Source organism: Coralloluteibacterium stylophorae (assembly GCF_018122625.2).
Lineage (GTDB): Bacteria > Pseudomonadota > Gammaproteobacteria > Xanthomonadales > Xanthomonadaceae > Coralloluteibacterium > Coralloluteibacterium stylophorae.
In genome coordinates this window covers 114,371-170,917 of sequence record NZ_JAGQFT020000001.1, presented here as the reverse complement: position 1 = coordinate 170,917, position 56,547 = coordinate 114,371, and the positions used below count along the sequence as shown (strand labels likewise).

The following is a 56,547-nucleotide window of genomic DNA, read 5'->3' as shown; positions in this document are numbered from 1 at the left end:
ACCGCGCGCGACTGGGACCTGCACCTGAGCTACTACGGCTCGCGCCTCGGCCCGGTGCCACGCTCCGGGCGCGGGCTGAGCTGGAGCAACGATCCGGAGCGCAGCAAGTTCTACGGGATCAGCGTCGCGCTGGAGCGGGCCGGCATCGACCTCGATGCCTACGACTACATCGCCCTGCCCGACGACGACCTCGTCGCGACCGTGGCGGACTGGAACCTGGGATTCCAGCTCATGCGCAAGCACGATCTCGGCGCGGCGCAGCTCAGCCTCAATCCCTTCAGCTTCTTCGGCCACCTCGACACCGTGCACCGCCCCGGCCTCGAGCTGCGCTACGTCAGCCTGATCGAGCTGATGGCGCCGATCATCCGGGTCGACGTCTTCAAGCGCTGCCTGCCCTACCTCCGCGACCACGACAACATCTGGGCGATGGACCACGTCCTCGCCGCACAGCTGCGCGATACGCCGAGGGCGATGGCGGTGCTCGACGCCGTCAGCGTGCTGCACACCCGCTCGTTCTGGACCGGCCCGCTGTACGCACCGATCCGCGCCGCGGGCACCGACCCGCACAGCGTCGAGCGTCGCTACCTCGAGGCGCACGGCATCGAGCGTGTCGAGCGCAGGACCCTGGGCGCCCTCACCCGCGGCGGGCGCAGTGTCCAGGCGCCATGGTGGGACGACATCTATCTTGCCGGGCCGCGCCTGTGGCGCAAGCTGCGGGCGCTTCGGCGCGTCAAGTCGCTGGCCGACAGCTGCGGCGGACGGATCTTCCTGCGTCGCCAGTATCCCGGCACGCCGGCCCTGGAACTCGACCGGCGCCGGCAGCGTGGGGGCCCGTTCGGCCTGCAGAACCTGACCCGTCGCGCGGACGACCCGCGCTGACGGTCCGCCGCGTCAGCCGACGGAGCGCAGCGTCGCGACCTTGTCCCCGACCCGGCGCACGCCCCGGGTCCACGGCGCATTGCCGCGCTCCCAGAGGTTCTCGAGCACCATCTTGTCGCGCAGCGAGTCCATGCTCTGCCAGAAGCCGGTGTGGCGGTAGGCGCCGAGCTTGCCGCGCTCGATCACCCGGTCCATCGGCTCCTCCTCCCACACCGAGGCGTCGCCGTCGATGAGATCGAAGACCTCCGGTTCGACCACGAAGAACCCGCCGTTGATGAGACCGCCGTCGCCGACCGCCTTCTCGCGGAAGGCGCGCACGCGGTTCGCCGCAGGCCCGTCCTCCGGATTCAGCGCCAGCGCGCCGTAGCGTCCCGGCTGGGTGACCGCGGTGAGCGTGACCCAGTCGCCGGACGCCTCGTGCTGGGCGATCAGGGCAGCGAGGTCGACGTCGGACACGCCGTCGCCGTAGGTCAGCAGGAAGCGTTCGCTGCCGATCACCGAACGCGCCCGCCTGAGCCGCCCGGCGGTCATGGTCTCCAGCCCGGTGTCGAGCACGGTGACGGTCCAGTCCTCGTTGCGGGCCTGCTGCCAGAGCAGCTTTCCGGAGCGCAGGTCGACGGTGAAGTCGCTGTTGATCGCACAGTAGTTGAGGAAGTAGTTCTTGATGAACTCGACCTTGTAGCCGCCCAGGATCACGAAGTCGCGGAAGCCGTAGGCCGCGTAGATCTTCATGATGTGCCAGATGATCGGATGGCCGCCCACCTCCACCATTGGCTTGGGGCGCAGAGCGGTTTCCTCGCTGAGCCGGCTGCCGTAGCCGCCGGCGAAAATCACGACCTTCATGCCGTCTCTCCTTGCAGGTGGGGTTGAGCCGTCGCGGCGGCCGCGACGGGAAACATCAGGTCCTGCTCCGCGCGCAGGCCGTTGACGAGGGCGTCCGGGGCAAGGTCCACGTCCTCGTAGGTCAGCACCTGGTCGCGGGCCACGTCGCGGCGCAGCCGGCAACCTTCCGCCAGGCCCATGGGAAGCAGGCGCTCGCGCCGTGCGGTCGCGTAGTTCTCCGCGATGCCGTAGGTCTTGAAGCCGCCGATGCCGTCGATCGCATCGCCCGCGCGCAGGTCGGTCTTGGCGGTCGCCACCACGTCCACCCGCGGCCCCGCCGCAGGCGCGATGATCACGTCGCGGCACAGCGCGACGCGGGCGATCGAGATCGGGAACTCGAGCGTGGTCAGGTGCCACGCCGTATAGAAGCTGTAGAACGGCCCCTTGCCGAGCTTGCCGAGGTCGAGGAAGAAGCGCTGGTTGTCGTCCTGCGCGCCGGCCAGGACGTAGATGCCCGGGCTTGGCCGCGCCTTGACCACGTAGTCGACGATGCCCCCGAGCGCCTCGACCGCCGCGTGGTCGTACATGTCGACCAGCTCGTCGACGTGGCCGTCGTGGTCGCGGCCGATCATCCCGCGCTGCGACACCTGCAGGCCCACCGCGTTGGCGACGATGGCCTGCTCCGCGGTCATCTTGGTGCCGTCGGCGAAGCTCGCCACCATCGCCGGGGTCTGGTTCCACTGCCTGGCGAAGCCGGCCTGCGTGGCGGGGTTGCGGGTGCGGTCCTGCAGGCCCTTGATGTTGCCGCAGACCAGCGGCCGCAGCCCCATCGTGCGGATGTGGCGGACCAGGTTCATGGTCACCCCGGGCTGGTCGCCGTCGGCACCGCTGAGTATCACCCCGTGCGCATCGGCCCTGGCCTTCAGCAACGGCCCGACGGTGGCGTCCAGCTCCACGTTGAGCGAGACGATGTCCTTGCCGCCCGCGATGCAGGCCAGGGTGACGCGGGCGCCGTACTCGACGTGGCCGGTGCTCTCGACCGCGATGTCGATCGCCGGCGACTCGGCGATCAGCGCGATCTCGGAGGTGACCACGCGCTTGCCGCGGGCGAGCGCGTCGGCGAACGCGGCGTGGGTATGGACCTCGACGATGTCGTCGCGCGCGATGCCGCAGGCGAGGAAGGCCTGGATCGCACGCTCGACGTTGCGGTTGCAGATCGCGGCGAAGCGCAGCACGGGCAGGTGGCGCTCGGCCTGGACGACCATGCCGCGGCCCATGAAGCCGACGCCGTAGAGCCCGACGGCGACGGGGCGGCCGGTGGCGAGACGTCTGCGGATGGCGGTATCGACGATGAGCATGGAACGCCTCCCTGGCGTGGTGTGGCGTGGAAGAAGGGGACCGCTCAGGGCGCTGTGTGGAACTGCGCCAGCCCGAGCGCGTCGGCGTCGAAGTCGGACCAGGCCGCGTCCTTGGCGGAGATCTCCACCGGCGCGCGCGGCCAGCGGATGCCCAGGCGCGGATCGTTCCAGCGCAGGCCGCGCTCGCGGTCGGGCGCGTAACGGTCGCTCACCAGGTACAGCGCCTCGGTGTCGTCCTCGAGCGTGATGAAGCCATGCGCGAACCCGCGCGGCACGTACAGCATGCGGCGGTTCCCGGCACTGAGCTCGACGCCGGCCCACTGCAGGTAGCTGGGCGACCCCGGGCGCAGGTCGACGATGCAGTCCCACAGGCTGCCGCGGATGCAGCGCACCACCTTGACCTCGGCCGCCGGCGGGAGCTGGAAATGCATGCCGCGCAGGGTGCCGGCGCGCACGCTCAGCGAGTTGTTGATCTGCGCGAAGTGGCTGTGCAGGCCCATCGCCGCGAACTCGTCCTCGCAGAACGCGCGGGCGAAGAAGCCGCGATCGTCGCCGCGTCGCTCGAGATCGATGGTGCAGGCGTCCGCCAGCGCGATCGGCTCGAACCTCATGGCAGCCATGGCTCCGCATGCCGCTCGCCCAGGGGCCTCACGCCGCGACCCATCGCAGGTCCTCGCCGAGCTGACCGGCCTGCATCTGCGCGTCGAGCGCACGCAGACGGATGTAGGGCGAGCGGGTGCGGAAGTCGGGATCGTCGAAGCCGATGGCCTTGAGTCCCCGCCACAGGCCGGCGATGGCGTCGGCCAGGCCGATGCGGGGCTGGTGCGCCGGCGCCAGCCGCTGGAACAGCGAGAAGTCCACGCGGTAGGAGCGCCGGTCCGGCGGCGCGGCGGCGTTGACCGTGGTCTCCACGCCCGCGATCGCCTGCGCGACGCCGCGGGCGAGCTCGCTGACCTGGTAGTTCCAGCTGTCCGCGCCGGCGTTGACCGCAAGGTAGCGGCCGCCGTCGGCGGCCTCGCGCGTGATCGCCCATTCGATCGCGCGGGCCATGTCGGCGACATGGATCAGCGGCCGCCAAGGCGTGCCGTCGCTGAGGATGTCGACCCGCCGCGTGGCCATGGCCGATGCCACGAAATCGTTGAGCACCAGATCCAGGCGCGTGCGATCGGAGAAGCCGCAGGCGGTCGCGAAGCGCAGCGCGGTGATGACCATGTCCGGCGCCGACAGCGCCTCGAGCGCATGCTCGGTCTCGATCTTGGAGCGCGCATACGCGGTCAGCGGGTTCAGCGGGTCGCCCTCCGACCGCGGGCCGCCCTCGGCGAAGCCGTAGACCGAGCAGCTCGAAGCGAACACGAAGCGCCCGACGCCGCAGGCGGCGGCAAGTTCGGCGACCCTGACGCTGGCGCGCCAGTTGATCGCCTCGGTCACCGCCTCGAAGCGCGAGCCCATCGGATCGTTGGAGACCGCGGCCAGGTGCACGACCGCGTCGGCGCCCTCGATCATCTCGCGGCTGATGTCGCGCACGTCGGCGTAGATCTGCAGGTCGAGCAGGCGCTCCGGGAAGCCGTCCGCCGACAGGCAGTGCGCGAACAGGCCGCTGTCGATGCCGACGAGCATGGCCTCCGGGAAGCGCTGTCGCAGATGGCGGACCAGCACCGGTCCAACGTAACCCATGTTGCCGGTCACCACGATCTTCATGCGTGCCCTTCCCCGTAGGCGTGAGCCAGACTTGGCAGGCCGGACGATGGGGCAATATTGTGACCGTTGTCACTATTTTAACGACGGGCGGCGCATGCCTTCACAACGCTGCCTGCCGCACACGGTCGACGTACGGGCACCATCACAGGAAGGACGCCGCACCGCCGGCGCCGGGAGGCGAAACCAATGGACCAGGTGGATTGCGTCGTGGTGGGCGCGGGCGTGATCGGACTGGCGGTGGCGCGCCGGCTCGCCCTGGCCGGATCGAGCGTGGTGGTGGTCGAGCGCGAGTCGAGCTTCGGCACCCACACCAGCTCGCGCAACAGCGAGGTCATCCACGCCAGCCTGTATTACCCGCCGGGGTCGCTCAAGGCGCGCCTGTGCATGCGCGGCCGGCAGTTGATCTACGAGTACTGCCGCGCGCACCACGTCGCGCATCGCCGCTGCGGCAAGCTGATCATCGCCACGGAGGCCGGACTCGAACCGGGGCTCGAGAAGATCGCGGCCAGCGCGCATGCGGCCGGCGCCGAGGAGGTGCATCCGATCACCGCCGCGATGCTGCGCGGCATGGAGCCGCGGGTGCGCGCCACCGCGGCGCTGTCCTCGCCGATGACCGGCATCGTCGACAGCCACGGCCTGATGCTGGCCTACCTCGGCGAGGCGCAGGACGCCGGGGCGATGGTCGCCTACCGGACCCGCTTCGAGCGGGCGTGGCCGACGGCGGGCGGCATCGATCTGGAGTTCGCGGACCCTGATGGCGGGCGCATCCGGCTGCGGACGCGGGTGCTGGTCAACTGCGGCGGACTGTTCGCTTCGGAGGTCGCCGACGCGATCGAGGGGCTGGCGGAGCCGGAGCGGCCGCGCACCCGCTACGCGCGCGGCGTCTACTTCACCCTCGCCGGGCGCTCGCCCTGCCGGCACCTGGTCTATCCGCTGCCGGAACCGGGCGGGCTGGGCACGCACCTGACCCTGGACCTCGCCGGCCGCGCCCGCTTCGGCCCCGACGTGGAATGGATCGACGCGCCCGAGTACCTCGTCGACCCGGAGCGCGCCACCTGCTTCCATGCCGCGATCACCCGCTATCTGCCGGACGTGCGCATGGAAGACCTGCTGCCCGGCTATGCGGGGGTGCGTCCCAAGCTCGGCGGGCCGGACGAGCCTGCCGCCGACTTCGTGATCCGCGGGCCCGCCGACCACGGCGTGGCGGGGCTGGTGAACCTGTTCGGCATCGAGTCGCCCGGACTGACCGCGTCGCTGGCCATCGCCGAACACGTCGAGGCGCTGCTCGCCGCGACGGCATGATCCGGTGCGGCGGAGCGCGGCGCCGCACCGGTGCGCATCAGCCGAAGAGCTTGCCCGCGACCTCGGCGATGTGGCGACCCTGGAAGCGCGCGCCGGCGAGCTCGTTCTCGCTCGGCTGGCGCGAACCGTCGCCGGCGGCGATCGTGGTGGCGCCGTAGGGCGCGCCGCCGCTGACCTCGTCCAGCCTGAGCTGGCCCTGGAAGCTGTACGGCAGGCCGACGGTCACCATGCCGAAGTGCATCAGGTTGGTCAGGATCGAGACCAGCGTCGTCTCCTGCCCGCCGTGCTGGCTGGCGGTCGAGGTGAAGGCGCCGCCGACCTTGCCGTTGAGCGCGCCGCGCGCCCACAGGCCGCCGGTCTGGTCGAGGAAGTTCGCCATCTGCGAGGCCATGCGTCCGTAGCGGGTGCCGGTGCCGACGATGATGGCGTCGTACTCCACCAGATCGTCGACCTTCGCGATCGGCGCGGCCTGGTCGAGCTTGTAGTGCGACGCCTTCGCGACCTCCTCGGGCACCAGCTCCGGCACGCGCTTGATGTCGACGCTCGCACCCGCCTCGCGCGCGCCCTCGGCGACGGCGTTGGCCATCGTCTCGATGTGCCCGTAGGCGGAGTAGTAGAGAACCAGAACCTTTGCCATGTGGATGTCGTCCTTCAGGGTGGATGGGAAACGGGGCCGACGCTCAGACGCTGTCGACCAGGACCAGCTCGGCGCCGTCGATCGCGGTGATGCGCAGTTCGTGCTCGTCGCGGATGGCGATGCCGTCGCGGGCCTCGGCGCGGACGCCGTTGACCTCGATCGCGCCGGTCGCCGCGACGAGATAGGCGAAGCGTCCCGCGCCGAGCGTGTAGGTGGCGCTTTCGGCGCGGCCGAGCGTCGCGCCGAGCACGCGGGCGTCGGCGCGGATCGGCAGCGCATCGGCGTCGCCCATGCCGCTGGCCAGCGCCACGAAGCGGCCCGAGCGGTCGTCCTTCGGGAAGGGCCTGCTGCCCCAGGCCGGCTCGCCGCCGCGCTCGGTGGGAATGATCCAGATCTGGAAGATCCGGGTCGTGTGGTCCTCCAGGTTGTACTCGGCGTGCCGGATGCCGGTGCCGGCGCTCATCACCTGGACGTCGCCGGCGACGGTCCGGCCGCGGTTGCCGAGGCTGTCCTGGTGGGTGACCGCGCCCTCGCGGACGTAGGTGACGATCTCCATGTCCGCGTGCGGATGCGGCGGGAAGCCGCTGCGCGCGGAGATGGCGTCGTCGTTCCATACCCGCAGCGCGCCCCAGTGCACCCGCTCCGGATCGTGGTAGCCGGCGAAGGAGAAGTGGTGCCGGGCGTCGAGCCAGCCGTGGTCGGCGGCGCCGAGGGTGGCGAAGGGTCTGCGTTCGATCATGGCCTGCTCCCGACTGTCGCGTGGTGGCGGTGGCGCAAGGATGCGGAGGCCGCGGAAGATTCAAAAGTAGAACAATGGAAACGATCAGTCCCGATTGTGCGCACGGAAATCATCAACGGCATGCAGATCCGTGCGCAGATGCCGGCGCCGTGACATCGCATCCGCAGCTGTCGATACTGCGCGGCCCGCAACGACGCCGCACCGCGCATGACCCAGATCGAGACCCGCATCGCCCAGCAGATCGCCGAGGAGATCGCCGCCCGCCCTGACCAGGTGCGCGCCGCGGTGGCCCTGCTCGACGAGGGTGCGACGGTCCCCTTCATCGCCCGCTACCGCAAGGAGGTCACCGGCGGCCTCGACGACACCCAGCTGCGCCTGCTCGAGGAGCGCCTGGGCTACCGCCGCGAGCTGGAGGATCGCCGCGCCGCGGTGCTGGCCAGCATCGAGGAGCAGGGCAAGCTGACCGATGCATTGCGCGGCGACATCGTCGCGGCCGATACTAAGGCGCGGCTCGAGGACCTCTACCTGCCGTACAAGCCGAAGCGCCGGACCAAGGCGCAGATCGCGCGCGAGGCCGGGCTGGAGCCGCTGGCCTTGGGCCTGCGCGACGACCCTTCGCTGGCGCCCGAGGCCGCCGCGGCCGGCTACGTCGACGCCGGGAAGGGCGTGGCCGACGTCAAGGCCGCGCTCGACGGCGCCCGCGCCATCCTGATCGAGACCATCGCCGAGGACGCCGCGCTCGTCGGCGAGCTGCGCGACTGGCTGTGGAACAAGGGCGAGGTGCAGGCGAAGGTGTTCGACGACAAGCGTGCCGAAGGCGCGAAGTTCGCGGACTACTTCGACCACCACGAGCCCATCGCCCAGATCCCGTCGCATCGCCTGCTTGCCCTGCTGCGCGCGCGCAACGAGGGCATCCTCGCCCTGGAACTGCTGCCCCTGGCGAAGCTGCAGGGCAGCGGCGACGAGGCCCGCGCCGAGGCGGTCAAGGCCGGCCACCTGGAGGCCGAGCAGCGCGTCGCGCTGGCCGCCGGCATCGCCGACCGCGGCCGTCCCGCCGACGCCTGGCTGCGCGAGACGGTGCGCCAGGCCTGGCACTACAAGCTGCACCTGGGCCTCGGCCTCGACCTCTTCCTCCGGGCCCGCGAGGCCGCCGAGGAGGAGGCCATCCGCGTGTTCGGCGACAACCTCAAGGACCTGCTGCTGGCCGCGCCGGCCGGCGCCAGGGCGGTGATGGGCCTCGATCCCGGCCTGCGCACCGGAGTCAAGGTCGCGGTGGTCGACGCCACCGGCAAGCTGGTCGACACCGCCACCATCTACCCGCACGCGCCGCGCAACGACTGGGACCGCTCGATCGCGGAACTCGCCCGGCTCGCGCGGAAGCACGCCGTGCAGCTCGTGGCGATCGGCAACGGCACCGCCTCGCGCGAGACCGACCGCCTCGCCGCCGAGCTGATGAAGCGCCACGCCGAGCTGCACCTGACCCGCATCGTGGTCAGCGAGGCCGGCGCCTCGGTGTACTCGGCGTCCGAGCTCGCGGCGCGCGAGTTCCCCGACCTCGACGTCAGCCTGCGCGGCGCGGTGTCGATCGCCCGGCGCCTGCAGGATCCACTGGCCGAGCTGGTCAAGATCGAGCCCAAGGCGATCGGCGTGGGCCAGTACCAGCACGACGTCAACCAGTCGCGCCTCGCACGCGCGCTGGACGCGCGTGTCGAGGACTGCGTCAACGCGGTCGGGGTCGAGGTCAACACCGCATCGGCCGCCCTGCTCGCCCGCGTCGCCGGCCTGTCCTCGACGGTGGCCGAGAACATCGTGCGCTTCCGCGACGAGCGCGGCGCCTTCCGCAGCCGCAGGGGCCTGCTCGAGGTGCCGCGCCTGGGCGAGAAGACCTTCGAGCAGTGCGCGGGCTTCCTGCGCATCGGCGACGGCGACGATCCGCTCGACGCCTCCTCCGTGCATCCGGAGGCCTACCCGGTGGTCGAACGCATCCTCGCCCGCTGCGGCCGGCCGGTGCGCGAGCTGATCGGCGACGGCGCCTTCCTGCGCGGGCTCGACGCCGGCCAGTTCACCGACGAGCGCTTCGGCCTGCCGACCGTGCGCGACATCCTGAAGGAACTGGAGAAACCCGGCCGCGACCCGCGCCCCGAGTTCAAGGCGGCGAAGTTCGCCGACGGCGTCGAGGACCTCAAGGACCTCGTGCCGGGCATGGTGCTCGAGGGCGTGGTGTCGAACGTCGCCGCCTTCGGCGCCTTCGTCGACCTCGGCGTCCACCAGGACGGGCTGGTGCACGTGTCGGCGCTGTCGGAGAAGTTCGTCAAGGACCCGCGCGAGGTGGTCAAGGCCGGCGACATCGTCAAGGTCAAGGTCATCGACGTCGACATCCCGCGCAAGCGCATCGCGCTGTCGATGCGGCTCGACGATCCGGTCGGCGCCGACGCCGGCCGCGGGCGCGATGGCCGCGGCGCCCGCGATGGCGCACCGCGCCGCGACCAGCCGAAGCCCAGGCGCGACGCGGCATCCTCGGCGCCGCCGCCGAACAACGCCTTCGCCGAGGCCTTCGCACGCGCCCGACGCGGCTGAACGGACGCCGCAGCCGCGCCGCCCCGTGTAGGCGCGGCTGCGCCTCGTGCACACGCCGGCACGTAGCGTCGTTCGCGTCGAACAACAGGAGGACGCATGAGCCGCGCCTTCGTCAAGGAGACCGACGGCGACCTGCCCGGCGATCTGCCGGAACTGCCGGTCAGCCCGCACCCGAACTACGTCACCGCCCGCGGCCTGGAGCTGCTGCGCACGCGCCTCGCCGACGCCGCGCGGCGCCGCGGAGAGCGCGACCTGCCGGCGATCGAACGCGCCCACATCGAGCGCGAGATGCGCTGGCTGCGGGCGCGCATCGAATCGGCCATGGTCGTCACGCCCGGCGGCGGCGCACTCGAGCAGGTGGGCTTCGGCATGCGCGTGGAGATCGCCGACGCCGACGACCGCCGCTTCCGCTATCGCATCGTCGGCGAGGACGAGGCCGATCCCGAGCGCGGCCTGATCAGCCACGTCTCGCCGCTGGCGCGCGCCCTGCTCGGCGCGCGGATCGGGGAGACGCGGGTCTGGCCGCGGCCGGCGGGCGACCTCGAGGTCGAGGTCGTCGCGCTCGATGCCGGCCCCTGAGGCCACCGGCCGCGCGCCGCCTGCGTAGAATGCGCGGCCGGATCGCCCGCACGCCCCCCCTACGCCCTCCCCGCTTCCGACGATGCCCGTCCCCGCTTCTCCGTCCGCATGAGCTTCGACGTCGTCGTGATCGGCGGCGGCGCCGCCGGCCTGATGTGCGCGCTCACCGCCGGACGCCGCGGCCGCCGCGTGCTCGTGCTCGAGCACGCCGAGCGCGTCGGCAAGAAGATCCTCATGTCGGGCGGCGGGCGCTGCAACTTCACCAACCTGCACACGACGCCCGAGAACTTCATCTCGGGCAACCGCCACTTCTGCAAGTCGGCGCTCGCGCGTTTCCGGCCGGCCGACTTCGTCGCCATGGTCGAGGCGCACGGCGTCGCCTACCACGAGAAGGAGCTCGGCCAGCTGTTCTGCGACGTGTCGTCGAAGCTGATCGTGCGCATGCTCGTCGACGAGTGCCGCGACGCCGGGGTCGAGATCCGCACCGGCGTGGCGGTCGGCGGCGTGGCGGCGACGGCGCCGGGGTTCACGGTCGAGGCCGGCGTCCAGACGGTGCATGCCGACAGCCTGGTGGTGGCGACCGGCGGGCTCTCGATCCCGCGGATGGGCGCCACCGGCTTCGGTTTCGACCTGGCGCGCCGCTTCGGCCACGAGGTGCTGCCGCTGCGCGCGGGGCTGGTGCCGCTGACGCTCAGCGGCGCGCCGCTCGAGCGCAACGTCGACCTGCCCGGCGTGGCGCTGCCGGTCGAGGCGCGCGCGAACGGCCGCGCCTTCCGCAACGCCATGCTGTTCACCCACCGCGGCCTGTCGGGGCCGGCGATCCTGCAGATCTCGTCGTACTGGCAGCCCGGCGACGCGCTGGAGGTCGACCTGCTGCCCGACCGCGACGCGCACGCCTGGCTGTGCGAACGCCGCGCGGCATCGCCCGACGCGGAGCTGCGCAGCGTGCTCGCCGAGGCCCTGCCGCGCCGCCTCGCCCAGCGCCTGTGCGAGCACGACCTCGGCGGCTCGCCGCGCATGCGCCGGCTGCAGCCGCGCGACCTCGCGCGCATCGCCGGCGTGCTGTCGGCCTGGCCGGTGGTCGCCAGCGGCACCGAGGGCTACCGCACCGCCGAGGTCACCCTGGGCGGGGTCGACACCGACGGACTCGACTCGCGCACCATGATGTCGCGCCAGGTCGCGGGCCTGTTCTTCATCGGCGAGGTGGTCGACGTGACCGGACACCTCGGCGGCTTCAACTTCCAGTGGGCCTGGGCCTGCGGCCACGCCGCCGGCCTGGCCGCCTGAGGATCCCCGCCTCAGCCGCCCGCGACCGGGCGCAGCGCCTCCAGCGGCTGCGGGCGCGCGAACAGGAAGCCCTGCCCGCGCTGGCAGCCGAGCTGGGCCAGCGTGCTGCACTGGACGGTGGTCTCGATGCCCTCGCCGATCGTCTCCAGCCCGAGCGACTGCGCCAGGGCGAGGATCGCGCGGACCACCGCATGCCCTTCCTGCGCCCCTTCGGCCTGCAGGTCGGCGACGAAGCTGCGGTCGATCTTGATCGCCGCGATCGGGAAGCGCTGCAGGTAGGACAGCGCCGAATAGCCGGTGCCGAAGTCGTCGAGCTGCGTGCGCACGCCGGCGCCGCGCAGCTCGTGGAGCACGGCGCTGACGTTGTGGGTGTCGTCGAGGAGCGCGCCCTCGGTGAGTTCGATGCGCAGGCGCCGCGGGTCGGCGTCGTAGCGCGCGGCGAGCGCCAGCAGGCGCCGCGCCAGGTCGGGCGTATGGAAGTGCCGCGCCGAGACGTTGATGCTCACGTACTGCTGGCCCTCGAGCAGCCGCGGCATGCTGCCGAACACGCTCTCGTAGATCAGCCAGTCGATCTGCTCGATGAGGCCGCTCTCCTCGGCCACCGGCAGGAAGCTGTCGGGCGCGAGCACGCCGAGGATCTCGTGGTTCCAGCGCAGCAGCGCCTCGTAGCCCACGCAGCGCCCGTCGTCGAGCGACACGATCGGCTGGTAGTAGGGCTCGAAGTGGCCCTCGGCGAGCGCGCGGCGCAGGTCGTTCTCGAGGTCGAGCGTACGCAGCGCCTCGTCGTGCAGCGCCTCGTCGAACACCTCGCTGCGGTTGCGGCCCTTGGCCTTGGCCCGGTACATCGCCGCGTCGGCGTCGCGCAGCATCTCCTCGGCGCGCCGGTAGCGGGGGCTGGCCAGGGCGATGCCGACGCTGGCGGCGGTGAACAGCTCCTTCTCGTCGATCTGCATGGGCGCGGTGAGCGCGGCGATGATGCGCTCCGCCACCTCGCGCGCGTCCGCCTCGCCCTCGATCTCGTGGACCAGCACCGCGAACTCGTCGCCGCCCAGCCGGGCGACGACATCGGGCTGGCGCACCGCCGAGACGATGCGCCGCGCCGCATGCTTGAGCACCTCGTCGCCGATCAGGTGGCCGACCGAATCGTTGATGACCTTGAAGCGGTCCAGGTCCAGGAACAGCACCGCGAAGCGCCGCCGCGGATCGTGGCGGAAGGCCGCCATCGCGCCCTGCAGGGTGTCGAACAGGCGCGAGCGGTTGGGCAGCCCGGTCAGGGCGTCGTGTAGCGCGCGATGGGTGAGGAGTTCCTCGGCGCGCAGGCGCTCGGCGATCTGCTGGCGCAGCTCGTCGTTGGCGGCGGCCAGCTCGCGGGTGCGCTCCTCGACCCGCTGCTCCAGCTCGGCGTGGGCCTGCAGCAGATTGTCGCGGGCGCGCTTGCGCTGCATGCCGTTGGCGATGTGCAGCGAGACGAAGGTCAGGAGTTCCTGGTCGCGCTGGCTGAACAGGAAGTCCGGCGAGTAGCTCTGCACGACCAGCGCCCCGACGGTGCGGTCCTCCTGGCGCAGCGGCACGCCCAGCCAGTGCACCGCCGGGGCGCCCGAGGTGCGCACCTCGCCGGCGGCGGTGAGCTCGCCGACCTTGCGCCGGTCGGCGAGCAGGGCCCGCCCGGTGCGCAGCACGTACTCGGTGAGGCCGCGGCCGAGGCTGCGGCGCGGCCGCGCCGGGTCGCGCTCGTCGACGGTATACGGGAACTCGAGGCTGTCGCCGCTCGCGCTGAGCTGCGCGATGAAGAAGTTGCGCGCGTACAGCAGCTCGGCGACCACCGCATGCACCGCGGCATAGAACTCCTCGAGCGACTCCGCCTCGGTCGACAGCTGTGCGATGCGGAACAGCGCCGCCTGCAGGCGCTCGCCGTTCTGGCGCTCGATCACCTCCGATTTCAGCTCCTCGTTGGCGAGCGCCAGTTCCCAGGTCCGCACCGCGACATGGCGCTCCAGATCGGCCTGCTGCTGCTTGCGCTCCAGTGCGGTGAGGATGTGGCGGGCGACGAAGGACAGCAGCGCACGGTCCTCGTCGCTGTAGGACACGCCCGGGTCGTAGCTCTGCACCACGATGGCGCCGCGCACGCCGTCCTCGTCGTGCATCGGCACGCCGAGCCAGTGGTGCGCATGCGGGCCGCGCTCGCCCTGGTCGTGGTCGAGGCCGAGGATCCTGCAGACCTCGGTCGACGAGCCGCGCAGCGCCTGGCCGTGCCGGATCAGGCGCAGGGTGAGGCTGTCGGAGAGGCCGTCCTCGGCGAGCTCCTGCTCCGGGTCGGGGACGAAGGTGTCGACGGTGTCGGCGAAGTACGGGAAGCGCATCGTGCGCCGCTCGGCGTCGTACAGCGCGATGTAGAAGTTCTCCGCGTACATCAGCCCGGCGACGATGCGGTGCAGGCCACGCAGCATGTCGTGCATGTCGAGCCGCGCGCTGGCCATGTCGGCGATCGCGTACAGCGCACGCTGCAGGCGCTCGGCGTTCTCCAGCCGCGAGACGCTGCGAGCCAGCGCCATCCGCTCCAGGAGCGAGCAGCCGAGGGCGCGCGTCCAGCCGATGAAGTCGCTCCAGGCCGCGGCGCCGCCATCGGTGTCCACCGCCAGCAGGAGCCAATGACCGCCGACGGCGCGGCGCCAGGCGACCACGAAGCCGCTGTCGCACTCGACCGGCACGCCGCCGCCGGTGCCGATCTCGCGCGCCGCCAGCGCGCGCAGTTCCGCCGATACCAGCGCGCCGGCGCTGTCCTGGGCGCCGTCGCCCACGCCGCTCATCAGGCACAGGCCGCGGTAGCCGGGACGTCCGTCCAGCAGCGCATCGAGCGCGGAGGCCAGCTGCGCGAGGTCGGATACGGACGCAAGCCCGTCCCAACGTCCGCTGTCCACGCCGCCCTCCACGCTGCGTTGCTCGACCACCGTCGTCCCGTCGATCACGGCACCCCCTGCCTTCACGGCAGTCTAGCAACGCCCTGCGTGCTGCGCCGCAACGCATGCTGCGGCCAGCCACGGACCCGGCGCCCACGGCTGCCCCGTCCGCGGCCGATCACGTAGGCTCGCCGCCATGACCGAGGACCCCAGCGACGAGACCCTCATGCTCGCGTACGCGGAAGGCGTCGCCGGCGCCTTCGACGCGCTCTACCGCCGGCACCGGGGACCGCTGTTCCGCTTCATCCAGCGCAGCCTCGGCGACCGCGAGGCCAGCGAGGAGGTGTTCCAGGACGTGTGGCAGCGGGTCGTGGCCGCGCGCAGCCGCTACCGCACCGACGCCCGGTTCACGACCTGGCTCTACCAGATCGCGCACAACCGGCTCGGCGACCACTGGCGCGCCCGCCGCGTCCGGCCCGGCGCACCCGAGGACGCCGAGACCCGGCTCGGGACGCTCGCCGATGCCAGCACGCCGGACGCCGAACTGGGTGAATTCGAACGCCGACGGCGCCTGCAGATCGCGCTCGCCGAGCTCCCCGCCGAGCAGCGCGAGACGCTGCTGCTGCGCCTCGACCAGTGCCTGTCGCTGGAAGCCATCGCCGCGATCACCGGCGTGGGTGCGGAAACCGCGAAGTCGCGGCTTCGCTACGCCGTCGACAAGCTGCGTGCGAGGCTTGCGCCATGAGCCGCCCCGAGCATGCCCAGCCGCCCCTGCACACTCCGCTGACCCCGGAGGAGCGTTCGCTCGCGGAGACCCTCGCGTCCCTGCCCGACGGCGCCCCTTCGCCGGCGACCGATGCCCGCGTGCTCGAGGCGGCGCGCCGCACCGGGCGACCGGCGGCGCGGCGGCGTGCGCCGTGGGCCGGGCTGGCCACCGCCGCCGTGGCCGTGCTGGCGATCTCCGTGTTCTGGCGGATGCAGGACGAGGCCGCGCCGGCGTCGTCGACGTTCGCCGAATCAGCCGCGCCGCCGCCACCGCCTTCGATCCCGGCATCGGCGGCGCGGGAGACGCTGCGCAGGGCGATCACGGCCGACACCGACGGCGCTGCGGCGACGGAGGCAGCGGCGCCTCGCCCGCACGCCCGATCCCTCGTTCCGCCGGCGCCCGCGGCGAATACGCTGGAGCCGGATCCGGACGCGCTGCGCGTGCCCTCGCCGGCCACGCCGGCGGCCGAGGCGCGGGCCACGACCGCCGCGGTGCCGCCGCCGGCGGGCGCGCCGCGTCCTCCCGCGGCGCCCGCGCGGGCCGCGTTGCCGCCCCCGGCGCTGGATGCACGGCTCGCGCCGATCGACTGGATCGCGCGGATCCGGACGCGCCTGGCCGATGGCGACCGCGCCGGCGCCACCGAGAGCCTGCGCCTGTTCCACGCGCGGCATCCCGAGATCGCGCTGCCCGACGACCTCGAGCCGCTGCTGCGATGAGCCGCCCTGCGCGATCCGCCACGGGAGCGGCGCGGTGACCCTGTCCACCCTCGCCGGCCAGGTGCGCCACGAGCAGGAGATCCGCAGGAGCCGCTTCCTCGCCCACGCCGCGCCGGTCGCATCGGCCGAGGAGGCGGCGGCCTTCATCGCCCGGGTCGGCGCGTCCGATGCCACCCACAACTGCTGGGCCTGGCGCGTCGGCGGGCAGTACCGCTCCAGCGACGACGGCGAACCCGCGGGCACCGCCGGCCGCCCCATCCTCGCCGCGATCGACGGCCAGGGCTGCGACCGCGTGGCGGTGGTGGTCACGCGCTGGTACGGCGGCACCAAGCTCGGCGCCGGCGGCCTGGCCCGCGCCTATGGCGGCACCGCCGCGGAGTGTCTGCGCCTGGCACCGCGCATCGAGCTGCTCGACCTCGCGCGGGTCGAACTGGAGGTCGGCTACGCCGAACTCGCCACGCTGAAGGCGCGACTGCCCGAGCATGCGGCCAGCATCGTCGACGAGCGCTTCGACGCGCTCGGCGTCGCGCTCGCGCTCGAGGTCGCGGTGGCGCACGTGGACGCGCTGCGCGACTGGCACCGCGACCTGACCCGCGGCGCCGGTCGCTTCGAGGTCGACGCCGCGGCCTGAGGCCGCGGATGCGCCCGCAGCATGCAGGCGACCCCGGCTTCGTGCGAAAATCCTCCGGATCACGCCCCCGTAGCTCAGCTGGATAGAGCGTCCCCCTCCTAAGGGGAAGGTCGTGCGTTCGAATCGCGCCGGGGGCGCCATTCGCTTTCCGTCCGTGCCGGCCGCCGCAGCGGCGCACGGACCGGTCGTCGCACAGGAGTCCGCATGACGCATCCCGTCCTCACCGCTCTCGGCATCGAATCCACCGTCTCCGGCACCTACCTCGGCCAGGGCGAGTGGGCCACCACCACCGACGCCGGCAGCATCGCGCACCCCGCGCCCGCCACCGGCGAGGTGCTGGCGACCGTGCACGGTGCGAACCGGGACGACTACGAGACGATCCTGACGCGCGCCCAGGCCGCGTTCGAGGTCTGGCGGACCACGCCGGCGCCGCGTCGCGGCGAGGCGGTGCGCCTGTGCGCCGAGGCGCTGCGCCGGAACAAGGACGCGCTGGGTTCGCTGGTCTCGCTGGAGATGGGCAAGATCAAGCCCGAGGGCGACGGGGAGGTGCAGGAGATGATCGACATCGGCGATTTCGCCGTCGGTCTGTCGCGCCAGCTCTACGGCCTCACCATGCATTCCGAACGCCCCGGCCACCGCATGTACGAGCAGTGGCATCCGGTCGGCCTGGTCGGCATCGTCAGCGCGTTCAACTTTCCGGTCGCGGTATGGAGCTGGAACGCGTTCGTGGCGGCGGTCTGCGGCGACATCTGCATCTGGAAGCCCTCGCCCAAGACCCCGCTGACCTCGATCGCGGTGATCCGCATCTGCAACGAGGCGCTGGCCGACGGCGGTTTCCCCGACCTGTTCTTCCTGCTCAACGAGGCCGGCCAGGGCCTGGACAAGGCGCTGGTCGCCGACACCCGCATCCCGCTGATCAGCTTCACCGGCTCCACTGCCGTGGGCCGCATCGTCGGCGCCGAGGTGGCCAAGCGCATGGGCCGCTCGTTGCTGGAGCTCGGCGGCAACAACGCGATGATCGTCGACGAGACCGCCGACCTGAAGCTCGCGATCCCGGCGATCGTGTTCGGCGCGGTGGGCACCGCCGGCCAGCGCTGCACCTCGACGCGGCGCCTGTTCGTGCACGAGAGCCTGTACGAGGCCATGGTGCAGACGCTCGCCTCCGCCTACGCCCAGGTCGAGTCCAAGATCGGCGATCCGACCGACGCCAACACGCTGATGGGGCCGCTGATCGACCAGAACGCGGTCAGGGGCTACCTCGATGCGGTGGAGAAGGCCAAGGCCGCGGGCGGCACCGTCGTCACCGGCGGCAAGGCGCTCACCGAGCGCAAGGGCAACTTCGTGCTGCCGACCATCATCACCGGCCTCGGCGCCGACGACCCGATCGTGCAGGCCGAGACCTTCGCGCCGATCCTCTACGTGATGCCGTTCAAGACGCTGGACGAGGCCATCGCCATGCAGAACGGCGTGCCGCAGGGGCTGTCCTCGGCGATCTTCACCCAGAACCTCAAGGCGGCCGAGCGCTTCCTGTCCTCCACCGGCTCCGACTGCGGCATCGCCAACGTCAACATCGGCACCTCGGGCGCCGAGATCGGCGGCGCCTTCGGCGGCGAGAAGGACACCGGCGGCGGTCGCGAGTCGGGCTCCGACGCCTGGAAGGTCTACATGCGCCGGCAGACCAACACCATCAACTACTCGGACGCGCTGCCGCTGGCGCAGGGCATCAAGTTCGAGTTCTGACGCGGAGGCCCCCGCCATGTCCACACCCCTGCGACGCACCAGCGGCCTCGCCGTCGCCAGCCTGGTGAGCGGGATCCTCGGCTGGACCATCCTGCCGCTGATCGGCGCGCTGGTGGCGGTGGTCACCGGCCACCTCGCCCGCGGCGAGATCCGGCGCGAGCCCGACCGCTACGAAGGCGACGGGCTCGCCGTGGCCGGCCTGGTGCTGGGCTGGGCGGCGCTGGCGCTGGCCGTGCTCGGCACCCTGGCCGTACTGCTGTTCTTCGGCGGCGTGGCGTGGCTGTCGACGTTCTGAGCGCAGGACGGCCGCCGGCATGAGCAGCAAGGACAGCGTCGGCCGCTTCGACGACCGGGTCGAGGACTACGTCCGCTACCGGCCCGACTATCCGCGGGCGATGGTGGACTGGCTGCTGGAGTCCGGCGCCCTGGCGCCGGGACGGCTCGCCGCCGACGTCGGCGCCGGGACCGGCATCTCCACGCTGATGCTGCTCGAGGCCGGGCTCAAGGCGATCGCGGTGGAGCCGAACGCCGCCATGCGCGCGGCCTGCCTGCGCAGCGTCGGCGGGCACGCGGGCTTCCGCGGCGTCCTCGACGGCCGTGCGGACGCGCTCGGCCTCGATGCCGGCAGCGTCGACCTGGTCGCCGCGGCGCAGGCCTTCCACTGGTTCGAGCGCGCCGCCTTCCGTCGCGAATGCGCGCGCGTGCTGCGCCCCGGCGGCCACGTCGTGGTGTTCTGGAACACGCGCCCGCCCGCCGGCACGCCCTTCCTCGACGGCTACGAGGCGCTGCTGCGCACCCACGGCGACGACTACGCCGGCGTCGCCGCACGCTACGACAGCGACGAGGACCTCCGCGCGTGGCTGGGCGACTGGTTCCTCGACCTGCGCGCGTTTCCGCATCGCCAGCTGCTCGACCGCACGGCGCTGCGCGGCCGCTTCCTGTCCTCGTCCTACGCGCCTGCGCCCGGCCATCCGCGGCACGCGGCGGCGATGCAGGCGCTCAACGCCCTGTTCGACGCCACCGCGACCGACGGTCGCGTCTCCTTCGACTACCTCACGCGCGCCTTCGTCGGCCGGATCCCCGGCCCGGCCGCCTGACACGGAGCCCGCCATGGACACCCCCGAACCCGGCGCCCCCGCGCTCCCGCCCCCGCCGGTGCCGCCCACCCATACCGGTGCGGTCGTCGCCCTGGTCTGCGGGATCCTCGCCTGGGTCGCGCTGCCGCTGGTCTGCGCCGTGGTGGCGGTGGTGGCCGGGCACATGGCGCGCGGCGACATGAAGCGCGCCCCCGGTCGCTGGCAGGGCGACACGCTGGCGGTGATCGGACTGGTGCTCGGCTGGGTGCAGCTGGCCGGGATCGTGCTGGCCGGGCTGGTGGTCGGCGCCCTCTTCCTGCTGGGCGGCGCCGCCATCGTCGCCGGCCTCCTCGCTGCCTGAGCATGTACGGACTCGCCCGCCCCTTCTTCTTCGCCTTCGACGCCGAGACCGCGCACGGCCTCGGCCTGCGCGCGATGGAGGCCGCCTACCGCAGCGGCACCCACGGCCTGCTCGGCGGGCGCCCGCCGTCGCTGGCCACCGCCGCCTTCGGGCTGCAGTTCGACAATCCGGTCGGCCTGGCCGCCGGCATGGACAAGAACGGCGGCTACGTCGACGCGCTGTTCGCGCTCGGCTTCGGCTTCGTCGAGGTCGGCACCGTCACCCCGCGCCCGCAGCCGGGCAACCCGAAGCCGCGCATGTTCCGCCTGCCCGAGCACCAGGCGGTGATCAACCGGCTCGGCTTCAACAACGACGGCGTCGACGCGCTGCTGCGCAACCTCGACCGCGCCCGACGCCCGGGCATGGTCGGCGTCAACATCGGCAAGAACAAGGACACGCCGAACGAGCGCGCCGCCGAGGACTACCTGTTCTGCCTGGAGCGGGTGCACGGCGTGGCCGACTACGTCACCGTCAACATCTCCTCGCCCAACACCGCCGGCCTGCGCGACCTGCAGCAGGAGGAATCGCTCTACGCCCTGCTCTCGACGCTGCGCGAGGCGCGCGACCGCCTCGGCGCCCAGGGCGCACGGCGGGTGCCGCTGCTGGTCAAGCTCGCCCCGGACCTGGACGAGGCCGGCATCGACGGCAGCGCGGCGAGCATCGCCCGCGCCGGCATCGACGGGGTTATCGCCACCAACACCACCCTCGACCGCACGCTGGTCGCCGGCGACCGCCACGCCGCCGAGGCCGGCGGCCTGTCCGGGCGGCCGCTGATGACCCGGTCCACCGCCGTCCTGCGCGCGCTGCGCGAGCGGCTGCCGGCCGCAATCGGCATGATCGGCGTCGGCGGGATCCTCGACGGCACCGACGCCGCGGCCAAGACCGAGGCCGGCGCGCTCCTGGTGCAGTGCTACACCGGTCTGGTCTATCGCGGCCCGGACCTCGTCCGCGAGAGCGTCGAGGCGATCCGCCGCCAACGCGGCGAGCGCGCACCGGCATGAGTTCGAACTCCGGCTACACCCTCGCCCGCGACGCCTCGCTGATCGACCGCAACACCTTCCGCGTCGACACCCGGGCGGCGCTGCTGGTCGAGGTGCAGGCGATCGAGGCCCTGCCGGCCGCGCTCGCCGATCCGGCCGTGGCCGGGCGCGAGCCGGTGCTCATCGGCGCGGGCAGCAACCTGCTGCTGGCCGGCGACATCCCGCTCGCGCTGCGGATCGAGGCCGATGCCACCACCGTCCTCGGGCAGGACGCCTCCGGTACCCGCATCCGCGCCGAGGCCGGCCTGGCCTGGAACGACTTCCTGCGCCAGGTGCTCGCCCGCGGTATCGCCGGGCCGGAGAACATGGCGCTGATCCCGGGCACCATCGGCGCCGCGCCGATTCAGAACATCGGCGCCTACGGCACCGAGATCGGCGAGTTCGTGGAGACGGTGGAGGCCTGGGACCGGCGCGGCGCACGGGTCGTGCGGCTGCCGCGCGAGGCCTGCGCGTTCGGCTACCGCGACAGCGTGTTCAAGCGCGAGGCGGGCCGCTACGTGATCGTCGCGGTCGAGTTCTTCTTCCCCGCCGCCCCCGCGCTGCGCCTGGACTACGCCGGCCTGCGCGAGGAACTGGCGGCGATGGGCGTGGCCACGCCGACCGCCAGCGACGTGGCCGACGCGGTGAGCCGCATCCGCACCCGCAAGCTCCCCGACTGGCGCACGCTCGGCAACGCCGGCAGCTTCTTCAAGAATCCCATCGTCGCCGCGGCGCGCGCGGACGCACTGGCCGCCGCACATCCGGCCATGCCGGTGTATCCGGCCGGCGACGACGCGCGGCGCAAGCTCTCGGCGGCCTGGCTGATCGAGGCCTGCGGCTGGAAGGGTGCACGCCAGGGCGACGCCGGCGTGGCCGCGCAGCACGCGCTGGTGCTGGTGAACCACGGCCATGCCACGGGGCCGGACATCCTCGCCCTGGCCGAGCGCATCGCCGCCTCGGTGGAGGCCCGCTTCGGCGTCGGCCTGGAGCCGGAACCGCGCATCGTCGGCGCGCGCTTCGCGCCGGCCGTCGCGGCATGAACGCCATCGACGACGACGACGGCGCCCGCCGCGACATCCTGCGCGCGGTGGGCCTGATGCTGTGCAGCGCCGGCGCCTTCGCCTGCATGGCGGTCACCATCCGCAAGGCCTCGGCCGAACTGCACCCGTTCGAGATCGCCTTCTTCCGCAACCTGTTCGGCATGGTGTTCGCGCTGCCGCTGCTGGCGCGGCACGGCTGGGGGCTGCTGCGCACCACCAAGCTGCACCTGTACTTCACCCGCTGCCTGATCGGCGTGGTCAGCATGCTGTGCGGGTTCTCGGCGATCGTCTACCTGCCGCTGGCGCAGGCGGTGACCCTGTCCTACTCGACGCCGCTGTTCGTCACCATCGCCGCGGTGCTGGTACTCGGCGAGGTGGTGCGGGCGCGGCGCTGGAGCGCGGTGGCGGCGGGTTTCGTCGGGGTACTGCTGATCGTGCGCCCCGGGACCGAGGGCTTCAGCGCCATGAGCCTGGTCGCGCTCGGCGCGGCGGTGCTGTCGGCGGGCGTGGCCATCGGCATCAAGATCCTGTCGCGCACCGAGAAGTCCGATGCCATCGTGCTCTACACCACCCTGTTCTGGGTGCCGATGTCGCTGGTCCCGGCGCTGTTCGTATGGACCTGGCCGCACGGCTGGACCTGGCTGTGGATCGTCGGCGCCGGCTTCCTCGGCACCCTGGGCCACATGTTCTGGACGCGCGCGCTCAAGCTCGGCGACGCCTCGCTGCTGACCCCGATCAGCTTCGCCCAGGTGCCGATCGTGGCGGTGCTCGGCTGGGCGCTGTTCGGCGAGACGGTCGGCCCGTGGACGGCCCTGGGCGCGCTGGTGATCTTCGGCTCCAACGCCTACATCGCCCACCGCGAGGCCACCCTCGCCCGCCGCGCCGGTCCCGGCACGCGGACGGTCGCCATCGCCGCGGCCGACGCGCCCGCGGCCGACGGCCCCGGACGCGGCACGCAGGCGCCGCCGCGCTGAAGCGGCCGGTCAGGCCGGCGCGTGCTCCGGCCTCGCAGGCCGCGCGCGCCAGCGCGGAAACAGATGCAGTACCTGGTGGACGCCGACCGTCCACACCAGCCCCGCCGCCCAGCCCGCGACGACGTCCGACGGGTAGTGCACGCCCAGGTAGACGCGCGAGAAGCCGACCAGCGCCACCGCCACCACGCCGAGCGCCAGTGCGATCCAGCGCCAGCGCGTCGGCCACGCCAGCAGCACCAGGGCCGCGGCGAGCGTCATCGAGCCCATCGCATGGCCGCTCGGGAAACTGAAGGTCGTTTCCGGCGCGATCGATTCCCACAGGCTCGGCCGCGTGCGCCCGTAGAAGGCCTTGGCGCCCATGTTCAGCAGCGCCGAACCGAGCACGCTGACGGTGAAGAACACGAACGCGCGGATCCGCCGCAGCGCCAGCTGCACGAGCGGGATCGCCACGTCCAGGGGCACCACGCCCCAGGCATAGCCGAACAGGCTGACCAGCACGAAGAAGCGATCCAGGCCCGGCGTCTGCAGGCCCTGCGCCCACAGCAGCAGCGGGTCGTCGAAATCGAAGGCCTCGCCCTCGCGTACCTCCTCGGCGAGCTCGGCGAAGCCCCACAGCGGCACCAGGATCGCCAGGAACAGCACGAGGAGCTGCGGCCAATGGCGACGTCCCACCGAGCCGACGACGCGCGCCACCGCCCGCGCCGCGCGGAGCGCGTCATGCATGGGATCGACCTCCTGCGCCGATCCAGGCGGATCCGGTGGACTCAGCCCTGGCCAGCGGTGGACGCCGGCGCGTCGACCGCCTGCTGCGCGAGGATCTCGTCGCGCAGCGCGCGGCCTGCCTGCTGCAGGTCGTCGTCGCGACGCGCCAGCAGAGCGGCGACGTGCTTGGCGTAGAGGGCATCGGCTTCTCCATTCTCGCCCTGGCGGCGCAACGCCCGGACCAGCGCCCAGGCGCCGCGGGCGAGCCAGACCTCGTCGCTTCCCGCCGCGAGCAGTGAGTCGAATGATCGGCGCAGGTATGCGACCGCAGCGTCGACGTCGCCGACGTCCATCGCGTCCTGCCCGAGCACGGTCAGCGCCTGGCGGGTGAGCGGGTGGCGCTCGCCGAGGACGCGCTGCGCGACCGGCAGCACGTCCTCGAGGAGGCGGCGCGAGGCGGCGATGTCGGCACCCCGCCGGAGCGTGGCGCCGTGGTTGATCGCGATCGACAGCGTGGCCGGATCCTCCGGTCCGAGCAGGCGCGTGCGCGCGTCGAGGACTTCCCGCTCCAGGACGAGCGCCCGCTCGACCTGTCCGGTGCGCGCCAGCAGCGATGCCATGTTCAGCCTGTTGCGCAGCGTGAGCGGCGCCTCCGCGCCCAGTACGCGCGTGGAGGCCGCGATCAGCGCCTCCAGCTCGGCGAGCGCCTCGTCGTCGCGGTCGAGCTCGACCAGCGCAGCCGCCAGCGCGGTCCGGATCTGCAGCGTCCGCGGGTGATCGAGCCCCAGGCGCCGACGCTCGACGTCGAGGATCTCGCCCAGCAGCGCGCGCCCGCCCTCGAAGTCGCTCATCCTCAGACGCAGGAACGCCAGCTCGACGCGACTGGCGAGGGTCGCCGCGTGCCCGGCGCCGAGTATCGCGACGCGACGCGTCGCCACCGCCTCGAGCAGCGGCGCCGCAGCAGCGACATCTCCCGTCTTCGACAGTGCTCGCGCCCGCGCGGCCTCGACCTCCAGCAGCGACGCCTCGTCCAGCGCGGCATGCCGGGCGCGCGCGGCAAGCTCCTCCAGCGCCGCGAGCGCCTCCGGCATCGAACCCGAATCGAGCTGCAGTTCAGCGGCGAGCGTCTCGGCGTGGATGCGCACGGGATCGGCCGGCGCAAGCTCCGTCGCCGCAAGCGCCGCGAGCAGCGATTCGCGCGCTTCCCGGTTGCGGCTACCCACGCCCCACATCGCCTCGGCGCGTCCGGTCTCCGCGCGCAGCACGGCGGCGGCGTCCGCCCCGGCCGCGCGGCGCTGCTCCGCCAGGGCGGCGAAGTCGCGCGCCGCGTCTTCGTAGAGGCCGAAGGTGTGCTCGATCCGGGCCAGCGACTCGGTCAGGTCGGCGCCCACCTCCGGGACATCCGCGAAATCGGATCGGATCGCGGCGTGCGCGCGCGCCAGCAACTGGCGACGCATCAGTTCGCGGGCGATGTCGCTGCCCTGCAGGCGGTCGACAGGATCGGCGGTCGGATCCGCCTCGTGCAGCGTCCGCAGGCCGTCGCGCACGCCCTCGACCAGCTCGGCGCCCATCGCCTCGATGTCCAGGTCCTCCAGCATCGACGCCTGGAACGCGGTGACGCGCTCGAGTTCCTGGCGGCGCGCCTCCACCAGGGCCTTCTGCTCGCGCGCCTCGGCCAGCGCCAGCAGCGAAACGACGAGGCCGCCCACCACCGCCACGCCGACGGTCACGGCGGCGGCCACGGCGAAGCGGTTGCGGTCCAGGAAACGCCGCATCCGATAGGCGGCACCGCCGTTGCGCGCGGCCACCGGTCGCCGCGCCAGCACGCGCGCGATGTCGGCCGCGAACTCCTCCACGCTCCCATAGCGATCGTCGGCAGACGCCGCGGTCGCCCGCGCGCAGATGGCGTCGAGGTCGCCGCGCAGCGCCCGCGACCATGCCGGATCGGTCGCCAGCGCGCTCGGGGACGGCGGCGTGGCCGCGTCCCCGCGCACCCGGGCGCGGGTCCCGCTCAGCAGCTCGATGAGGAGCACGCCGAGCCCATGGACGTCGCTGGTGACGCCCGGCCGCTCGCCGGCGAGCTGCTCGGGGCTGGCGTAGCCGGGCGTGCCGTACGCGGCCTGCCCGTCGCGCGCGCCGGTCAGCCGCGCGATGCCGAAATCCAGCAGCACCGGCTCGCCGTCGGTGCGCACCAGGACGTTGCTCGGCTTGATGTCGCAATGGACGATGAGGCGCTGGTGCGCGGCCTGCACCGCACGGGCGATGCGCAGGAACAGCCCCAGCCGCTCGCCCAGCGACGGCGCGCGGCGCGCGCACCACACATCGACGTGCTCGCCCTCCACGTACTCCATCACCAGGTAGGGATTGCCCGCGGGCGTGGTGCCGCCGTCGTACAGGCGTGCGATGTTGGGGTGCTGCAGGTCGGCGAGGATCTGGCGCTCCACGGCCAGGCGTTCGGCAGCGGCGGCGCCGCGCAGGCCGCGCAGCAGCTTGATCGCGACCCGGTGCCGGTACAGGCGGTCGTCGCGCTCGGCGAGGAACACCGAGCCCATGCCGCCGCGCCCCAGTTCCGTGGTCAGGCGCCACACGCCGACCCGCGCGCCCACCTCGAGTTCGCCGTGGTCGAGCGCGCCGATCAGCGTCCCGATCGGCGTCGCCGCCCGTCCCAGCGCCGCCGTCTGCGCATCGAGCAGCGAGATCACGTCCTCGATGGTGTCGGCATCGGAGCACAGCTCCGACAGGCGCCGCCGCCACGTCTCCGGCGGCGTGTCGCAGACGGCGTCGAACAGCGCGCGGACACCGGGCCGCCCGCTCATGCCACAGTCGCGGCGCGCCGGCCGCTCCAGTCGATCCCCATCGTCCGCCCCTCCCCGGGCCGCGCCGCCTTCGCGGCGCCCGTTCTACGCGTGCCGCGCCCCCGCGCGGCGGATCGCTCACACCGGCGTCGACACCGCCGGGGCGTAGCGCGTGTGCACGTAATCGTCGATCAGCGCCACGAACTCCTGGGCGATGTTGGCGCCCTTGAGCGTCACCGCCTTCTGGCCGTCGATGAAGACCGGCGCCGAGGGGGCCTCGCCGGTACCCGGCAGCGAAATGCCGATGTTGGCGTGGCGCGACTCGCCCGGGCCGTTGACCACGCAGCCCATCACCGCGAGCGTGAGGTTCTCGGCGCCGGGATGGGTGATGCGCCAGGTCGGCATCTTCTCGCGCACGTGGCCCTGCACGGTCTGCGCGAGCTCCTGGAAGAAGGTGCTGGTGGTGCGCCCGCAGCCCGGGCAGGCCGTCACCATCGGGGTGAACGCACGCAGGCCCATGGTCTGCAGCAGTTCCTGCGCGACGACCACCTCCGCGGTCCGCGACTGCCCCGGCTCGGGCGTCAGCGAGATGCGGATGGTGTCGCCGATGCCTTCCTGCAACAGCACGGCGAGCGCCGCGCTGGAGGCGACGATGCCCTTGGAGCCCATGCCGGCCTCGGTCAGGCCCAGGTGCAGGGCGTAGTCGCCGCGCGCGGCCATGTCGCGGTACACCGCGATCAGCTCCTGCACGCCGCTGACCTTGGCCGAGAGCACGATGCGGTCCGCGCCGAGGCCGAGTTCCACCGCGCGGTCGGCCGAATCCAGCGCCGAGCGGATCAGCGCCTCGCGCAGCACGCGGCCGGCGTCCCAGGGCTCGGCGCGCTTCGCGTTCTCGTCCATCAGCGCCGCGGCCAGCGACTGGTCCAGCGAACCCCAGTTGACGCCGATGCGCACCGGCTTGCCGTGCTCGATGGCGAAGCCGATCAGCTCGGCGAACTGGGTGTCCTTCTTCTTGCCGAAGCCGACGTTGCCGGGGTTGATGCGGTACTTCGCCAGCGCCCGTGCCGCGGCCGGTTCCTTCGCCAGGAGCTGGTGGCCGTTGTAGTGGAAATCGCCGATCAGCGGCACGTCGGTGCCCATCAGGTCGAGCTTCTCGCGGATCCGCGGCACCGCGGCCGCGGCCTCCGGCGTGTTGACCGTGATGCGCACCAGTTCGGACCCGGCGCGGGCGAGCTCGGCGACCTGCCTGACGGTGCCGGCGACATCGGCGGTGTCGGTGTTGGTCATCGACTGCACCACCACCGGGGCGTCGCCGCCGACGGTGACGTGGCCGATGCGCACGGCGCGGGCGGCGCGGCGCGGCTGGGGTGCTGCGGTCGAGGTCATCGCGGGCGTGTCGCGCTCTGGGAAACCGGGCGATTTTAGCGCACCGCCCGCCGCGCCCGGCGGATCGCGCGATGCGGTGGTTCAGCCGGCCGGCGCCCGGACACCGCGCTACACTGCCCCGCCGTTCGTGCGCCACCTCCCGTTGAACGCCTTCCCGCCCCGCGACCTGCTCACTCCGAGCCAGCTCAACACGCTCGCCCGCGACCTGCTGGAAGGCAGCTTCCCCGCCGTCACGGTGGAGGGCGAGATCTGCAATCTCTCGCGTCCGGCCTCCGGCCACGTCTATTTCTCCCTGAAGGACGCGCGGGCGCAGGTGCGGTGCGCGCTGTTCCGGCCGAAGAGCCAGTGGCTGCGGTTCGCGCCGGCCAACGGCATGCAGGTGGTCGCCCGCGGCCGGGTGACGCTGTACGAGGCGCGCGGCGACTACCAGCTGATCCTGGATTCGCTCGAGGAGGCCGGCGAAGGCGCCTTGCGGCGCGCGTTCGAGGAGCTCAAGGCGCGACTCGCCGCCGAGGGGCTGTTCGACGAGGCGCGCAAGCGGCCGCTGCCGGCCTGGATCCGCCGGCTCGCGGTGGTGACCTCGCCCGGCGGCGCGGCGGTGCGCGACGTGATGAGCGTGCTGCGCCGGCGCTGTCCTTTGCTGGAGGTCGAGATCCTGCCGGTCACCGTGCAGGGCGCCACCGCCGCCGGCGAGATCGTCGCCGCGCTGGAACAGGCCTATGCCGGCGGGCGCTACGACGCAGTGCTGCTGACCCGCGGCGGCGGTTCGCTGGAGGACCTGTGGGCGTTCAACGACGAGCGCCTCGCCCGCACCCTCGCCGCGGCGACGGTGCCGACGGTCTCCGCGGTCGGGCACGAGATCGACTTCACCCTCGCCGACTACGCCGCCGACCTGCGCGCGGCCACCCCCTCGGCGGCCGCGGAACTGCTGGTGCCGGACCGGCGCGCCCTGCTCGCCACGCTCGAGCGCGATGCCCGGCGTCTGCAGGCGGTGCTGGCCCGCCGCCTGGCCGCCGCCGCCCAGCGCAGCGACCACGCCTGGCTGCGCCTGCGCGCGCAGCGTCCGCATGCGCGGCTGCAGCGCGGCCGGCAGCGCCTGGAGATGCTCGAACGCCGGCTCGAGGCCGTGCGCGAGGCGCCGCTGCGCCGCCGTCGCGAACGCCTCGCCGCGCTGGCGACGCGCCAGGAGGCGGCGATCGCGCGCCAGCTCGAGCGCCGCGGCCTGCGCGTCGCCGGCCTCGCACGCGCGCTGGAGGCGATGAGCCCGCTCGCCGTGCTCGGCCGCGGCTACGGCATCCTCAGCGACGCCGACAGCGGGCGCGTCGTCGCCCGCACCGGCGACGTGCGCGTGGGCCAGGCTCTGCGCGCGCGGCTGGCCGACGGCGGGCTCCGCGTGCGGGTCGAAGGCGTCGACCCGGACTGACCGCGGGAGCCCGCAAGGACGCTGCGTTGCGTCGGCGGGCCGGCGACGGTGACGACCTCTTCGCCCAGCAACGGCGATAGTGGGCGAGGAACCCGCACCGGAACGCGCGCGTGAAAGCATCGGACCTGTTCGTCCGCGCCCTGGAGGCCGAAGGCGTCGAGTACATCTTCGGCGTGCCGGGCGAGGAAAATCTCGACCTCGTCGAATCCCTGCGCACCTCGTCCATCCGCATCCTGCCGACCCGCCACGAACAGGCGGCCGGCTTCATGGCCGCGACCGTCGGCCGCCTCACCGGCCGTCCCGGCGTGTGCCTGTCGACCCTGGGTCCCGGCGCCACCAACCTGGTCACCGCCGCCGCCTACGCCCAGCTCGGGGCGATGCCGATGGTGATGCTGACCGGGCAGAAGCCGATCCGCAGCAGCAAGCAGGGCGCGTTCCAGATCGTCGACGTGGTCGACATGATGCGGCCGCTGACCAAGTACACGCGGCAGATCGTCTCCGCGGCGACGGTGCCGGCCAAGGTCCGCGAGGCCTTTCGCCGCGCGGCCGAGGAACGGCCCGGCGCCGCCCATCTCGAGCTGCCCGAGGACATCGCCCGCGACGACTGCGAGGCGCCGCTCCTGGCCGCCAGCCGCTCGCGGCGCCCGGTCGCCGACCGCAAGGCCATCGCCTGCGCACGCGATGCGCTCGCGCAGGCGCGGCATCCGCTGCTGGTGATCGGCGCCGGCGCCAACCGCAAGACCAGCGCGCGCATGCTGCGGCAGTTCGTCGACACGCTCGGCATTCCCTTCGTCACCACGCAGATGGGCAAGGGTGTGGTCGACGAGCACCACCCGGCCTGGCTGGGCTGCGCCGCGCTGTCGGACGGCGACTTCGTGCACCGCGCGATCGCCGCGGCGGACCTGATCGTGATGGTCGGCCACGACGTGGTGGAGAAGCCGCCGTTCTTCATGCGCGAGGGCCGGCGCACCGTGCTGCACGTCAATTACGTCGGCGCCGAGGTCGACAGCGTCTACTTCCCGCAGATCGAGGTCGTGGGCGACATCGCCAACACCCTGTGGCGGCTGCAGGAGGGCTTCGAGCGGCCCGCGCACTGGGACTTCGCCTTCTTCGACCGCGTGCGCCGGGCGATGGATGCCCAGCTCGGGGAGGGGGCCGACGACGCGCGCTTTCCGATGTATCCGCAGCGCGTGGTCGCCGACATCCGCGCGACCCTCGGCGCCGCGGACATCGCCTGCCTCGACAACGGCATCTACAAGATCTGGTTCGCGCGCAACTACCGCGCCGCCGGGCCGAACACCCTGCTGCTCGACAACGCCCTGGCCACCATGGGCGCCGGCCTGCCATCGGCGATGGCGGCGGCGCTGGTGCATCCGCGGCGGCGCGTGCTGGCGATCTGCGGCGACGGCGGCTTCATGATGAATTCGCAGGAGCTGGAGACCTGCGTGCGGCTCGGGATCGACCTGACCGTCGTGGTCCTGCGCGACGACGCCTACGGGATGATCCGCTGGAAGCAGCAGGAGATGGGCTTCGCCGACCACGCCATGGCGCTCGGCAACCCCGATTTCGTGCGCTACGCCGAGAGCTACGGCGCGCGCGGGCACCGCCCCGACAGCGCCGCGGCATTCGCGCCGCTGCTGGCCGAGTGCCTGGCGCGCCCGGGCGTCGACCTGATCGACCTGCCCGTCGACTACGCCGACAACGGCCGCATCCTCAACCACGACCTCGCCCGCCGCGCCGCGGCGGTCGACTGACCCACGGCCGCTGCCGCGGTGCCCCAAGGAGAGCCTCCATGTCCGACACGCGCTATCCCTACTACCTCGCCAACCGGCCGGTCGCGGCCAACACCGATCTCGAGGTGCGCGACAAGTATTCCGGCGAGGTCGCCGCGCGGGTGGCGATGGGCGATGCCGCCGCGGTGGAGCGCGCGATCGCCGCCGCGGCCGCGGCGGCCGGGCCGATGCGCGAGTTTCCGCCCTACCGGCGCCAGGCCGTGCTCGACCACTGCGTCGCGCGCTTCCGCGAACGCGCCGACGAACTCGCGCACGCGCTGTGCGTGGAGGCCGGCAAGCCGATCAAGGACGCCAGGGGCGAGGTCACCCGCCTGATCGAGACCTTCCGCATCGCCTCCGAGGAAGCGGTGCGCATCGGCGGCGAGACCATGAATCTCGAGATCTCGGCGCGTACCCAGGGCTATCGCGGCTTCTGGAAGCGGGTGCCGCTGGGCCCCTGCAGTTTCATCACGCCGTTCAACTTCCCGCTCAACCTGGTCGCGCACAAGGTCGCGCCGGCGATCGCGGCGGGCTGCCCGTTCGTGCTCAAGCCGGCGGCGAAGACGCCGCTCGGCGCGCTCATCATCGGCGAGATCCTGGCCGAGACCGACCTGCCCGAGGGCGCGTTCTCGATCCTGCCGCTGTCCAACGATGCCGCCGCCCCGTTGATCGAGGACGACCGCATCAAGCTGCTGTCGTTCACCGGCGGCCTGGTCGGCTGGGACTTCAAGGCGCGCGCCGGCAGGAAGAAGGTCACCCTGGAACTCGGCGGCAACGCCGCCTGCATCGTCGACGCCGACCAGGGCGAGCGCCTCGACGCGGTGGTCGAGCGCCTGGTGTTCGGCGCCTTCTACCAGTCCGGGCAGAGCTGCATCAGCGTGCAGCGCATCCTCGTCCACGCGAGCCTCTACCAGGCGCTGCGCGACAGGCTGGTGGCCAAGGTCGGCGACCTCGTCGCCGGCGACCCCAAGGACGAGGACACCTTCATCGGCCCGATGATCGACGAGGATGCGGCCACGCGGCTGGAGGGCTGGATCCATGCTGCCGTCGAGCGCGGCGCGCGGCTCCTGGTGGGCGGCGAGCGGACCGGCAACATGCTCACCGCCGCGGTGCTGGAGGACGTGCCGGGCGACGCCGACCTGGCGAGGAAGGAGGCGTTCGGGCCGGCGGTGATCCTCGAACGCTTCGACGACTTCGAGGACGCGCTGGCGCGGGTCAACGCGTCCGACTTCGGCCTGCAGGCCGGCGTGTTCACCGGCAGCCTCGCGCGCAGCATGCGCGCCTGGGACGTGCTCGACGTGGGCGGCGTGATCGTCAACGACGTGCCCAGCTTCCGCGTCGACAACATGCCCTACGGCGGGGTCAAGGACTCCGGCCTCGGCCGCGAGGGGGTGCGCTTCGCCATCGAGGACATGAGCGAGGTGCGCCTGCTCGTCGTGCGCGACTGAATCCGCCTGTTTTTCCAAGGGAGATCGCCATGCCCCAGCTCCGCGGACTCGGCCGCTCCGGCCTCCACGTCGCTCCGCTCGCCTTCGGCGGCAACGTCTTCGGCTGGACCGCCGACGCGCGCACGTCGTTCCGCCTGCTCGACGCCTTCACCGACGCGGGCTTCAACCTCGTCGATACCGCCGACGTCTACTCGCGCTGGGTCGACGGTCACGAGGGCGGCGAATCCGAACGCGTGCTCGGCGCGTGGTTCGCCCAGGGCGAAGGCCGCCGCGAGCGTGTGGTGCTGGCGACCAAGCTCGGCAAGCCGATGGGCGACGACCGCCGCGGCCTGTCGCCGCGCTACGTGCGCGAGGCGGTCGACGCCTCGCTCAGGCGCCTGCGCACCGACCGCATCGACCTCTACCAGGCCCACGAGGACGACCGCGGGACTCCGCTCGAGGACACCCTCGGCGCCTTCGCCGACCTGATCCGCGAGGGCAAGGTGCGCGCCATCGGCGCCTCCAACTACGATGCGGCGCGCCTGCGCGAGGCGCTGGAGACCAGCGCGCGGCTGGGCCTGCCGCGCTACGAATCCCTGCAGCCGCACTACAACCTCGCCGACCGTGCCGGCTACGAGGCGGGACTCGCCGCGGTGGCGCGCGAGCACGGCATCGGCGTGATCCCCTACTTCGCCCTGGCCGCGGGCTTCCTCACCGGCAAGTACCGCTCGCGGGCCGATCTCGCCGGCCGCGCCCGCGCGGGCATGGTCGAGGCCTATCTCGATGCGCGCGGGACGCGGATCCTCGCGGCCCTGGACACGGTGGCCGCCGCACATGGGGCGACCTCGGCCCAGGTCGCCCTGGCCTGGCTGATCGGCCGCCCCGGCATCACCGCGCCGATCGTCAGCGCCACCAGCCTGGAGCAGCTGGAGGGCACGTTGCAGGCGCCGGACCTGCGCCTCGCCGACGACGAGATCGGGCGCCTCGACGCCGCGTCCGCATGAGGCCCGGCCGGCGCGACCATGCCTTTCGTCATGGGTCGCGCCGGCGTCGACGCGTTAGGCTCGTGTGCTGACTTCCCCTCCACAGGAACCTCCTCGCGATGACCTCACGCCTCGTACTCGCCCTCGCGGTCGCCTCGGCCCTCTCCCTGACCCTGCCCGGCTGCGAAGCGCAGTCCGAGGAGACCGCGGCCGCCACCGGCGCCGCAGCCAGCGGCCAGGACGGCACCTCCGCCGACGCCAGCGCGTCCAATCCCTTCTTCGCCGAGAGCACGCTGCCGCTGCAGTACCCGCCGTTCGACAAGATCAGCGACGCCGACTACGCGCCGGCGTTCGAGCGCGGCATGGCCGAGCACCTGCAGGAAATCCGCGCGATCGCCGACAACGGCGAGGCGCCGACCTTCGAGAACACCATCGTCGCCATGGAGCGCGCGGGCCAGGTGCTCGACCGCGTGTCGACGGTGTTCTTCAGCGTCACCGGCACCGACATCAACGACACCCTGAAGGCGCTGCAGACCGAGATCGCGCCGAAGCTCGCCGCCCACCGCGACGCGGTGCTGCTCGATGACGCCCTCTACGCCCGGGTCAAGGCGCTCTACGACCAGCGCGATTCGCTCGGCCTGGATCCCGAGTCCGCGCGCCTGCTCGAGCGCTACCACACCGACTTCGTCCGCGCCGGCGCCCAGCTCTCCGAGGCCGACAAGGCCAAGCTCAAGGACCTCAACGCCGAGCTGGCGACCCTGCAGACCCAGTTCACCCAGAACGTGCTGAACGAGGTGAACGCCTCGGCCGTCGTCGTCGACGACCGCGCCGAGCTTGAGGGCCTGTCCGAGGCGACGATCAAGGCCGCCGCCGACACCGCCAAGGCCCGCGGCATGGACGGCAAGTACGTCATCACCCTGCTCAACACCACCCAGCAGCCGGTGCTCGACTCGCTGGCCAACCGCGACCTGCGCAAGCGCGTCTTCGAGGCCTCGGTGTCGCGCAACAGCCGCGGCAACGAGTTCGACAACACCGGCGTCGTCTCGCAGATCGCCAAGCTGCGCGCCCAGCGCGCGGCCCTGCTCGGCTTCGACAACCACGCCGACTACCAGCTCGCCGACTCCACCGCCGGTAGCATCGAGGCGGTCAACGCGCGCCTGTCGGAGCTGGCCGCGCCGGCGGTGCGTAACGCGCGCAAGGAAGCCGCCGACCTGCAGGCGATGATCGACGCCGAGGGCGGCGATTTCGAGCTCGCGCCCTGGGACTGGCAGTACTACACCGAGAAGCTGCGCGCCGAGCGCTACGACATCGACGAGGCCGCGCTCAAGCCCTACTTCGAGCTCGACAGCGTGCTGCAGAACGGCGTCTTCTACGCCGCGAACAAGCTCTACGGGCTGACCTTCAAGGAACGCACCGACCTGCCGACCTACAACCCCGACGTGCGCGTGTTCGACGTGTTCGACGCCAACGGCGAGCAGCTGGCGATCTTCACCGCCGACTTCTACGCCCGCGACTCCAAGCGCGGCGGCGCCTGGATGAACTCCTTCGTCAGCCAGTCCGACCTGATGGGCACCAAGCCCATCGTCACCAACAACCTCAACATCAAGAAGCCGTCGGAGGGCGAGCCGACCCTGCTCACCTTCGACGAGGTCACCACGATGTTCCACGAGTTCGGCCATGCGCTGCACGGCATGTTCTCGGACGTGACCTACCCGCGCTTCTCGGGCACCTCGGTGCCGCGCGACTACGTCGAGTTCCCCTCGCAGGTCAACGAGATGTGGGCGACCTGGCCCGAGGTGCTGGCCAACTACGCCAAGCACTACCAGACCGGCGAGGCGATGCCGCAGGAGCTGCTCGACAAGGTGCTGGCCTCGGAGAAGTTCAACCAGGGCTTCGCCACCACCGAATACCTGGGCGCATCGCTGCTCGACCAGGCCTGGCACCAGAAGAGCGCCGACGCGCTGCCGGACGCCGACGGCGTGATGGCGTTCGAGGCCGAGGCGCTGGCCGATGCCGGCGTCGACTACGAGCCGGTGCCCCCGCGCTACCGCACACCCTACTTCTCGCACACCTGGGGCGGCGGCTACTCGGCCGGCTACTACGGCTACATCTGGGCCGAGACGCTGGATGCCGACACGGTCGAGTGGTTCAAGGAGAACGGCGGCCTGAAGCGCGAGAACGGCGACCACTTCCGCAAGACCCTGCTCTCCCAGGGCGGCAGCAAGGACGCGATGCAGCTGTTCCGCGACTTCCGCGGCCGCGACGCCGAGATCGAGCCGCTGCTGGAGCGCCGCGGCCTGAACTGAGACCGGCCCGGGTCCGACCACCGGAGACCGCCGCCCCCCGGGGCGGCGGTTTTTTCGTGTTTGCGGCGACGCAGCAAGCACCGCCTTCACCGCCGCGGGCCGAGCATGAACGACCGCGGCCACGGGAGCCGGCACGGGTTCGACATCCACGATCCCCGGTCCTAAGGTCGCCTTCCCTCCTCCACGGCGCGAGAAGGCCATGACCGATTCCCCCGAACCGACCATCGACCCCAGGTCCGCCCTCCGCGAGCTGGCGATGGACCTGTCCATCCGCTGGGACGCCGGCAACGACGGCATCTGGCGCGCCATCGACGAGGAGCTGTGGGAGATGACCCGCAACCCCTGCCTGGTGCTGAGCGCGTCGAGCCCGGAACGCCTGGAGGCGACCGTCTCCGGCGCCGCCTTCCGGCGCACCATCGCCACCCTCGCCAGTGCCCGCCACGCGCGCGACACCGCGGCGACCTGGTTCCAGACCCGCCACGGCGACGGCCCGCTGCGCCACGTCGCCTACTTCTGCATGGAGTACATGCTGAGCGAGTCGCTGCCGATCTACTCGGGCGGCCTCGGCAACGTCGCCGGCGACCAGCTCGCCGCCGCCAACGACCTCGGCGTGCCGGTCACCGCGGTGGGCCTGCTGTGGCAGCACGGCTACTTCCGCCAGGAGATCACCGCCGCCGGCGAACAGCAGGCGCTGTATCCGGTCAACGACACCCACCACATGCCGATCTGCCCGCTGTACCGGCCCGACGGCAGCATCGTGCGGTTGCCGATCCACCTGCCGGGGGTGACCCTGTGGATCCGCGCGTGGGAGGCGAAGGTGGGCCGCAACCGCCTGCTGCTGCTCGACACCAACGACCCGGCCAATCCGCCGCAGATCCGCCTGATCACCAGCGAGCTCTACGGTGGCGACAGCGAATCGCGGATCCGGCAGGAGATCATCCTCGGCATCGGCGGCTGGCGGCTGCTGCGCGAGGTCGGCATCGTGCCGGACGTGCTCCACCTCAACGAGGGCCACGCCGCCTTCGCCGTGCTCGAGCGCGCGCGCGACCACGTGCGCGAGCACAAGGTGCCGTTCGAGGTCGCGCTCGCGGCGACCCGCGCCGGCAACGTCTTCACCACGCATACTCCGGTCGAGGCCGGCTTCGACCGCTTCGCGCCGGAGCTGGTCGCCAAGTACCTGCGCCGCTACGCCGAACAGGAGCTGCACCTGCCCCTGCCCGCCCTGCTGGCGCTCGGCCGCCGTCATGCCGAGGACGTGGACGAGCCGTTCAACATGGCCTGGCTCGCCACCCGCTGCAGCGGTGGGGTCAATGCGGTGAGCGAGCTCCACGGCGACACCAGCCGCCGCATCTTCACCGACCTGTTCCCGCGCTGGCCGGAGGCCGAGGTTCCGGTCGGGCACGTCACCAACGGCATCCATGTGCCGACCTGGATCTCGCGGGCCGCGCGCCCGCTGTGGGAGAAGGCGCTGGGCGCCGACGCCTGGCGGGCGATGCCCGAACCCGCCGACGTCCGCGGCGACGCCGACCTCTCCGGCACGTCCGACGCCGAGCTGTGGGCGATGCGCAACCAGGCCCGCGGCACCCTGGTCGAGTTCGCGCGCACCCACGTCGCCCGCAGCATCGCCATCCGCGGCGCCAGCATCGAGCAGATGGAGGCCGCCCGGCACCTGTTCGACCCGCAGGTGCTGACGCTCGGCTTCGCGCGGCGCTTCGCCACCTACAAGCGTCCCAACCTGCTGCTGGCCGACCCCGGGCGCCTGCTGCGCATCCTCAACGATCCCGAGCGCCCGGTGCAGCTGATGATCGCCGGCAAGGCGCATCCGGCCGACCGCAAGGGCCAGGCGATGGTGCAGGAGTGGGCCGAGTTCGTGCGCCTGCCCGAGGCGCGCGGCCGCGTCGCCTTCCTCGCCGACTACGACATGCGCGTGGCGCGGCACCTGGTGCAGGGCGTGGACGTGTGGGTCAACACGCCGCGCCGGCCGTGGGAGGCCAGCGGCACCAGCGGCATGAAGGTCCTGGCCAACGGCGGCCTCAACCTCTCGCAGCTCGACGGCTGGTGGGCCGAGGCCTATGCCGCCGACGTCGGCTGGGGCATCGGCGATGGCCAGGAACACGGGCCGGAGTGGGACGCGGCCGATGCCGCCCAGCTCTACGACCTGCTCGAGTCGGAGGTGGTGCCGGAGTTCTACGCGCGCGACGGCGAGGGCCTGCCGCGCGCCTGGCTCGCGCGCATCCGCACCAGCATGTCGCGCCTCACCGCGCACTTCTCCAGCGACCGCACCGTGCGCGAGTACCTGGAGCGCTACTACCTGCCGGCGGCGGTGCGGGTCAGGGCGGACGCCGCCCGCGACCCGGTGCTGCTGTCCGAGCGCCTGCGCAAGACCGAGGGCCTGGCCGCGAACTGGCACGACATCCGCTTCCTCGGCACCAGCGTGCGCACCACCGGGGGCGTGCACCGCGTCGCCGTGGCGCTGTGCGCCGGTGCGGTCGATCCCGCCAGCCTGCGGGTCGAGCTGTACGCCAACCCGCGGGACGGCGCGGCGCCGGAGATCGTGCCGCTGCAGCGCCAGCCGGGCAGCCGCGACATGCGCGAGCTGCACTACTTCGCGGACGTGCCGGCGGACCGGCCGGCGGACCACTACACCGCACGGGTGGTGCCGGCGCTGGCGGACACCGCGGTGCCGCTGGAGGCCCCGCAGATCCTGTGGGCGCGCTGAGGCGTCCTCAGGCCTCCAGGAGCGTCACCGTCTGGCGCAGCGCATGGCTGGCGCCCGGCGCCAGCTCGACCGCCTCCGACTCGCTGTTGGCCGCCTCCACGCAGAGGAAGCGGCGCCAGGCATCCGGCGCGAGGTCGGCGAAGTCGCGCGTCGCCGCCTCGCCCGGGTTCCATACCACCACGTTGCGGCTGCCCCCGGTGCGCACCTCGATGGCGCGCCCCTCGGCGGGGTCGCACAGCACGTAGCGCCCGCCCGCGCCGAGGTAGATGCGGTCGCTGCGGCCGGGATCGCGCGCGTCCGCCAGCGTCCAGTCGCCCTTCTGCACATGGCGGGCGAAGCCGTCGAACTTGTCGAGGTAGTCGAGCCCGTCCAGCCCCTCCACCCGCACCCGCGTCGCATCGCCGACGGCGAAATAGCTGTGCAGGGCCTGGGTGAAGCGCACCGGCACGTCGCCCGCGTTGTACGTCTCCAGGGCCTGCTCGAAGCCCGCGCCGACGCGGATGCGCAGGCGCGCGCGCAGCGGGGTGGCGTCGATGCGCGGCGGCGCGAGCTCCAGCGCCACGCTGCCATCCGCGTCCTGCACCGCGGTGATCAGGCTCCACTGCAGGGTGCGCACCAGGCCGTGCGCCGGCGCGTCGGCGGCCTGTCCCTGGCGACCGAACCAGGGCCAGCACAGCGGCACGCCGCCGCGGATCGGCGCCGGCGGGCGGCGCGTCTGCGGCGACACCCACAGCAGGTCCTGACCGCCCTTCGGCACGAACGACAGCAGCTGCGCGCCGAACAGGCTCAGCACCGCGGTGGACGCGGGCGTCTCGATCCGCAGCGCCGGCATGTCGAGGAAGGTGGTGGGCGTGGGGACGTGGCGGGTGGGCATGTGGGGGCGGTCCGGCAGTCGGGGCCGGCCACGATACCGGGCGCCGACGCAGCCGGGATGACGCGCCCGGCTGGCGGCGCCGCACAGGGCTCGCGGCCACGAACGCGGAAGGCGGCGGCTTCAGCGCGACGCCTGCGGACGCCGCGGCCGGTGCCCTCAGCGCTTCTGGTCCTTGACCGGGCCGGCGGCGTCGTAGTCGTGCAGCGCGCCGCCGCGCATGTTCTCGCGCACGTCCTGGTCGGAGGCCTCGCGTTCGCCGTGCGGCGGCGAGGTGCCCTCGGCGCTGTCGTGCTGCCCGTAGACCTTGTCGGTGCCGCGGGTGTCGCCGTTCTCGTTGAGCGGGCGTCCGCCGTGGGTGCCCGGGCCGGTGCGCTGCACCGCCTCCCGGTCGGCCGGGTCGCCGCCCAGGCCGGCGGCCGGCGTGGAGCCGAGCTCGCGCGCGGCCTCCTGGTCGTCGGCGTCGGCAGCACGGCCGAAACGGTCGAGGTCGCGGTCGTCGTTGGCGACGTCGGTGTCGTCGCGCTGGCGCAGCGGCGCGGCGTGGGTGTCGTGCGGGTCGTTCCTGCGATCGGCGGCCATGGCGTTCTCCGGATGACGAAACTGACGCCGCAAGCCTGCGTCGGACGCCGTCGACGGGCCGCGAACCGCGCACCCGCCCGTTCAGGCCGCGGCCGGCGGGCGTACCCGGAACGCGAGGCTGATCCGCGGTGCGCGTACGGCGGGATCCTTGGGGATGCCGTGGTCGCAGTGCAGCTGGGTGCGCCAGCTCATCAGCAGCAGGCTGCCGGCGGCGAGATCCATGTGCAGGCTGCCGCCCGGCGGGCGTCGCCGACGGATCACCATGCGCCGCGTCTCGCCGAGCGACAGCAGCGCGATCGGCTGGCGCGGGACGAGTTCGTCGAGGGTGTCGTTGTGCGGCGCCACGCTGTCGCGGCCGTCGCGGTACAGATTGATGCCGACATGGGTGAACGGCGCCGAGGCGTGCGCGGCGACCGCGTCGCGCGCCGCGGCGACCGTGGCCGGCAGCGCCGGATCGGCCAGCGCGAAGCCCGCCAGCAGCCGCGGCACGTCGACCTCGCGCCCGTACATGTCGCGCCGCTGCGCGCGCCAGTCGAGCCCGTGCAGCAGCGCCTCGAACCACGCCGTCGCGGTCTCCGCCGCGACGAGCGCGGGCACGTGCAGCACGCGGCCGTCGGCGTCGTCCATCAGCAGTTCCGGGCCGGGGTCGAACAGCAGGGGCTGGCTCATCCCGGGATCCTGCGCCCGTCCCGATGCAGGCGGTGAGACTGCCGCGCCCGGGCGCTCAGCCGGTGCGCAGCGGCCAGTCGCCGACGACGCGGTACTCCGACGCCGCCCCGAGCACGCTGTGGATCAGCACGAAGCGGTCGACCCGCCAGACCAGGGGCGGGATCGGCAGGTCCTCGAGGCGGCGCTGCGCGTCGCGGGCGATGGTGATGTGCGGCACCAGGCGCCTCGGTTCGTACAGGCGTACGCCGGCGCGCAGCAGCGCCTCGCCGAGCGCGCCGTGCAGCGCGCCCAGTGCCGGCGGCGTCCGCGCGCATCCCAGCCACCACGGCACGCTGCGGTTGCCGAAGCTGCCGGCGCGGTCGATGGCGAGGTCGAAGGCGCCGATGTCCAGCGCGGCGACGGCCTCCGAGGCGCGCGCCAGCACCGGTTCGTCCAGCGCCGGACGGTCGCCCAGGAAATGCAGCGTCATGTGGTAGCGGTGCGCGCCGACCCAGCGCGCGCGGTCGCGGTTCTGTGCGCGCAGCGCCGCGGCGCGCTCGGCCAGCGCGGCGCGGACCGCCTCGTCCGGCCACAGCGCGAAGAACAGGCGGTGCGTGTCGCCGGTCGCTGCGGGCGGTTCGAAGCCGGCGAGGCTGCCCTGCGCCGGTGCGCTCATGCCGGCCTCTCCAGCGCCTCCCAGCGCGCGTAGGCGGCGTCGAGGTCGGCCTGCAGCGCTGCGACCTCCGCCGAATGCGCGGCGATGGCCGCGCCGTCGCGCTGGTAGAAGGCCGGCTCGTTCATCTGCGCGGTGAGCTCCGCCATGCGCGCCTCAAGCGCCTCGATCCGCGCCGGCAGGGCCTCCAGCTCGCGTGCGTCCTTGTAGCTGAGCTTGCGCGCTGCGGGCGCGGGCGCGGCGGCGGGCGGGGCGGCCGGCTCCGCCCGCGTCGCGGCGGGCGGCCCGGGATCCGCCGCCGGACGCTGCCGCAGCCAGTCGCTGTAGCCGCCGACGTACTCGCCGACGCGTCCGCCGCCCTCCATCACCAGGGTCGAGGTCACCACGTTGTCGAGGAAGTCGCGGTCGTGGCTGACCAGCAGCAGCGTGCCCGGATACTCGCCGAGGAGTTCCTCGAGCAGCTCCAGAGTCTCGACATCGAGGTCGTTGGTCGGCTCGTCCATCACCAGCAGGTTGGACGGCTGCGCGAACAGCTTGGCCAGCAGCAGGCGGTTGCGCTCGCCGCCGGACAGGCGGGTGATCGGCGCGCGCGCGCGTTCGGGGGTGAACAGGAAGTCCTGCAGGTAGCCGAGCACGTGCTTGCGGCGGCCGCCGACCTCGACGAATTCCCTGCCCTCGGACACGTTGTCCAGCGCGTTCCAGTCCTCGCGCAGGGTCGCGCGGTACTGGTCGAAGTAGGCGATCTGCAGGTTGCTGCCCTGGACGATCTCGCCCGCCAGCGGCGCGAGGTCGCCCAGCAGGCCCTTGAGCAGGGTGGTCTTGCCGCTGCCGTTGGGGCCGATCAGGCCGATGCGATCGCCGCGCATGATCTTCGCGGTGAAGTCGCGGACCAGGATGCGCTCGCCGAAGCCGAGCGTGACCTCCTTCGCCTCGACCACCTTCTTGCCCGAGGCCTCGCCCTGCGCCAGGTCCATGCGCACGTTGCCGGTCTGCTCGCGGCGCGCGCGGCGCTCCACCCGCATCGCCTCGAGCCGGCGCACGCGGCCCTCGTCGCGGGTCCGCCGCGCCTTGATGCCCTGGCGGATCCACACCTCCTCCTGCGCCAGCAGCTTGTCGAAGCGCGCGTTCTCCTGCGCCTCGGCATTGAGCCGCTCCTCGCGCCGGCGCTGGTAGTTGGCCCAGTCGCCGGGCCAGCTGGTGAGCCGGCCGCGGTCGATCTCGACGATCCGCGTGGCCAGCGCACGCAGGAAGCGGCGGTCGTGGGTGATGAAGACCAGGCTGCCCTGCCAGCCCTTGAGGAAGCCCTCGAGCCAGTCGATCGCCTCGATGTCGAGGTGGTTGGTGGGCTCGTCGAGCAGCAGCACGTCCGGCGCCGAGACCAGGGCGCGGGCCAGCAGCACACGGCGCTTCATCCCGCCCGACAGCCGCGCGAAGACGGCCTCGCCGTCGAGCCCGAGCCGTTCCAGGGTCTCGGCGACGCGGCGGTCGGCGTCCCAGCCCCCGGCGGCATCCAGCCTGGCCTGCACCGCGGTCATGGCCTCGGCGTCGAACTCCGCGGCGTGGCTGATGCGGTGGAAGTCGGCGAGCCAGGTGCCGAGTTCGCCGAGGCCCTCGGCGACCACGTCGAACACCGAGCCCGAGGCACCGGCAGGCACCTCCTGCTCCAGGCGGGCGATGCGCACGCCGCCGGCGACGCGGACCTCGCCATCGTCGGGCTTCAGTTCGCCGGCGACCAGGCGCATCAGGGTGGACTTGCCGGCGCCGTTGCGGCCGATCAGGGCGATGCGCTCGCCGGCCTCCACGGTCAGGGACACGTGCTCCAGCAGGAGCGGACCGCCGATGCTGAAATCGACGTCGAGCAGGGAAAGCAGGGACATGCGCGGATTCTACCGGCCGCCGCGCGCCGGCGGCCGACGCGGCGGCGAATCGCCTGGCTCAGGCCGCGCTTGCGGTCCGGCCGCGACGCAGCGGCGCGAGCGCGGCGGCGTCGATCTCCGGCAGCGCCTCCAGCGCCGGGCGCCCGAACCAGTAGCCCTGGAACAGGCGCACACCGAGGTCGTGCAGGGTCACCAGCTCGCCCTCGGTCTCGACGCCCTCGGCCACCACCCGCGAGCCGATCCCGCGCGCGGTCACCAGCACGCCCTCGACGATCGCGCGACGCACCGGGTCGCCGTCGATGCCGCGGACCAGGCCCATGTCCAGCTTCAGCAGCTGCGGCTGGCATTCGGCCAGCAGCCCGAGGCCGGAGAAGCCGGCGCCGAAGTCGTCGATGGCCATGGTGAAGCCGCGCCGCTGGTAGTCGCGCAGGATCGCCAGGGTGTGGTCGAGGTCGCGGATGCGCTCCTGCTCGGTCAGCTCGAACACGATGCGCGACACCGGCAGGCCATAGCGGTCGGCGGCGGCGAGGGTGATGCGGATGCAGGTGGCCGGGTCGTAGACCGCGTTCGGCATCAGGTTGATCGACAGCCGCGTCGCGATCCCGAGGCGGGTGGCGGTGCGGATCGCGGCGACGCGGCAGGTCTGGTCGAAGCCGTAGCGCTGCGCGTCCGCGACCGCCGCCAGCACCTCGCCGGCCGGTTCGCCCGCCGGGCCGCGCACCAGCGCCTCGTAGGCGTAGACCGAGCCGTCCTCGGCGTCGACGATCGGCTGGAACGCCATCCGCACCTCGTGCCGGTAGCGCTCGGCGGCGCGGCAACGGCGACAGCCGAGCTCCTCCGGCACGTCGGCCAGGAATTCGTCGAGAAGCGGGGTCTGCAGCATGGGGATCCTTGCGGTGGAACGGGCGCCGGTGCCGGCGCAGCCTGTTCGTCATCGGCCGCCGGGTGCCGATCTTGACCGATGCGACGCGTCCGCGCGGCGCCATCCGGCGTCCCGGGCATGCGACCGCGGCCCGGGTCCGCGGCGGCGGCGCCCTCACCGCCGCCATGGCCCGCCCGAAAGCTGCGATCATGGCGCATGCTCTCCTTCGCAGACCTCGCGCTCTCGCCGGCGCTGCGCCGCGGCGTCGACGCCGCCGGCTTCACCACACCCACGCCGATCCAGGCCGGCACGCTGCCGGCGATCCTCGACGGCCGCGACCTGATCGCGCAGGCGCCGACCGGCAGCGGCAAGACCGCCGCCTTCGGCCTCGGCCTGCTGCAGCGGCTCGACCCCGCCCTGGTCCGGGTGCAGGCGCTGGTGCTGTGCCCGACCCGCGAACTCGCCGACCAGGTCGCGAAGGAGATCCGGCGCCTGGCCACCGGCATCCCCAACGTCAAGCTGACGCTGCTGACCGGCGGCGTCGCGCTCGGCCCGCAGCTGGCCTCGCTCGAACACGCGCCGCACGTCGTGGTCGGCACGCCAGGGCGCGTGCAGGAGCTGCTGCGCAAGGACGCGCTCGTCCTCGACGGCGTGCGCACCCTGGTCCTCGACGAGGCCGACCGCATGCTCGACATGGGCTTCGAGGCCGCCATCCGCGACATCGTCCGGCGCCTGCCGCGCGACCGCCAGGGCCTGCTGTTCTCGGCGACCTGGCCCGAGGCCATCCGCGGGATGGCGGCGGCCACGCTGCGCGACCCGGTCGAGGTCAGCGCCGAGGGCGTGGTCGACGCGCCGGAGGTCGAGCAGCGCTTCCACGAGGTCGACCTCGCGCTGAAGCCGGCCGCGCTCGCGGGCCTGCTGCTGGAGCATCGCCCCGAGTCGACGGTGGTCTTCTGCAACACCAAGCGCGACGTCGACGACGTCGCCGCGGCGCTCGCGCGCGCCGGCTTCGCCTCGGCGGCGCTGCACGGCGACCTCGAGCAGCGCGACCGTGACGAGGTACTGGTGCGCTTCGCCAACCGCAGCCTGTCGGTGCTGGTCGCCAGCGACGTCGCCGCGCGCGGCCTGGACGTCAAGGAGCTGGCCTGCGTCGTCAACTACGAGCTGCCGAGCGACCCGGACGTCTACGTGCACCGCATCGGCCGCACCGCACGCGCCGGCCGCTCCGGCCTGGTGCTGAACCTGGTCACGCCGCGCGAGATCCAGCGCGCGCATGCGCTGGAGGAGCGCCAGGGCGCGCCGCTGCACTGGGTCCGGGCCACGCCCGCCGGCGCCGCACCGCGCGACGTGCCGCGCGCGCCGATGGCGACGCTGCGCATCGACGCCGGCCGCACCGACAAGCTCCGCCCCGGCGACGTCCTCGGCGCGCTGACCGGCGCGGCGGGCCTCAAGGGCGAGGCCATCGGCAAGATCGACATCTTCCCCACCCGTTCCTATGTCGCCGTGCACCGCGGCAAGGCCGACGCCGCCGCGGCCGCGCTCGGCGCCGACGGCATCAAGGGCCGCCGCTTCCGCATCCGCCGCATCTGACCCGACGCGCCACACCGCCGCCGTAGGAGCGGCTTCAGCCGCGACCCGCGCTGGTCACCCGAGCACCCGCCGTCCGGGCTGAAGCCCCTCCCACAGAAGCCGCTCTCACAGCCAGCCGGACCTCGACGTGACCGATCCCGACGACAGCGCCGTCCTCGCCGCCACCCGCACCTGGCTGGAGCGCGCGGTGATCGGCCTCAACCTCTGCCCGTTCGCACGCGCGCCGCTGGTGCGCGGACGCCTGCGGATGGCGGTGAGCCGGGCGACGGACGAGGACGCCCTGCTCGGCGACCTCGATGCGGAGCTCGCACTGCTGCGCGACGCCGATCCGGAGCGGGTCGAGACCACCCTGCTGATCCACCCTTGCGTGCTGCGCGACTTCGAGGCCTACAACGCCTTCCTCGACATCGCCGACCTGGCGGTGCGCATGCAGGGGCTGGAGGGCGTGGTGCAGGTCGCGAGTTTCCACCCCGACTACCGCTTCGCCGACGCCGCGCCGGACGCGATCGAGAACCACAGCAACCGCTCGCCGCACCCGATCCTGCACCTGCTGCGCGAGTCCTCGGTCGACGCCGCGGTCGCCGCCGTGCCCGACACCGACGCGATCTACGAACGCAACATCCAGACCCTGCGCCGGCTGGGCCACGCCGGCTGGGACGCGCTCTGGGACGGGCCCGCCGACGACGGCAGATGACGCCGCTGCGCGGCTTTGGCAGGATGCGCGGCCCTGCCGGCGGTCCGCCATGCGCCTCAACAAACACATCGCCGAGACCGGCTTCTGCTCGCGCCGCGAGGCCGATCGCCTGATCGCCGCCCGGCGGGTCACGGTCAACGGCCGCCCCGGCGGGATCGGCACCGAGGTCGCCGAGGGCGACGAGGTGCTCCTCGACGGCCGCCCGCTGCCGCTGCGCGAGACGCGCTCGGGGCGACGCCACGTCTACATCGCGCTGAACAAGCCGGTCGGCATCACCTGCACGACCGAGTCCGCGGTCAAGGGCAACATCGTCGACTTCGTCGGCCACGAACGGCGCATCTTCCCGATCGGCCGCCTCGACAAGGACTCCGAGGGGCTGATCCTGATGACCAGCAACGGCGACATCGTCAACGAGATCCTGCGCGCCGAGAACCGGCACGAGAAGGAGTACCTGGTCGCGGTCAACAGGCCGGTGACGCCGGAGTTCCTCACCGGCATGGCGCGCGGCGTGCGCATCCACGACCAGACCACCCTGCCCTGCCGCACCGCACGCCTCGCCAAGTTCGGCTTCCGCATCGTGCTGACCCAGGGGCTGAACCGGCAGATCCGGCTGATGGCAGCGGCCTTCGGCTACCGCGTGACCCAGCTGCGCCGCGTACGCATCGACAACATCCGCCTCGGCGTGCTCAAGCCCGGGCAGTGGCGCAACCTCACCGACCCCGAACTGCGGGCGTTGATTCCCGGTCGCTCGGACTGGTGACGGACGGCGCCCCGCGGCCGGCCCCGTCGCGCGCGGCGGCCGCGAGCCAGGCGTCCAGGTAGAGGACCCGCTCGTCCGCCGGCATCCGCGCGATCGCCTCGGCTGCGGCCCGGAACGCGCTCCAGTCGCGCCCGCCGTGTTCGAACAGGGCGGCGAACGCGGGCACCCAGCGGTCGTAGATGCCGAACGGCGCCAGGGTGGCGTTGTTGAGCCCCTCCGCAAGCCACGCCTCCAGCGCCGGCTGCGGCGCCGAGCTCGCGTGGCGCTGCTGCGCGGCGAACGTCGCGAACGCCTCGCGCTTGCGTGCGCGCATGGCCTCGGTCCGCAGCGGCTGACGGTACAGCGCCCGGAGCCGCGCGCGCAGCGCGAGCACGTCGGCGACGAAGGCGGAACGTGCAGCGCGCACCGCGGGATCGGGCGCCGGCTCGCCACGCGCCGCGCGCCACTCGGCCAGGCCCTGGCGGCCGACGAAGCTGGCGAGCGATTCGTTGAAGCCGGCGTCGTCGCGCACGTAGAGCCACTGGTGCGCGAGCTCGTGGAACAGGGTCTCGATCAGCGCGTCCTGGTCGTCGGCGAGCATGCTGCTGAGCACCGGATCGTCGAACCAGCCGAGCGTGGAGTACGCGGGCACGCCGCCGATCCAGGTCTCCAGTCCCTGCGCCTCGAGCCGGCGTGCGGCGGCGCGCGCACGTCCGCGATCGAAGTAGCCGCGATACGGCACGCAGCCCGCCAGCGGGAAGCACTGCGGCACCGGCTCCACCGAGAACTCCGGCGCCGCGTACACCGCCCAGCTCACGAACGGCCGGTCCAGCGCGACGTAGCCGGTGTAGCTGGCGTTGTCCGGCAGCCCGAGATGCGCGACCGCGAAGCGGCGCGCGGCGAGCACTTCGGCGAGCCGCAGGCGCAGCCCGGGATCGGTCCCGGGCGCGGCGAGCACGCGCTCGATCGGCGTGCGCGCACGGAGCAGGGCCAGCTGCCCGCGGGCGAGATGTCCGTAGTAGCCGAGGGTGCTGCAGCCGCCCAGCGCCAGCAGCCCGATGCACAGCGCGATGCGCGCGGCCGCGGCCGCCATCAGCCCTCGCGCCGCGCGCCCAGCAGGACGAGCAGCGCCTCGGCCGGCATCGGCTTGCCGTAGTACCAGCCCTGGGCGAGCGCGCCGGGCCTGGCCTTGGCGAGGAACTCGGCCTGCGCGAAGGTCTCCACGCCCTCGACCACCAGCCGCGTATCGAGGGTGTCGATCATCGCCAGGATCTGCGGCACGATCGATGCGGTCAGCGCGTCCGAGCCGAGCAGGTGGGTGAATGCGCGGTCGAGCTTGACCGCGTCGAAGTGCAGCCGCGACAGGTAGGAGAGGCTGGAGTAGCCGGTGCCGAAATCGTCGAGATAGATGCGGTGCCCGCGCGCACGCAATGCGGTGATCGTGGCGAGCATGTTGGCGTGGTCCGCGGTCGAGCGTTCGGTCAGCTCGAAGGCGAGTGCCTCCGCCGGCACGCCCGCCACGTCCAGCTGCCGCTGCAGCCAGTCGGGAAAGGTCTCGTCGAGGAAGTCGGCGGCGGCGACGTTGATGCCGACGTGCAGGTCGCCCGTACGCAGCCGCGCGCCCAGTTCGGCCAGGCTGCGGCGCACCACCAGGCGGGTCAGTTCGCCGACGAAGCCGTGCTGCTCGGCGAGCGGCACGAACACGTCCGGCGGCACCGGCCCTTCGTCCGACTCCCACCGTGCCAGCGCCTCGACGCCGACGATCCTGCCGTCCGTGACGTCGACCAGCGGCTGGTAGACCACGTCGATGTCGCCGCGCCGGATCGCCTGGCGCAGCTGCGCCTCCGGCGCGCGGCGGCGACGCAGCCAGGGCACCAGTGCGAGCGCGAAGGCGGCGCCGAGCATGCCGCCGCCCGCCGCCCACGCCAGCCGCACGCCCTGCCCCTGCCCGATCAGCGACGGCGCGGCCGCGGCCGCGGCCACGCACAGCGCGCCGGGCGGCGGGCAGCGGACCTCGTAGAGCATCCCGTTGCGCGAGACGTGGCGACGGTCGAGCACGGTGTCGACGTCGAGGCCGAGGTCGCGGCCGTCGCCCAGCACCATGCGCCGCCGCGCACGGTCGACGATGAGCAGGCTGTAGTCCATGCCTGCGCGGTCCAGCGCACGCACCACGTTGGGATTGATCACCGCGCCGACGTCGCCGATCCGCAGCACCAGCGCGGGCTCGTCGCCCGGCACCAGCGTGGTGGTGCCGACGCTGACCGCCCGCCGCCCCGGGGTGACCAGGTCCGGCGCCGGCATCGGCACCGGCGTGGGGAGCCTTCCGAGCGCGGCGGAGCACACCAGCGCATCGTCGCGGATGCGCCCGACGTCCCGCACCAGCGCGGCGCCGAACAGCAGCGTGCGCATGTGCTGGAGATCCTCGGCGGAACAGGCCTCGCCCGGCGAAGCGGCCACCTCGCGCACCAGCGTCTCGCTCTCGGCGGCGATGCGGCGGCCGAAGACCAGCAGCGTCCCGGCATAGTCGGCAAGGGCTTCGCGGGCGGCTCCGGCGGCCGCGGCGTGGACGAAGAGGACGGTGAGCGCCGCGCCGAAGGCGAAGCCCGCGGCGGCGAGCAGCGCGATCATGTGCTTCGACGTTGCCGATGCGCGACCCGTCATCGTCCTCTTCCGGCCCCGCGGATGAGGCCCCCCTGGTGCCGGATGCTACGCCCCGCCCCGGCAGGCACGCGAGCGGCCGCCGTCCGAGGCGTGAAGCGCGTCTCAGGCGCCCGCGATCTGGATCAGGATCTTGCCGATGTGCGTGCTCGATTCCATGAGCGCATGCGCCTCGTCCGCGCGATGCATCGGATAGGTCGCATGCAGCGGCGGACGGTAGCGTCCCTCGGCGAGCAGCGGCCAGACGTGCTCGAGCAGGGCGGCGGCGATGCCGGCCTTGGCCTCCACGCTCTGCGGGCGCAGCGTCGAGCCGGTCAGGGTCAGGCGCCGGGTCATGATGCGGGCGAGGTCGATCTCCGCCTCGCGGCCTTCCATCGTCGCGATCTGCACCAGCCGGCCCTCGAGCGCCAGCGCGTCCAGGTTCCTGGCCGTGTAGGCGGCGCCGACCATGTCGAGGACGACGTCGACGCCGCGGCCGTCGGTGAGACGGCGCACGGCAGGTTCGAAATCCTCGTCGCGGTAGACGATGGCGTGGTCGGCGCCGAGGCGCAGGCAGGCGGCCGCCTTCTCGCCATTGCCGACGGTGGCGTAGACGGTCGCGCCGAAGGCGCTGGCGAGCTGGATCGCGGTGGTGCCGATCCCGCTGGAGCCGCCGTGCACGAGCAGGGTCTCGCCGGCGCGCAGGCGGCCGCGCTCGAACACGTTGTGCCAGACGGTGAAGGCGTTCTCCGGCACCGCGGCGGCCTCGTCCATGCCGACTCCGTCCGGTACCGGCAGGCAGTGCGCCGCGGGCACCGCGCAGAACTCGGCGTAGCCGCCACCCGGGGTGAGCGCGCAGACGCGGTCGCCCACCGTCCAGCGGTCGACGCCCTCGCCGAGGGCGACCACGGTGCCCGAGATCTCCAGGCCCAGCACCGGCGACGCGCCCGGCGGCGGCGGATACAGGCCCTTGCGCTGCTGCACGTCGGGGCGGTTGACGCCGGCGTAGGCCACCTCGACCAGCACCTCGCCCGCGCGCACCGCGGGCCGCGGCATCTCGGCGATCTGCAGGACGTCGGGATCGCCGCCCTTGCCGTGGGTGATGTAGCGCATGTGCTCTCCTCGAAGATTCGCTTCAGCCGCGCGCCGGCGCGCGGCGTCCCAGCAGGGCCCGGAAGGGTGCCAGCAGCAGCACGGCGATGCCCAGCTTGACCGCGAGATCGCCTGCCGCCCAGCTCGGCCAGGGCAGCGCCGAGCCGGCGAAGGCGATGCTCCAGAACAGCGCGGTGTCGAGCACCGACCCGGCCGCGCTCGAGACCAGCGGCGCGCGCCACCAGCGCCCGGCCCGCAGCCGGTCGAACACGCGGATGTCGAGGAGCTGCGCGGCGATGAAGGCGGTGCACGAGGCCAGCGCGATACGCGGCGTCGCCACCCAGACCGACAGCAGCACCGCGAGCGCGAAGCCGGCCCAGGCGACCCTGCGTGCGGCATCCGGGCCGAAGCGACGGTTGACCACGTCGGTGACCAGGAACGCCGCCGGATAGGTGAAGGCGCCCCAGGTCAGCCAGTCGTTGATCGGGAACTGCACCAGCACGTTGGACGCCAGCACGATGGCGCCCATCGCCAGCACGCCCAGGGCCTGCCTCGCGCGCACCGCCCGCATCAGCGCAGCGTCCCCAGCCATCGCGGACGCACGCGCGCCTGCGCCGCCTGCTCGAAGGCGTGGCCCAGCGCCAGCAGGCGCGCCTCGCTCCATGCCGCGCCGACGAAGGACAGCCCGACCGGCAACCCGCGCACCGCACCCATCGGCACGGTCAGGTGCGGATAGCCGGCGATCGCCGCCGGGTTGCCGATGCCGCCACCGACGTAGCGGTCCTTCAGCACCGGGTCGGTGGGCCAGGCCGGACCCATGGTCGGTGCGACGAGCGCGACGAGGTCGTGCCCGGCCAGCAGCCGGTCGATGCCGCCCGCGGCGATGCGGCGTGCGGCATCGCGATGCGCGAGATAGTCCGGATCGTCGAGGCCCGTCGTCGCCACCGCCTCCTCGAACAGCGACTGCCCGAACGGCGCCAGCTCGACCTCCGCATAAGCGCGGTTGAAGGCGATCACGTCGGCCAGCGACCGCGTCGCCACGCGCTGCGGATCGGTCGAGGCGAGATAGGCGTCGAGCGTGGCCTTGAGCTCGCTCAGCAGGATCGGAAGCTGGTGCGCGTCGAGCGCCGCCTCCTCCGGGAACGCCTCGACCTCGACCAGCACCGCGCCCTGCCCGCGCAGCGTGTCCAGCGCGCGCTCGAACACCGCGTCGGTCGCGGCGTGGAAGCCGGCGGCGCTGCGCAGCACGCCGAGCCGCGCACCGGCGAGCGCATCGGGATCGAGCGCGGCGGCGTAGTCGGTGCGCCGCGCATCGGCCTCGGCGGTGGCCGGATCGGCCGGATCCGAACCCGCCAGCGCGGTGAGCAGCAGCGCGGCGTCGGCGACGCTGCGGGTCATCGGCCCGGCGGTGTCCTGGCTGCTGCTGATCGGCACGATGTGGGTGCGCGGGACCAGGCCCACCGTCGGCTTCAGCCCGACGATGCCGGCGACCGCCGCCGGACAGGTGATCGAGCCGTTCGTCTCGGTGCCCAGCGCGAAGGGCGCGAAGCCCGCCGCCACCGCCGCGCCCGAGCCCGAGGACGAGCCGCAGGGATTGCGGTCGAGCACGTGCGGATTGCGCGTCTGCCCGCCCGTCGCGCTCCAGCCGCTGATCGAGTCGGCGTCGCGGATGTTGGCCCACTCCGAGAGATTGGTCTTGCCGAGGATCACCATGCCCGCGGCGCGCAGCCGCGCCACGACCGGCGCGTCGCGGCCGGCGAGGTTGTCGGCCAGCGCCAGCGATCCGGCGGTGGTCGGCATCGGGTCGCGGCTCTCGATGTTGTCCTTGACCAGCAGCGGCAGGCCGTCGAGCGGACCGCGCGCAGCGCCGGCGGCGCGGCGGGCATCGCTGGCGCGCGCCTGTTCCCGCGCATCGGGATTGGTCGCGATCACCGCGTCGATGCGCGGGTCGAGACGCTCGATGCGTTCCAGTGCGAGGGCGGTGACCCGGTCGGCCCCGGTCGCGCCCGCCTCGAGCCGCTGCGCCAGCGCCGTGCCGTCGAGGGCGAGCGGATCGGCCGGGGCCGCGGCGGCGAGCGGCGCGACGAGCAGGACGAGCGTCGCGAAGGCGGTTCGGATCATGGCGTGCTCCGGCGGGTGGCGAAGCGGAAGGACGATGCGCATCCGCCGGCCGCTCCGCAAGCGCCGCGGCGTCAGGAGCTGCAGGACAGCTGCGAGCAGCCCGCCCTGGTCCGCGCCCAGTCCGGCCGCCGGGCCGCGAACGCCTCCCTTCCCGGCTGCTCGTCGTAGGGGCGGCGCATGACCTCGAGCAGCTCGTGGATGCCGCCCGCGTCGCCCTCGGCGGCGCGGTCGATCGCCTGCTGCGCGAGGTAGTTGCGCAGCACGTAGCGCGGATTCGCCAGGCGCATGCGCTCGCGACGGGCCGCAGCATCGAGCGGATCCTCGCGCAGGCGCGCGGCGTAGCGGTCGAGCCACTCGCGCAGCGCCGGCTCGTGCTTCGCACGCTTGTCGGCGTCGTAGAAGGCGGTTTCCATCGGCGCCAGCGCGGGCGCGTCCGCGTCGAGATCGATCAGGCCGCGGAACCACAGCGTCATGTCGATCTCCGCCGCCTGCATCAGCGCCTGCAGGTCCTTCATCAGCACGCCGTCTGCCTCGCGGAACTCCGCCAGCCCGAGCTTGCGCGCCACGCTGTCGCGCTCGGCCTCGCCGAAGCGCTCGACGTAGCGGTCGAGCCCGGCGTAGAGCGGGTCGTGGCCGGGGAACACCGTCGCCAGCGCGTTGGCGAGCTGGTGCAGGTTCCAGAACGCGATGTTCGGCTGCTGCCCGAAGCGGTAGCGGCGCCGCCCGGCGTCGGTGGTGTTGGGCGTCCAGTCCGGGTCGTAGTCGTCGATCCAGCCGTAGGGGCCGTAGTCGATGGTCTGGCCGAGGATGGACATGTTGTCGGTGTTCATCACGCCGTGGACGAAGCCCACCCGCATCCAGCCGTCGACCATCACCGCGGTGCGCTCGCACACCTCGACGAACCAGTCGCCCCAGCGCGTCTCGTCGGCGAAGCCCAGGTGCGGGAAGTCGCGGCGGATGCAGAACTCGATCAGCGTGCGCAGGAGATCGCCGTCGCCGCGCGAGGCGGGCAGCTCGAAGCTGCCGAAGCGGAGGAACGAGGGCGCGACCCGGCACACGATGGCGCCGGGCTCGGGCTCCGGGCGGCCGTCGTAGAACATGTCGCGGATCACCGTGTCGCCGGTGGCCACCAGGCTCAGCGCGCGCGTGGTCGGGATGCCGAGATGGTGCATCGCCTCGCTGCACAGGAACTCGCGCACCGAGGAGCGCAGCACCGCGCGGCCGTCGGCGGTGCGCGAATACGGCGTCGGTCCCGCGCCCTTGAGCTGCAGTTCCCAGCGCCTGCCGTCGCGACCGAGCGCCTCGCCGAGGCCGATGGCGCGGCCGTCGCCGAGCTGGCCGGCCCAGTTCCCGAACTGGTGCCCGCCGTAGTTCGCGGCGAAGGGCTGCATGCCCGCCGCCAGCGCGTTGCCGCCGAAGATCTCGGCGAAGTGCGGCGAGGCGATGTCGGCATCGGTCAGGCCCAGGGCCTCGGCCATCTCGCGCGAATGCGCGACCAGGCGCGGCGCCGCCACCGGCGTCGGCGCCACCGCCGACCAGGCGGCGCCGTGCACCTGCCGGCGCTGCGGTCCGCGCTCGGGATCGCCCGGCAGCTCGCGGATGAAGGCGTTGTCGAAGGTGAGGTCCAGCATCGGGATGCCCTGTCTGCACGGCCCACCGAGATTGCCCCGCAGTGCGTGCAGTTCAAGGCACGACAGCCGAGGGCCGCGCCGCCGGGATCTTCCGTGGGAGGGGCTTCAGCCCGGACGGCGGTCCGCGTGTCGGCGGTCGCGGCTGAAGCCGCTCCCACACCGAGGGCGCCCGCGGCGGGGACCGTCGACGTGCGGTCGCGGCTGAAGCCGCTCCTACAGGTCGGGTGGCTGGCCCGCGACGCGCTCGACCAGCTCGCGCAGCCGCGCGACTTCGGCCTCCAGCGCCTCGACGCGTGCGTCCAGGGCGCCGCGCGCAGGACCGGACGCGGGAGCGGCCGCGCGCACGGCCTCCACTTCGACGGGGCCGGCGAGCAGGTGCATCCAGCGGTCCTCGCGCTGCCCGGCGCCGCGGCCGACGTTCACCACCAGCGCCGGCTCGCGCGCGGCCAGGCGTTCGAGGCAGTGGCGGGCCTCGTCGAGATCGGACAGCTTCGCGAGCCGCTCGCCGCGTGCGAACAGTTCCGACGCGGTCTGCGCACCGCGCAGCATCAGCACCGCGAGCAGGGCCTGCTGCGCGCGCGTGAGCGAGTAGCCGTCCGCGAAGCGATGCTCCCAGCGCTGCGCACGCGCCCCGTGCACGCCGCGCGCGAGCCCGCGCGTCTCCAGCGAGCGCAACGCATGGCCGACCTCGCCCACGCCCAGTTCCAGCACCGGCTCGCGGTTGCTCTTCTGGTTGCAGGCCAGCTGCACCGCGTTCTCGGTCAGCGGATAGGTCTCGGGCGTGGTCGCCTCCTTCTCCACCAGGCACGCCAGTACGCGCACCTCGCTGCCGCTCAGCACGGCGCTCTCGCTCGCTTCGGCCTCGCTCATGCGCGCGGCTCCTCGCTCGGGTCGGCCGACCATGATGCCCGAACACTGTGACCCGCCGGTGGCGCCCTCGCGCGCTTGCATGCGGCGCGGACGGCTCCACATGCTCGGACATGGCCATGATTCCCTTCTCCGTCCTCGATCTCGCGCCCATCGTCGAAGGTGGCACCGCGAGCGATTCCTTCCGCAACACGCTGGATCTCGCGCAGCACGCCGAGCGCTGGGGGTTCCGCCGCTACTGGCTCGCCGAGCACCACAACATCCCCGGCATCGCCAGCGCCGCCACCGCCGTGGTGATCGCCCACGTCGCCGCCGGCACTTCGACCATCCGCGTCGGCGCCGGCGGCGTGATGCTGCCCAACCACGCGCCGCTGGTGATCGCCGAGCAGTTCGGCACGCTGGCCGCCCTGCACCCGGGACGGATCGACCTCGGCCTCGGCCGCGCGCCGGGCAGCGACCGTCGCACCGCGCACGCCCTGCGCCGCGACCTCGACAGCAGCGCCGAGCAGTTCCCGCAGGACGTGGTGGAGCTGCGCAACTACTTCCGCGAAGCCGTGCCCGGCGGCATCAATGCGGTGCCGGGCGCGGGGCTGGAGGTGCCGATGTGGATCCTCGGGTCCAGCCTGTTCGGCGCCCAGCTCGCTGCGGCGCTGGGCCTGCCCTATGCCTTCGCCTCGCATTTCGCGCCGGACGCGCTCGACCAGGCGCTGGCGGTGTACCGCGCCCGCTACCAGCCGTCGGAGCAGTGGCCGGAGCCCTACGCGATGGCCTGCGTGAACGTCGCCGCGGCCGACAGCGACGCCGAGGCCCGTCGCGTCTTCACCTCGATGCAGCAGTCCTTCGTCAACCTGCGCCGCAACGTGCCGGGCCTGCTGCCACCGCCGGTAGAGCCCGAGGCGCTGGACTGGACGCCGCTGGAACGCCAGGGCGTGGAGCATGCGCTGGCCGAGTCCTTCGTCGGCACCGTCGACACCGTGACCGCGGGCCTGCGCCGCTTCCTCGAGCGCACGCGC

At 73.0% G+C, this 56,547-nt stretch carries 48 protein-coding genes and 1 tRNA gene (2 of these 49 only partly in view); 26 read left to right on the top strand and 23 right to left on the bottom strand.

The window, feature by feature from the left end; all coding sequences use genetic code 11:
- Positions 1-879: the 3' portion of a hypothetical protein gene (locus KB893_RS00710; protein WP_211928079.1), read on the top strand. 129 nt of this gene lie to the left of the window's left edge; 879 of the gene's 1,008 nt are visible here — the last part of the coding sequence; the start codon falls outside the window, past its left edge; its stop codon occupies positions 877-879.
- Positions 880-891: 12 nt separating this feature from the next.
- On the opposite strand, the gene rfbF is transcribed toward KB893_RS00710, so the two are convergent.
- Genes rfbF through KB893_RS00690 form a run of 4 tightly spaced genes read right to left on the bottom strand, consistent with a single transcriptional unit; the run spans position 892 to position 4,757 of the window.
- Positions 892-1,722: a glucose-1-phosphate cytidylyltransferase gene (rfbF, locus tag KB893_RS00705; protein WP_213173307.1), complete on the bottom strand. Its 831-nt coding sequence runs from the start codon at positions 1,720-1,722 to the stop codon at positions 892-894.
- Positions 1,719-3,059, bottom strand: a complete 1,341-nt coding sequence (locus KB893_RS00700) for an NAD(P)H-dependent oxidoreductase (protein WP_213173306.1) — start codon at positions 3,057-3,059, stop codon at positions 1,719-1,721. Before KB893_RS00700 ends, rfbF begins: the two co-directional genes overlap by 4 nt.
- 44 nt (positions 3,060-3,103) lie before the next feature.
- Positions 3,104-3,670 carry a dTDP-4-dehydrorhamnose 3,5-epimerase gene (gene rfbC / locus KB893_RS00695; protein ID WP_211925684.1) on the bottom strand — a complete coding sequence of 189 codons (567 nt, stop codon included), beginning with the start codon at positions 3,668-3,670 and terminating at the stop codon, positions 3,104-3,106.
- Positions 3,671-3,707: 37 nt separating this feature from the next.
- Entirely contained in the window at positions 3,708-4,757 is a 1,050-nt protein-coding gene (locus KB893_RS00690; protein WP_211925683.1) for an NAD-dependent epimerase/dehydratase family protein, read from the bottom strand.
- Between the two features lie 108 nt (positions 4,758-4,865).
- Between KB893_RS00690 and KB893_RS00685 the strand changes: the two genes are divergently transcribed.
- Positions 4,866-6,059, top strand: a complete 1,194-nt coding sequence (locus KB893_RS00685) for an NAD(P)/FAD-dependent oxidoreductase (RefSeq protein ID WP_211925708.1) — start codon at positions 4,866-4,868, stop codon at positions 6,057-6,059.
- A 37-nt stretch (positions 6,060-6,096) separates the two neighbouring features.
- Here the strand turns inward: KB893_RS00685 and wrbA are convergent, their stop codons facing one another.
- Positions 6,097-6,696, bottom strand: coding sequence for an NAD(P)H:quinone oxidoreductase (gene wrbA / locus KB893_RS00680; protein ID WP_213173305.1), 600 nt, complete (start codon positions 6,694-6,696; stop codon positions 6,097-6,099).
- 43 nt (positions 6,697-6,739) lie between these two features.
- A complete protein-coding gene (locus tag KB893_RS00675) occupies positions 6,740-7,435 on the bottom strand; it encodes a pirin family protein (RefSeq protein WP_213173304.1) in 696 nt (231 codons plus the stop codon).
- 207 nt (positions 7,436-7,642) lie between these two features.
- On the opposite strand from KB893_RS00675, the gene KB893_RS00670 reads away from it, so the two are divergent.
- The 3 genes from KB893_RS00670 to KB893_RS00660 all read left to right on the top strand — a co-directional run bounded on the left by KB893_RS00670 (position 7,643) and on the right by KB893_RS00660 (position 11,878).
- Complete coding sequence (locus KB893_RS00670) at positions 7,643-10,012, top strand: Tex family protein (protein ID WP_213173303.1); 2,370 nt, start codon at positions 7,643-7,645, stop codon at positions 10,010-10,012.
- Positions 10,013-10,108: 96 nt separating this feature from the next.
- Entirely contained in the window at positions 10,109-10,591 is a 483-nt protein-coding gene (locus KB893_RS00665) for a GreA/GreB family elongation factor (RefSeq protein ID WP_211927543.1), read from the top strand.
- Positions 10,592-10,699: 108 nt separating this feature from the next.
- Positions 10,700-11,878 carry a BaiN/RdsA family NAD(P)/FAD-dependent oxidoreductase gene (locus KB893_RS00660; protein ID WP_211927542.1) on the top strand — a complete coding sequence of 393 codons (1,179 nt, stop codon included), beginning with the start codon at positions 10,700-10,702 and terminating at the stop codon, positions 11,876-11,878.
- A gap of 11 nt (positions 11,879-11,889) precedes the next feature.
- On the opposite strand, the gene KB893_RS00655 is transcribed toward KB893_RS00660, so the two are convergent.
- Positions 11,890-14,844, bottom strand: coding sequence for a bifunctional diguanylate cyclase/phosphodiesterase (locus KB893_RS00655; protein ID WP_211927541.1), 2,955 nt, complete (start codon positions 14,842-14,844; stop codon positions 11,890-11,892).
- A 127-nt stretch (positions 14,845-14,971) separates the two neighbouring features.
- Between KB893_RS00655 and KB893_RS00650 the strand changes: the two genes are divergently transcribed.
- The 11 genes from KB893_RS00650 (at position 14,972) to KB893_RS00600 (ending at position 23,137) form a co-directional block, all read left to right on the top strand.
- The gene (locus KB893_RS00650; protein ID WP_213173302.1) at positions 14,972-15,520 is read left to right on the top strand and encodes an RNA polymerase sigma factor; all 549 of its coding nucleotides are present in this window, start codon (positions 14,972-14,974) and stop codon (positions 15,518-15,520) included.
- Complete coding sequence (locus KB893_RS00645) at positions 15,517-16,257, top strand: hypothetical protein (protein WP_213173301.1); 741 nt, start codon at positions 15,517-15,519, stop codon at positions 16,255-16,257. Before KB893_RS00650 ends, KB893_RS00645 begins: the two co-directional genes overlap by 4 nt.
- A gap of 34 nt (positions 16,258-16,291) precedes the next feature.
- Positions 16,292-16,888 (top strand): IMPACT family protein, encoded by a 597-nt coding sequence (locus KB893_RS00640; protein ID WP_338026818.1) that lies wholly within the window; start codon positions 16,292-16,294, stop codon positions 16,886-16,888.
- 63 nt (positions 16,889-16,951) lie between these two features.
- Positions 16,952-17,028: transfer RNA gene (locus tag KB893_RS00635), tRNA-Arg, on the top strand.
- A gap of 64 nt (positions 17,029-17,092) precedes the next feature.
- A complete protein-coding gene (amaB, locus tag KB893_RS00630) occupies positions 17,093-18,628 on the top strand; it encodes an L-piperidine-6-carboxylate dehydrogenase (protein WP_211926348.1) in 1,536 nt (511 codons plus the stop codon).
- A gap of 16 nt (positions 18,629-18,644) precedes the next feature.
- Positions 18,645-18,923 (top strand): DUF4190 domain-containing protein, encoded by a 279-nt coding sequence (locus KB893_RS00625; RefSeq protein WP_211926347.1) that lies wholly within the window; start codon positions 18,645-18,647, stop codon positions 18,921-18,923.
- Positions 18,924-18,942: 19 nt separating this feature from the next.
- Positions 18,943-19,725 carry a class I SAM-dependent methyltransferase gene (locus KB893_RS00620; RefSeq protein ID WP_211926346.1) on the top strand — a complete coding sequence of 261 codons (783 nt, stop codon included), beginning with the start codon at positions 18,943-18,945 and terminating at the stop codon, positions 19,723-19,725.
- Positions 19,726-19,738: 13 nt separating this feature from the next.
- A complete protein-coding gene (locus KB893_RS00615; RefSeq protein WP_211926345.1) occupies positions 19,739-20,065 on the top strand; it encodes a DUF4190 domain-containing protein in 327 nt (108 codons plus the stop codon).
- Between the two features lie 2 nt (positions 20,066-20,067).
- Complete coding sequence (locus KB893_RS00610) at positions 20,068-21,105, top strand: quinone-dependent dihydroorotate dehydrogenase (RefSeq protein ID WP_211926344.1); 1,038 nt, start codon at positions 20,068-20,070, stop codon at positions 21,103-21,105.
- Positions 21,102-22,163, top strand: coding sequence for a UDP-N-acetylmuramate dehydrogenase (gene murB / locus KB893_RS00605; RefSeq protein ID WP_211926343.1), 1,062 nt, complete (start codon positions 21,102-21,104; stop codon positions 22,161-22,163). Before KB893_RS00610 ends, murB begins: the two co-directional genes overlap by 4 nt.
- Complete coding sequence (locus tag KB893_RS00600) at positions 22,160-23,137, top strand: DMT family transporter (protein ID WP_211926342.1); 978 nt, start codon at positions 22,160-22,162, stop codon at positions 23,135-23,137. The genes murB and KB893_RS00600 overlap by 4 nt, the downstream gene beginning before the upstream one ends.
- Before the next feature lie 9 nt (positions 23,138-23,146).
- On the opposite strand, the gene KB893_RS00595 is transcribed toward KB893_RS00600, so the two are convergent.
- From KB893_RS00595 to ispG, 3 genes are all read right to left on the bottom strand, one after another.
- Entirely contained in the window at positions 23,147-23,860 is a 714-nt protein-coding gene (locus KB893_RS00595; RefSeq protein ID WP_211926341.1) for a phosphatase PAP2 family protein, read from the bottom strand.
- A gap of 41 nt (positions 23,861-23,901) precedes the next feature.
- Positions 23,902-26,655: a serine/threonine-protein kinase gene (locus KB893_RS00590; protein ID WP_211926340.1), complete on the bottom strand. Its 2,754-nt coding sequence runs from the start codon at positions 26,653-26,655 to the stop codon at positions 23,902-23,904.
- Positions 26,656-26,772: 117 nt separating this feature from the next.
- Complete coding sequence (gene ispG, locus KB893_RS00585) at positions 26,773-28,020, bottom strand: flavodoxin-dependent (E)-4-hydroxy-3-methylbut-2-enyl-diphosphate synthase (RefSeq protein ID WP_211926339.1); 1,248 nt, start codon at positions 28,018-28,020, stop codon at positions 26,773-26,775.
- Between the two features lie 142 nt (positions 28,021-28,162).
- Between ispG and xseA the strand changes: the two genes are divergently transcribed.
- The 6 genes from xseA (at position 28,163) to glgP (ending at position 38,650) form a co-directional block, all read left to right on the top strand.
- Positions 28,163-29,443, top strand: a complete 1,281-nt coding sequence (gene xseA, locus KB893_RS00580; RefSeq protein ID WP_246505148.1) for an exodeoxyribonuclease VII large subunit — start codon at positions 28,163-28,165, stop codon at positions 29,441-29,443.
- A 110-nt stretch (positions 29,444-29,553) separates the two neighbouring features.
- Positions 29,554-31,197: an acetolactate synthase large subunit gene (locus KB893_RS00575; RefSeq protein ID WP_211926337.1), complete on the top strand. Its 1,644-nt coding sequence runs from the start codon at positions 29,554-29,556 to the stop codon at positions 31,195-31,197.
- Positions 31,198-31,235: 38 nt separating this feature from the next.
- Positions 31,236-32,663 carry an aldehyde dehydrogenase family protein gene (locus KB893_RS00570; protein ID WP_211926336.1) on the top strand — a complete coding sequence of 476 codons (1,428 nt, stop codon included), beginning with the start codon at positions 31,236-31,238 and terminating at the stop codon, positions 32,661-32,663.
- 29 nt (positions 32,664-32,692) lie between these two features.
- Positions 32,693-33,646, top strand: a complete 954-nt coding sequence (locus KB893_RS00565) for an aldo/keto reductase (RefSeq protein WP_211926335.1) — start codon at positions 32,693-32,695, stop codon at positions 33,644-33,646.
- A 98-nt stretch (positions 33,647-33,744) separates the two neighbouring features.
- Positions 33,745-35,931, top strand: coding sequence for a M3 family metallopeptidase (locus tag KB893_RS00560; RefSeq protein ID WP_213173300.1), 2,187 nt, complete (start codon positions 33,745-33,747; stop codon positions 35,929-35,931).
- 199 nt (positions 35,932-36,130) lie between these two features.
- Positions 36,131-38,650: an alpha-glucan family phosphorylase gene (gene glgP / locus KB893_RS00555; protein ID WP_211926371.1), complete on the top strand. Its 2,520-nt coding sequence runs from the start codon at positions 36,131-36,133 to the stop codon at positions 38,648-38,650.
- 7 nt (positions 38,651-38,657) lie between these two features.
- On the opposite strand, the gene KB893_RS00550 is transcribed toward glgP, so the two are convergent.
- The 6 genes from KB893_RS00550 to KB893_RS00525 all read right to left on the bottom strand — a co-directional run bounded on the left by KB893_RS00550 (position 38,658) and on the right by KB893_RS00525 (position 44,184).
- Positions 38,658-39,524, bottom strand: a complete 867-nt coding sequence (locus tag KB893_RS00550; RefSeq protein WP_211926372.1) for a D-hexose-6-phosphate mutarotase — start codon at positions 39,522-39,524, stop codon at positions 38,658-38,660.
- 156 nt (positions 39,525-39,680) lie between these two features.
- Positions 39,681-40,103 (bottom strand): hypothetical protein, encoded by a 423-nt coding sequence (locus KB893_RS00545; protein WP_211926373.1) that lies wholly within the window; start codon positions 40,101-40,103, stop codon positions 39,681-39,683.
- Positions 40,104-40,184: 81 nt separating this feature from the next.
- Positions 40,185-40,772, bottom strand: coding sequence for an alpha-ketoglutarate-dependent dioxygenase AlkB (locus tag KB893_RS00540; protein WP_211926374.1), 588 nt, complete (start codon positions 40,770-40,772; stop codon positions 40,185-40,187).
- Positions 40,773-40,827: 55 nt separating this feature from the next.
- A complete protein-coding gene (gene thpR, locus KB893_RS00535) occupies positions 40,828-41,427 on the bottom strand; it encodes an RNA 2',3'-cyclic phosphodiesterase (RefSeq protein WP_211926375.1) in 600 nt (199 codons plus the stop codon).
- Positions 41,424-43,301 carry an ATP-binding cassette domain-containing protein gene (locus KB893_RS00530; protein WP_211926376.1) on the bottom strand — a complete coding sequence of 626 codons (1,878 nt, stop codon included), beginning with the start codon at positions 43,299-43,301 and terminating at the stop codon, positions 41,424-41,426. The genes thpR and KB893_RS00530 overlap by 4 nt, the downstream gene beginning before the upstream one ends.
- A 58-nt stretch (positions 43,302-43,359) precedes the next feature.
- Positions 43,360-44,184, bottom strand: a complete 825-nt coding sequence (locus KB893_RS00525; protein ID WP_377730620.1) for an EAL domain-containing protein — start codon at positions 44,182-44,184, stop codon at positions 43,360-43,362.
- A gap of 195 nt (positions 44,185-44,379) precedes the next feature.
- Between KB893_RS00525 and dbpA the strand changes: the two genes are divergently transcribed.
- The 3 genes from dbpA (at position 44,380) to KB893_RS00510 (ending at position 47,207) form a co-directional block, all read left to right on the top strand.
- Positions 44,380-45,753: an ATP-dependent RNA helicase DbpA gene (gene dbpA, locus KB893_RS00520; protein ID WP_211926377.1), complete on the top strand. Its 1,374-nt coding sequence runs from the start codon at positions 44,380-44,382 to the stop codon at positions 45,751-45,753.
- A gap of 127 nt (positions 45,754-45,880) precedes the next feature.
- A complete protein-coding gene (locus KB893_RS00515) occupies positions 45,881-46,447 on the top strand; it encodes a DUF1415 domain-containing protein (RefSeq protein WP_211926378.1) in 567 nt (188 codons plus the stop codon).
- 49 nt (positions 46,448-46,496) lie between these two features.
- Entirely contained in the window at positions 46,497-47,207 is a 711-nt protein-coding gene (locus tag KB893_RS00510; RefSeq protein WP_211926379.1) for a pseudouridine synthase, read from the top strand.
- On the opposite strand, the gene KB893_RS00505 is transcribed toward KB893_RS00510, so the two are convergent.
- The 7 genes from KB893_RS00505 to KB893_RS00475 all read right to left on the bottom strand — a co-directional run bounded on the left by KB893_RS00505 (position 47,158) and on the right by KB893_RS00475 (position 55,537).
- Entirely contained in the window at positions 47,158-48,279 is a 1,122-nt protein-coding gene (locus tag KB893_RS00505) for an aminopeptidase (protein ID WP_246505147.1), read from the bottom strand. The genes KB893_RS00510 and KB893_RS00505 overlap by 50 nt on opposite strands.
- On the bottom strand, positions 48,279-49,847 hold the full coding sequence (locus tag KB893_RS00500) for an EAL domain-containing protein (protein ID WP_211926380.1): 1,569 nt from the start codon (positions 49,845-49,847) through the stop codon (positions 48,279-48,281). The genes KB893_RS00505 and KB893_RS00500 overlap by 1 nt, the downstream gene beginning before the upstream one ends.
- 102 nt (positions 49,848-49,949) lie before the next feature.
- A complete protein-coding gene (locus KB893_RS00495) occupies positions 49,950-50,936 on the bottom strand; it encodes an NAD(P)H-quinone oxidoreductase (RefSeq protein WP_211926381.1) in 987 nt (328 codons plus the stop codon).
- 22 nt (positions 50,937-50,958) lie between these two features.
- Positions 50,959-51,507: a queuosine precursor transporter gene (locus tag KB893_RS00490; protein WP_213173299.1), complete on the bottom strand. Its 549-nt coding sequence runs from the start codon at positions 51,505-51,507 to the stop codon at positions 50,959-50,961.
- The gene (locus KB893_RS00485; RefSeq protein ID WP_213173298.1) at positions 51,486-53,036 is read right to left on the bottom strand and encodes an amidase; all 1,551 of its coding nucleotides are present in this window, start codon (positions 53,034-53,036) and stop codon (positions 51,486-51,488) included. Before KB893_RS00485 ends, KB893_RS00490 begins: the two co-directional genes overlap by 22 nt.
- 71 nt (positions 53,037-53,107) lie before the next feature.
- Positions 53,108-54,667 carry a protein adenylyltransferase SelO gene (locus KB893_RS00480; protein WP_211926382.1) on the bottom strand — a complete coding sequence of 520 codons (1,560 nt, stop codon included), beginning with the start codon at positions 54,665-54,667 and terminating at the stop codon, positions 53,108-53,110.
- Positions 54,668-54,880: 213 nt separating this feature from the next.
- The gene (locus KB893_RS00475; RefSeq protein WP_213173297.1) at positions 54,881-55,537 is read right to left on the bottom strand and encodes a YceH family protein; all 657 of its coding nucleotides are present in this window, start codon (positions 55,535-55,537) and stop codon (positions 54,881-54,883) included.
- A gap of 116 nt (positions 55,538-55,653) precedes the next feature.
- Between KB893_RS00475 and KB893_RS00470 the strand changes: the two genes are divergently transcribed.
- Positions 55,654-56,547 carry the 5' portion of an LLM class flavin-dependent oxidoreductase gene (locus KB893_RS00470; RefSeq protein ID WP_213173296.1) on the top strand. It continues 99 nt past the right edge of the window, so 894 of the gene's 993 nt are visible here — the first part of the coding sequence; its start codon is at positions 55,654-55,656; the stop codon falls past the right edge of the window.

Bases quoted from the DNA above. Each gene is read 5' to 3' on its own strand.
- rfbF (WP_213173307.1), bottom strand. From the start codon at position 1,722: ATGAAGGTCGTGATTTTCGCCGGCGGCTACGGCAGCCGGCTCAGCGAG.
- KB893_RS00700 (WP_213173306.1), bottom strand. From the start codon at position 3,059: ATGCTCATCGTCGATACCGCCATCCGCAGACGTCTCGCCACCGGCCGC.
- rfbC (WP_211925684.1), bottom strand. From the start codon at position 3,670: ATGAGGTTCGAGCCGATCGCGCTGGCGGACGCCTGCACCATCGATCTC.
- KB893_RS00690 (WP_211925683.1), bottom strand. From the start codon at position 4,757: ATGAAGATCGTGGTGACCGGCAACATGGGTTACGTTGGACCGGTGCTG.
- wrbA (WP_213173305.1), bottom strand. From the start codon at position 6,696: ATGGCAAAGGTTCTGGTTCTCTACTACTCCGCCTACGGGCACATCGAG.
- KB893_RS00675 (WP_213173304.1), bottom strand. From the start codon at position 7,435: ATGATCGAACGCAGACCCTTCGCCACCCTCGGCGCCGCCGACCACGGC.
- KB893_RS00670 (WP_213173303.1), top strand. From the start codon at position 7,643: ATGACCCAGATCGAGACCCGCATCGCCCAGCAGATCGCCGAGGAGATC.
- KB893_RS00665 (WP_211927543.1), top strand. From the start codon at position 10,109: ATGAGCCGCGCCTTCGTCAAGGAGACCGACGGCGACCTGCCCGGCGAT.
- KB893_RS00660 (WP_211927542.1), top strand. From the start codon at position 10,700: ATGAGCTTCGACGTCGTCGTGATCGGCGGCGGCGCCGCCGGCCTGATG.
- KB893_RS00650 (WP_213173302.1), top strand. From the start codon at position 14,972: ATGACCGAGGACCCCAGCGACGAGACCCTCATGCTCGCGTACGCGGAA.
- KB893_RS00645 (WP_213173301.1), top strand. From the start codon at position 15,517: ATGAGCCGCCCCGAGCATGCCCAGCCGCCCCTGCACACTCCGCTGACC.
- amaB (WP_211926348.1), top strand. From the start codon at position 17,093: ATGACGCATCCCGTCCTCACCGCTCTCGGCATCGAATCCACCGTCTCC.
- KB893_RS00625 (WP_211926347.1), top strand. From the start codon at position 18,645: ATGTCCACACCCCTGCGACGCACCAGCGGCCTCGCCGTCGCCAGCCTG.
- KB893_RS00620 (WP_211926346.1), top strand. From the start codon at position 18,943: ATGAGCAGCAAGGACAGCGTCGGCCGCTTCGACGACCGGGTCGAGGAC.
- KB893_RS00615 (WP_211926345.1), top strand. From the start codon at position 19,739: ATGGACACCCCCGAACCCGGCGCCCCCGCGCTCCCGCCCCCGCCGGTG.
- KB893_RS00610 (WP_211926344.1), top strand. From the start codon at position 20,068: ATGTACGGACTCGCCCGCCCCTTCTTCTTCGCCTTCGACGCCGAGACC.
- murB (WP_211926343.1), top strand. From the start codon at position 21,102: ATGAGTTCGAACTCCGGCTACACCCTCGCCCGCGACGCCTCGCTGATC.
- KB893_RS00600 (WP_211926342.1), top strand. From the start codon at position 22,160: ATGAACGCCATCGACGACGACGACGGCGCCCGCCGCGACATCCTGCGC.
- KB893_RS00595 (WP_211926341.1), bottom strand. From the start codon at position 23,860: ATGCATGACGCGCTCCGCGCGGCGCGGGCGGTGGCGCGCGTCGTCGGC.
- KB893_RS00590 (WP_211926340.1), bottom strand. From the start codon at position 26,655: ATGAGCGGGCGGCCCGGTGTCCGCGCGCTGTTCGACGCCGTCTGCGAC.
- ispG (WP_211926339.1), bottom strand. From the start codon at position 28,020: ATGACCTCGACCGCAGCACCCCAGCCGCGCCGCGCCGCCCGCGCCGTG.
- KB893_RS00570 (WP_211926336.1), top strand. From the start codon at position 31,236: ATGTCCGACACGCGCTATCCCTACTACCTCGCCAACCGGCCGGTCGCG.
- KB893_RS00565 (WP_211926335.1), top strand. From the start codon at position 32,693: ATGCCCCAGCTCCGCGGACTCGGCCGCTCCGGCCTCCACGTCGCTCCG.
- KB893_RS00560 (WP_213173300.1), top strand. From the start codon at position 33,745: ATGACCTCACGCCTCGTACTCGCCCTCGCGGTCGCCTCGGCCCTCTCC.
- glgP (WP_211926371.1), top strand. From the start codon at position 36,131: ATGACCGATTCCCCCGAACCGACCATCGACCCCAGGTCCGCCCTCCGC.
- KB893_RS00550 (WP_211926372.1), bottom strand. From the start codon at position 39,524: ATGCCCACCCGCCACGTCCCCACGCCCACCACCTTCCTCGACATGCCG.
- KB893_RS00545 (WP_211926373.1), bottom strand. From the start codon at position 40,103: ATGGCCGCCGATCGCAGGAACGACCCGCACGACACCCACGCCGCGCCG.
- KB893_RS00540 (WP_211926374.1), bottom strand. From the start codon at position 40,772: ATGAGCCAGCCCCTGCTGTTCGACCCCGGCCCGGAACTGCTGATGGAC.
- thpR (WP_211926375.1), bottom strand. From the start codon at position 41,427: ATGAGCGCACCGGCGCAGGGCAGCCTCGCCGGCTTCGAACCGCCCGCA.
- KB893_RS00530 (WP_211926376.1), bottom strand. From the start codon at position 43,301: ATGTCCCTGCTTTCCCTGCTCGACGTCGATTTCAGCATCGGCGGTCCG.
- KB893_RS00525 (WP_377730620.1), bottom strand. From the start codon at position 44,184: ATGCTGCAGACCCCGCTTCTCGACGAATTCCTGGCCGACGTGCCGGAG.
- dbpA (WP_211926377.1), top strand. From the start codon at position 44,380: ATGCTCTCCTTCGCAGACCTCGCGCTCTCGCCGGCGCTGCGCCGCGGC.
- KB893_RS00510 (WP_211926379.1), top strand. From the start codon at position 46,497: ATGCGCCTCAACAAACACATCGCCGAGACCGGCTTCTGCTCGCGCCGC.
- KB893_RS00505 (WP_246505147.1), bottom strand. From the start codon at position 48,279: ATGGCGGCCGCGGCCGCGCGCATCGCGCTGTGCATCGGGCTGCTGGCG.
- KB893_RS00500 (WP_211926380.1), bottom strand. From the start codon at position 49,847: ATGACGGGTCGCGCATCGGCAACGTCGAAGCACATGATCGCGCTGCTC.
- KB893_RS00495 (WP_211926381.1), bottom strand. From the start codon at position 50,936: ATGCGCTACATCACCCACGGCAAGGGCGGCGATCCCGACGTCCTGCAG.
- KB893_RS00490 (WP_213173299.1), bottom strand. From the start codon at position 51,507: ATGGCTGGGGACGCTGCGCTGATGCGGGCGGTGCGCGCGAGGCAGGCC.
- KB893_RS00485 (WP_213173298.1), bottom strand. From the start codon at position 53,036: ATGATCCGAACCGCCTTCGCGACGCTCGTCCTGCTCGTCGCGCCGCTC.
- KB893_RS00480 (WP_211926382.1), bottom strand. From the start codon at position 54,667: ATGCTGGACCTCACCTTCGACAACGCCTTCATCCGCGAGCTGCCGGGC.
- KB893_RS00475 (WP_213173297.1), bottom strand. From the start codon at position 55,537: ATGAGCGAGGCCGAAGCGAGCGAGAGCGCCGTGCTGAGCGGCAGCGAG.